The sequence below is a fragment of the Nonomuraea sp. NPDC050227 genome, from assembly GCF_044459705.1.
Taxonomy (GTDB): domain Bacteria; phylum Actinomycetota; class Actinomycetes; order Streptosporangiales; family Streptosporangiaceae; genus Nonomuraea.
On the sequence record NZ_JBITJF010000002.1, the window covers coordinates 813104 to 868547 of the forward strand.

General features: G+C 72.9%; 54 protein-coding genes (2 of these 54 cut by a window edge). 20 read left to right on the forward strand and 34 right to left on the reverse strand.

The window, feature by feature from the left end; all coding sequences use genetic code 11:
• The 5 genes in view from ACIBK9_RS11070 to ACIBK9_RS11090 are tightly spaced (each overlapping or abutting the next) and all read right to left on the reverse strand, a layout consistent with a single transcriptional unit that may run on beyond the window.
• On the reverse strand, positions 1-386 hold the 5' portion of the coding sequence (locus tag ACIBK9_RS11070) for a glycosyltransferase (protein ID WP_397157090.1). It extends 715 nt beyond the left edge of the window; 386 of the gene's 1101 nt are visible here — the first part of the coding sequence; the start codon lies at positions 384-386; its stop codon lies off the left edge, out of view.
• The gene (locus tag ACIBK9_RS11075) at positions 383-1096 is read right to left on the reverse strand and encodes a polysaccharide deacetylase family protein (protein ID WP_397157092.1); all 714 of its coding nucleotides are present in this window, start codon (positions 1094-1096) and stop codon (positions 383-385) included. Before ACIBK9_RS11075 ends, ACIBK9_RS11070 begins: the two co-directional genes overlap by 4 nt.
• On the reverse strand, positions 1093-2466 hold the full coding sequence (murJ, locus tag ACIBK9_RS11080; protein WP_397157094.1) for a murein biosynthesis integral membrane protein MurJ: 1374 nt from the start codon (positions 2464-2466) through the stop codon (positions 1093-1095). Before murJ ends, ACIBK9_RS11075 begins: the two co-directional genes overlap by 4 nt.
• Complete coding sequence (locus ACIBK9_RS11085; RefSeq protein WP_397157096.1) at positions 2421-3725, reverse strand: O-antigen ligase family protein; 1305 nt, start codon at positions 3723-3725, stop codon at positions 2421-2423. Before ACIBK9_RS11085 ends, murJ begins: the two co-directional genes overlap by 46 nt.
• Positions 3707-5143 (reverse strand): exopolysaccharide biosynthesis polyprenyl glycosylphosphotransferase, encoded by a 1437-nt coding sequence (locus tag ACIBK9_RS11090; RefSeq protein WP_397157098.1) that lies wholly within the window; start codon positions 5141-5143, stop codon positions 3707-3709. Before ACIBK9_RS11090 ends, ACIBK9_RS11085 begins: the two co-directional genes overlap by 19 nt.
• Before the next feature lie 689 nt (positions 5144-5832).
• Between ACIBK9_RS11090 and ACIBK9_RS11095 the strand changes: the two genes are divergently transcribed.
• Entirely contained in the window at positions 5833-6627 is a 795-nt protein-coding gene (locus ACIBK9_RS11095) for a hypothetical protein (protein ID WP_397157100.1), read from the forward strand.
• Positions 6628-6733: 106 nt separating this feature from the next.
• Here the strand turns inward: ACIBK9_RS11095 and ACIBK9_RS11100 are convergent, their stop codons facing one another.
• Entirely contained in the window at positions 6734-7903 is a 1170-nt protein-coding gene (locus ACIBK9_RS11100; protein ID WP_397157102.1) for an FAD-dependent oxidoreductase, read from the reverse strand.
• A 57-nt stretch (positions 7904-7960) separates the two neighbouring features.
• On the opposite strand from ACIBK9_RS11100, the gene ACIBK9_RS11105 reads away from it, so the two are divergent.
• The 3 genes from ACIBK9_RS11105 to ACIBK9_RS11115 all read left to right on the forward strand — a co-directional run bounded on the left by ACIBK9_RS11105 (position 7961) and on the right by ACIBK9_RS11115 (position 10309).
• The gene (locus tag ACIBK9_RS11105) at positions 7961-8539 is read left to right on the forward strand and encodes a TetR/AcrR family transcriptional regulator (protein WP_397157104.1); all 579 of its coding nucleotides are present in this window, start codon (positions 7961-7963) and stop codon (positions 8537-8539) included.
• A 26-nt stretch (positions 8540-8565) separates the two neighbouring features.
• Positions 8566-9384: an SDR family NAD(P)-dependent oxidoreductase gene (locus ACIBK9_RS11110; protein ID WP_397157106.1), complete on the forward strand. Its 819-nt coding sequence runs from the start codon at positions 8566-8568 to the stop codon at positions 9382-9384.
• A gap of 100 nt (positions 9385-9484) precedes the next feature.
• The gene (locus ACIBK9_RS11115; protein ID WP_397157108.1) at positions 9485-10309 is read left to right on the forward strand and encodes a GNAT family N-acetyltransferase; all 825 of its coding nucleotides are present in this window, start codon (positions 9485-9487) and stop codon (positions 10307-10309) included.
• On the opposite strand, the gene ACIBK9_RS11120 is transcribed toward ACIBK9_RS11115, so the two are convergent.
• From ACIBK9_RS11120 to ACIBK9_RS11175, 12 genes are all read right to left on the reverse strand, one after another.
• A complete protein-coding gene (locus tag ACIBK9_RS11120; RefSeq protein WP_352362680.1) occupies positions 10255-10929 on the reverse strand; it encodes an ATP-binding cassette domain-containing protein in 675 nt (224 codons plus the stop codon). The two genes, ACIBK9_RS11115 and ACIBK9_RS11120, sit on opposite strands and share 55 nt — an antisense overlap.
• On the reverse strand, positions 10929-12728 hold the full coding sequence (locus ACIBK9_RS11125; protein ID WP_397157110.1) for a dipeptide/oligopeptide/nickel ABC transporter permease/ATP-binding protein: 1800 nt from the start codon (positions 12726-12728) through the stop codon (positions 10929-10931). The genes ACIBK9_RS11120 and ACIBK9_RS11125 overlap by 1 nt, the downstream gene beginning before the upstream one ends.
• The gene (locus tag ACIBK9_RS11130; protein ID WP_397157112.1) at positions 12728-13657 is read right to left on the reverse strand and encodes an ABC transporter permease; all 930 of its coding nucleotides are present in this window, start codon (positions 13655-13657) and stop codon (positions 12728-12730) included. Before ACIBK9_RS11130 ends, ACIBK9_RS11125 begins: the two co-directional genes overlap by 1 nt.
• The gene (locus ACIBK9_RS11135; RefSeq protein WP_397157114.1) at positions 13658-15235 is read right to left on the reverse strand and encodes an ABC transporter substrate-binding protein; all 1578 of its coding nucleotides are present in this window, start codon (positions 15233-15235) and stop codon (positions 13658-13660) included.
• A gap of 96 nt (positions 15236-15331) precedes the next feature.
• Positions 15332-16915, reverse strand: coding sequence for a helix-turn-helix domain-containing protein (locus tag ACIBK9_RS11140; protein WP_358287157.1), 1584 nt, complete (start codon positions 16913-16915; stop codon positions 15332-15334).
• Positions 16916-16944: 29 nt separating this feature from the next.
• Positions 16945-17799 (reverse strand): serine hydrolase, encoded by an 855-nt coding sequence (locus ACIBK9_RS11145; protein ID WP_397157116.1) that lies wholly within the window; start codon positions 17797-17799, stop codon positions 16945-16947.
• Positions 17792-19111 carry a serine hydrolase domain-containing protein gene (locus tag ACIBK9_RS11150; RefSeq protein ID WP_397157118.1) on the reverse strand — a complete coding sequence of 440 codons (1320 nt, stop codon included), beginning with the start codon at positions 19109-19111 and terminating at the stop codon, positions 17792-17794. Before ACIBK9_RS11150 ends, ACIBK9_RS11145 begins: the two co-directional genes overlap by 8 nt.
• Positions 19112-19120: 9 nt before the next feature.
• A complete protein-coding gene (locus ACIBK9_RS11155; protein WP_397157120.1) occupies positions 19121-20434 on the reverse strand; it encodes a serine hydrolase domain-containing protein in 1314 nt (437 codons plus the stop codon).
• Positions 20398-22245, reverse strand: coding sequence for a S9 family peptidase (locus tag ACIBK9_RS11160; protein ID WP_397157122.1), 1848 nt, complete (start codon positions 22243-22245; stop codon positions 20398-20400). The genes ACIBK9_RS11155 and ACIBK9_RS11160 overlap by 37 nt, the downstream gene beginning before the upstream one ends.
• 113 nt (positions 22246-22358) lie before the next feature.
• Positions 22359-22865 carry a pyridoxamine 5'-phosphate oxidase family protein gene (locus ACIBK9_RS11165; RefSeq protein WP_397157124.1) on the reverse strand — a complete coding sequence of 169 codons (507 nt, stop codon included), beginning with the start codon at positions 22863-22865 and terminating at the stop codon, positions 22359-22361.
• A 149-nt stretch (positions 22866-23014) separates the two neighbouring features.
• Positions 23015-24484: a rifampin monooxygenase gene (gene rox / locus ACIBK9_RS11170; protein WP_397157126.1), complete on the reverse strand. Its 1470-nt coding sequence runs from the start codon at positions 24482-24484 to the stop codon at positions 23015-23017.
• A 215-nt stretch (positions 24485-24699) separates the two neighbouring features.
• Complete coding sequence (locus ACIBK9_RS11175; protein WP_397157128.1) at positions 24700-25674, reverse strand: helix-turn-helix transcriptional regulator; 975 nt, start codon at positions 25672-25674, stop codon at positions 24700-24702.
• A gap of 103 nt (positions 25675-25777) precedes the next feature.
• On the opposite strand from ACIBK9_RS11175, the gene ACIBK9_RS11180 reads away from it, so the two are divergent.
• The 3 genes from ACIBK9_RS11180 to ACIBK9_RS11190 all read left to right on the forward strand — a co-directional run bounded on the left by ACIBK9_RS11180 (position 25778) and on the right by ACIBK9_RS11190 (position 28292).
• Positions 25778-26173: a RidA family protein gene (locus ACIBK9_RS11180; protein WP_352362696.1), complete on the forward strand. Its 396-nt coding sequence runs from the start codon at positions 25778-25780 to the stop codon at positions 26171-26173.
• Between the two features lie 117 nt (positions 26174-26290).
• Entirely contained in the window at positions 26291-27514 is a 1224-nt protein-coding gene (locus ACIBK9_RS11185; protein ID WP_397157130.1) for an FAD-dependent monooxygenase, read from the forward strand.
• Positions 27515-27557: 43 nt separating this feature from the next.
• The gene (locus ACIBK9_RS11190) at positions 27558-28292 is read left to right on the forward strand and encodes a TetR/AcrR family transcriptional regulator (protein ID WP_397157132.1); all 735 of its coding nucleotides are present in this window, start codon (positions 27558-27560) and stop codon (positions 28290-28292) included.
• A gap of 39 nt (positions 28293-28331) precedes the next feature.
• Here ACIBK9_RS11190 and ACIBK9_RS11195 read toward each other — a convergent pair whose 3' ends face one another.
• Positions 28332-28805, reverse strand: coding sequence for a carboxymuconolactone decarboxylase family protein (locus ACIBK9_RS11195; RefSeq protein ID WP_397157134.1), 474 nt, complete (start codon positions 28803-28805; stop codon positions 28332-28334).
• A 99-nt stretch (positions 28806-28904) separates the two neighbouring features.
• Positions 28905-29504 carry a CGNR zinc finger domain-containing protein gene (locus ACIBK9_RS11200; protein ID WP_397157136.1) on the reverse strand — a complete coding sequence of 200 codons (600 nt, stop codon included), beginning with the start codon at positions 29502-29504 and terminating at the stop codon, positions 28905-28907.
• Positions 29505-29590: 86 nt separating this feature from the next.
• On the opposite strand from ACIBK9_RS11200, the gene ACIBK9_RS11205 reads away from it, so the two are divergent.
• Positions 29591-30379, forward strand: coding sequence for an MBL fold metallo-hydrolase (locus tag ACIBK9_RS11205; RefSeq protein ID WP_397157138.1), 789 nt, complete (start codon positions 29591-29593; stop codon positions 30377-30379).
• 59 nt (positions 30380-30438) lie between these two features.
• On the forward strand, positions 30439-31695 hold the full coding sequence (locus ACIBK9_RS11210; protein WP_397157140.1) for an MFS transporter: 1257 nt from the start codon (positions 30439-30441) through the stop codon (positions 31693-31695).
• A gap of 4 nt (positions 31696-31699) precedes the next feature.
• Here ACIBK9_RS11210 and ACIBK9_RS11215 read toward each other — a convergent pair whose 3' ends face one another.
• Positions 31700-33190 carry an FAD-dependent monooxygenase gene (locus ACIBK9_RS11215; RefSeq protein WP_397157142.1) on the reverse strand — a complete coding sequence of 497 codons (1491 nt, stop codon included), beginning with the start codon at positions 33188-33190 and terminating at the stop codon, positions 31700-31702.
• Between the two features lie 193 nt (positions 33191-33383).
• Here ACIBK9_RS11215 and ACIBK9_RS11220 point away from each other — a divergent pair, with 193 nt between their 5' ends.
• Entirely contained in the window at positions 33384-34472 is a 1089-nt protein-coding gene (locus ACIBK9_RS11220; RefSeq protein ID WP_397157144.1) for an ArsO family NAD(P)H-dependent flavin-containing monooxygenase, read from the forward strand.
• Between the two features lie 55 nt (positions 34473-34527).
• Here the strand turns inward: ACIBK9_RS11220 and ACIBK9_RS11225 are convergent, their stop codons facing one another.
• Positions 34528-35109: a TetR family transcriptional regulator gene (locus tag ACIBK9_RS11225; RefSeq protein ID WP_397157146.1), complete on the reverse strand. Its 582-nt coding sequence runs from the start codon at positions 35107-35109 to the stop codon at positions 34528-34530.
• A gap of 115 nt (positions 35110-35224) precedes the next feature.
• On the opposite strand from ACIBK9_RS11225, the gene ACIBK9_RS11230 reads away from it, so the two are divergent.
• From ACIBK9_RS11230 to ACIBK9_RS11245, 4 genes are all read left to right on the forward strand, one after another.
• Entirely contained in the window at positions 35225-36187 is a 963-nt protein-coding gene (locus tag ACIBK9_RS11230; RefSeq protein WP_397157148.1) for a VOC family protein, read from the forward strand.
• Between the two features lie 223 nt (positions 36188-36410).
• Positions 36411-37247 carry a ribosome small subunit-dependent GTPase A gene (gene rsgA / locus ACIBK9_RS11235; protein ID WP_397157150.1) on the forward strand — a complete coding sequence of 279 codons (837 nt, stop codon included), beginning with the start codon at positions 36411-36413 and terminating at the stop codon, positions 37245-37247.
• A gap of 89 nt (positions 37248-37336) precedes the next feature.
• Positions 37337-37849 (forward strand): GNAT family N-acetyltransferase, encoded by a 513-nt coding sequence (locus ACIBK9_RS11240; RefSeq protein ID WP_397157577.1) that lies wholly within the window; start codon positions 37337-37339, stop codon positions 37847-37849.
• A gap of 153 nt (positions 37850-38002) precedes the next feature.
• On the forward strand, positions 38003-38746 hold the full coding sequence (locus tag ACIBK9_RS11245; RefSeq protein WP_397157152.1) for a glucose 1-dehydrogenase: 744 nt from the start codon (positions 38003-38005) through the stop codon (positions 38744-38746).
• A gap of 35 nt (positions 38747-38781) precedes the next feature.
• On the opposite strand, the gene ACIBK9_RS11250 is transcribed toward ACIBK9_RS11245, so the two are convergent.
• Positions 38782-39282 (reverse strand): hypothetical protein, encoded by a 501-nt coding sequence (locus tag ACIBK9_RS11250; RefSeq protein ID WP_358287193.1) that lies wholly within the window; start codon positions 39280-39282, stop codon positions 38782-38784.
• A gap of 101 nt (positions 39283-39383) precedes the next feature.
• Here ACIBK9_RS11250 and ACIBK9_RS11255 point away from each other — a divergent pair, with 101 nt between their 5' ends.
• Complete coding sequence (locus ACIBK9_RS11255; RefSeq protein ID WP_397157154.1) at positions 39384-40715, forward strand: tetratricopeptide repeat protein; 1332 nt, start codon at positions 39384-39386, stop codon at positions 40713-40715.
• On the opposite strand, the gene ACIBK9_RS11260 is transcribed toward ACIBK9_RS11255, so the two are convergent.
• Positions 40716-41954, reverse strand: a complete 1239-nt coding sequence (locus tag ACIBK9_RS11260) for an RNA polymerase sigma factor (RefSeq protein ID WP_397157156.1) — start codon at positions 41952-41954, stop codon at positions 40716-40718.
• Positions 41951-42274: a YciI family protein gene (locus ACIBK9_RS11265; protein ID WP_397157158.1), complete on the reverse strand. Its 324-nt coding sequence runs from the start codon at positions 42272-42274 to the stop codon at positions 41951-41953. The genes ACIBK9_RS11260 and ACIBK9_RS11265 overlap by 4 nt, the downstream gene beginning before the upstream one ends.
• 91 nt (positions 42275-42365) lie before the next feature.
• Here ACIBK9_RS11265 and ACIBK9_RS11270 point away from each other — a divergent pair, with 91 nt between their 5' ends.
• The 3 genes from ACIBK9_RS11270 to ACIBK9_RS11280 all read left to right on the forward strand — a co-directional run bounded on the left by ACIBK9_RS11270 (position 42366) and on the right by ACIBK9_RS11280 (position 45147).
• A complete protein-coding gene (locus ACIBK9_RS11270; protein ID WP_387674544.1) occupies positions 42366-43349 on the forward strand; it encodes an AraC family transcriptional regulator in 984 nt (327 codons plus the stop codon).
• A 98-nt stretch (positions 43350-43447) separates the two neighbouring features.
• The gene (locus ACIBK9_RS11275; RefSeq protein ID WP_387674541.1) at positions 43448-44671 is read left to right on the forward strand and encodes a styrene monooxygenase/indole monooxygenase family protein; all 1224 of its coding nucleotides are present in this window, start codon (positions 43448-43450) and stop codon (positions 44669-44671) included.
• Positions 44668-45147, forward strand: a complete 480-nt coding sequence (locus ACIBK9_RS11280; RefSeq protein WP_397157161.1) for a flavin reductase family protein — start codon at positions 44668-44670, stop codon at positions 45145-45147. The genes ACIBK9_RS11275 and ACIBK9_RS11280 overlap by 4 nt, the downstream gene beginning before the upstream one ends.
• Here ACIBK9_RS11280 and ACIBK9_RS11285 read toward each other — a convergent pair.
• From ACIBK9_RS11285 to ACIBK9_RS11310, 6 genes are all read right to left on the reverse strand, one after another.
• Entirely contained in the window at positions 45144-46871 is a 1728-nt protein-coding gene (locus ACIBK9_RS11285) for an ABC transporter ATP-binding protein (RefSeq protein ID WP_397157163.1), read from the reverse strand. The genes ACIBK9_RS11280 and ACIBK9_RS11285 overlap by 4 nt on opposite strands.
• Complete coding sequence (locus ACIBK9_RS11290; RefSeq protein ID WP_397157165.1) at positions 46868-48391, reverse strand: ABC transporter transmembrane domain-containing protein; 1524 nt, start codon at positions 48389-48391, stop codon at positions 46868-46870. Before ACIBK9_RS11290 ends, ACIBK9_RS11285 begins: the two co-directional genes overlap by 4 nt.
• 89 nt (positions 48392-48480) lie before the next feature.
• Positions 48481-49005, reverse strand: a complete 525-nt coding sequence (locus tag ACIBK9_RS11295; protein ID WP_397157167.1) for a DUF402 domain-containing protein — start codon at positions 49003-49005, stop codon at positions 48481-48483.
• The gene (locus ACIBK9_RS11300; RefSeq protein ID WP_397157169.1) at positions 49002-49778 is read right to left on the reverse strand and encodes an alpha/beta hydrolase family protein; all 777 of its coding nucleotides are present in this window, start codon (positions 49776-49778) and stop codon (positions 49002-49004) included. Before ACIBK9_RS11300 ends, ACIBK9_RS11295 begins: the two co-directional genes overlap by 4 nt.
• Before the next feature lie 115 nt (positions 49779-49893).
• Positions 49894-50307: a hypothetical protein gene (locus ACIBK9_RS11305; RefSeq protein ID WP_397157171.1), complete on the reverse strand. Its 414-nt coding sequence runs from the start codon at positions 50305-50307 to the stop codon at positions 49894-49896.
• A 46-nt stretch (positions 50308-50353) separates the two neighbouring features.
• The gene (locus ACIBK9_RS11310) at positions 50354-50857 is read right to left on the reverse strand and encodes a winged helix-turn-helix transcriptional regulator (RefSeq protein WP_397157173.1); all 504 of its coding nucleotides are present in this window, start codon (positions 50855-50857) and stop codon (positions 50354-50356) included.
• 80 nt (positions 50858-50937) lie between these two features.
• On the opposite strand from ACIBK9_RS11310, the gene ACIBK9_RS11315 reads away from it, so the two are divergent.
• Positions 50938-51534 carry a dihydrofolate reductase family protein gene (locus ACIBK9_RS11315; protein ID WP_397157175.1) on the forward strand — a complete coding sequence of 199 codons (597 nt, stop codon included), beginning with the start codon at positions 50938-50940 and terminating at the stop codon, positions 51532-51534.
• Positions 51528-52364 carry an MBL fold metallo-hydrolase gene (locus ACIBK9_RS11320; RefSeq protein ID WP_397157177.1) on the forward strand — a complete coding sequence of 279 codons (837 nt, stop codon included), beginning with the start codon at positions 51528-51530 and terminating at the stop codon, positions 52362-52364. Before ACIBK9_RS11315 ends, ACIBK9_RS11320 begins: the two co-directional genes overlap by 7 nt.
• 304 nt (positions 52365-52668) lie before the next feature.
• Here ACIBK9_RS11320 and ACIBK9_RS11325 read toward each other — a convergent pair whose 3' ends face one another.
• The 3 genes from ACIBK9_RS11325 to ACIBK9_RS11335 form a co-directional block, all read right to left on the reverse strand.
• Complete coding sequence (locus ACIBK9_RS11325) at positions 52669-54084, reverse strand: FAD-binding oxidoreductase (protein ID WP_397157179.1); 1416 nt, start codon at positions 54082-54084, stop codon at positions 52669-52671.
• 43 nt (positions 54085-54127) lie between these two features.
• Positions 54128-55033, reverse strand: coding sequence for an LLM class flavin-dependent oxidoreductase (locus ACIBK9_RS11330; protein ID WP_397157181.1), 906 nt, complete (start codon positions 55031-55033; stop codon positions 54128-54130).
• A gap of 179 nt (positions 55034-55212) precedes the next feature.
• A protein-coding gene (locus tag ACIBK9_RS11335; protein ID WP_397157183.1) for a MarR family winged helix-turn-helix transcriptional regulator crosses the window boundary here: on the reverse strand, positions 55213-55444 show its 3' end. 233 nt of this gene lie beyond the right edge of the window; only the last 232 of its 465 coding nucleotides appear in the window; its start codon lies off the right edge, out of view — the gene reads right to left on this strand; the stop codon is at positions 55213-55215.

The window sequence follows — 55444 nt, forward strand, 5'->3', positions numbered from 1 at the left end:
TACAGCGCGCGGACGGGCGCCGTGACCGGCCGTCCCTCGATGTGCCGGGCCCCCGCCGAGTGCTCGGTGCTGACGACGACCGGCACGGCGGCCAGCCGGGCGGCGAGCGGCGCGTAGACGCAGGCGCGGTACAGGTGCGCGTGCACGACCTGGTAGCGGCCGGCGCGCATGAGGGCGGTGAGCCGGGGCAGCGCCCGCAGGTCCCGGTTGCCGCCCATGCCGACGGCGCGTACGGGCGTCCCGGCGGCGCGGATGGCGTCGGCCAGGGCGCCGGGCCTGGTCAGGACGGCGACCTCGCTGGCGCAGTCCATGTGCGGCAGGAGCGTGCGCAGTTGCTGCTCGGCCCCGCCGGCGGCCAGCCCGGTGATGACGTGCAGGACCTTCATCGGGGCCGCCCCCAGCGCAGCCGGTGGCAGGCGGTCTTGGCGAGCAGCCGGGCGGCGGTGTCGCGGTCGCCGACGTAGCGGCGGGGCAGGGCGTGCGTCCCGGCGAGCCGGCCGGGGCGGACGGCGCAGGCGTGCTCGTAGCCGGCCTGCCGGACGGCGGCGACCTCGCGGGCGGTCAGCTCGCCGTAGGGGTAGGCGAAGCCGGTGACGGGGGCGCCGAGCACGTCCTGGAGCAGGAGTTTGCTCGTGGTGAGCTCGTCGGCCAGCTCGCCGGGGGCGGCGGCCGGCAGGTGGGGGTGGCTGTGGGTGTGGGAGCCGACCTCCATGCCGGCGGCGGCCACCCGGCGCAGCGTGCCGGCGTCCATCAGGGGGCGGGGGCTGACGCCGCGGTCCCAGGCGTTGTGGCCGCCGATCCGGCCGGCGACGACGTACACGGTCGCGGTGAAGCCGTATCCGGCCAGCACCGGGACGACGTCGGTGGCGAAGTCGGCGTAGCCGTCGTCGAAGGTGAGCCCGACGAGCCCGCGCCGGTCGCCGGGATGGTTCAGCAGTTCGCGCACCGACACGCCGCGCAGCCCGCGCCGGGCGAGCCAGCGTATGTGCGTGGCGAAGCGCTCGGGGGTGACGACGATGTCGAAGGGGTCCTCGCCGCGCTCGGCGACGGAGTGGTACATCCAGATGAGCGGCAGCGCGCCGGTGCGCGTGCTCATACGCGCTCTCCTTCCCTGACGGTCGTGACGGCCCTCCGCAGCGGCGACAGGCCGAGGCGTTGGAGACCGGCCAGCATGAGGGCGGCGGTCACGGTGATCCCGGCGGCGTTGGCCAGCGCGATGCCGCCCTGCGCCATGCCGGGGACGAGCGCCACGGCCAGCGCCGCGGTGAGGGCCAGCCCGGCGGCCATCGACAGGGCCGGGTACCACAACCCGCGCCACCCTCCGGCGCAGAAGTAGGCCCGGCAGACGACGCCCACGACGGTGTGGCCCAGCAGGCCGATCGCGTAGAGCCGCAGGACGTGCTCGGTGGCGGTGGCGGCGGCGTCGTCGAAGGCGCCGCGGTGCAGCAGCACGCCCACGATCGCGGGCGCGAAGGCGACCAGCAGCGCGGCGGCGGTGACCGTCACGGCCGCCGCCGTCGCCAGGTCGCGGGCCAGCAGCCGCCAGGCCCCGCGGGTGTCGCCCGCGGCGATGCTGCGGGCCAGGTGCGGATAGGTGACGGTGGCCAGCATCAGCGAGACCACCATCGGCACCTGGGCGATCTTCTGGGCGTAGTTGAGATGGGAGATCGCGCCCGCGGGCAGGTCGGCGGCGAGCACGCGCTCGACCAGCACCTGGCCCTGCCGCAGCAGCGCGAAGGCGATGATGGGCAGCAGCGCGGCGACCGGCAGCACCAGGCGCCGGGGCAGCCGCCGGGGCAGGCCGACCCGCCGCAGGTACGCCGGCGCCTGCATGGCCACCATGAGGACGGCGCCGGCGGCGACGCCCCACGCGGCGGCCCGCACGCCGAGCGCGTCGTGCCAGATCGCCAGGCAGCCGACGAGCGCCAGGTTGTAGGCCAGGCCGGTGGCCGCGGGCGGGCCGAAGACGTGGTGGGCCCGCAGGGCCGCGCTGGCGTACCCCGCCAGCGCGAACGGCAGGATGCAGCCGCAGCAGATCCGCCAGCACTGGACGGCCAGCCCGCCCTGGGGCAGACCGGGGGCCAGCGCCGTCACCAGCCAGGGCGCGCCGGCCGCGGCGCAGACGGCGACGGCGGCGAGCGCGGCGGCCAGGGCGGGCAACGTCCGCTCCACCAGCGCCGCCCGCTGCCGCGCCCCGGACGCCGTGCTGAACAGCGGCACCAGCCACAGGGCCATCGCCCCCTCGATGAGCAGCGGCGCCGCGGTCTCGGGCACGGTCCAGGCGATCAGGAAGGCGTCGGTGTCGGCGTTGGCGCCGAACAGCGCGGCCATCAGCAGGTCGCGGACGTAGCCGAGCGCCGAGCCGGCGCCGACGAGCATCGCGGTGAGGGCCGCGGCGCGCAGGTCGGCCGCGCCCCGGCTCAGCACGCGGGCCGCCGCGACGGGGACGCGGCGGCGCCGGTCCATCCCGTCGCCAGGCCCAGCATGACCGACATGACCAGGCTGGTCGCGCCGCCGATGTCGGCGTAGGCGAAGTCCACCGCCAGCCACGTCACGAAGCCCGCGGCGGCCAGCCCCGCCGGGCCGGATCGGCCGGGCCGGGTCAAGGTGCGCACGAGGGCCCCGCCCACGAGCAGCGCGAATGCCGTCAGGCCGAGGAGCCCCTGCTCGCTGAGCACCAGCAGGTACATGTTGTGCGGGGACAGCAGCGGCTGGCGGCGGTATCCGCCGGCCGGGTCCTCGACGTCGCTGCCGGAGGACAGGGCCAGCGGCGCGTAGGTGTCCCGCCAGGCGGCGAACCCCTTGGGGCCGACGCCGGTCACCGGGTGGTCCCGCCACATGCCGGCCGCCGCCTGCCAGAGCTGGTACCGGTCGGCCACCGACCGGTCGGGCTGGTCCACCGAGGAGGTGATGGAGGCGACGCGCTCGGCGATGACCCCGCCGCCGGGCCCGACCAGGAGCGTCAGGAGCACGGCGGCGGCCACGGCGGCCACGGCGGCCCGCGCTGCCAGCCGCGCGCCGCGCAGCACGAGCATCACCGCGACGGCGCAGGCCACCGCGAGCCAGGTGCCGCGGCTGAGCGACATGACCAGCGGCGGGCACAGCGCCGCCGCCGCGACCAGGGCGGCGGCGCGCCGGGCCGGTCCGCCGGTGAGCGCGACCGCCAGAGCGATGATCAGCCCGAAGCTGACCACGCTGGCCAGCGCCATGACCTCGCCGGCGCCGAAGGTGCCGACCGCGCGGATCGGCAGGCCCGCGTAGGAGGCGCCGCTGCCCGTGAGCGCCTGCCAGCAGCCGAGCCCGGCCTGGACGATCGCCACGGCCGCGACGGCTCCGCCCACCAGCAGCAGGTCGGACCGCTGCCGCACCGCCACCGTCACCGCGACGGGGACCAGGACGAACACCTGGAGGAACCGGGCCAGGCCGGGCAACGCCAGCAGGAAGTCGGGCGCCGCGAGGGCGGCCGCCGTCGCCGCGAGCGCCGCGGGCGCGGCGAGCAGGGCCCACCGGCCCGGACGCGCGCCGCCGCGCGCCAGGCTCACCGCGACGGACGCCAGCAACCCCAGCGACATCAGGTCGGCGATCCGCGGCTGGACGACGTCGGCGGCCTGCGGTCCGGCGGGCACGCACACGGCGATCACGGTCAGCGCGGCCCACACGCTGGGACGGCCCGGCAGGCGGCACAGGGACGGCAGGAACGCCCTGATCACGATCGTCCCGGCCACAGCAGGCAACCGACCGTCCGGATCAAGATCTTGATGTCGCGGCGCAGGGACCAGGTGTCGATGTAGTGGTTGTCCAGCCGCGCCCGGTCCTCGATCGAGGTGTCGCCGCGCAGGCCGTGCGTCTGGGCCCAGCCGGTGAGGCCGACGGGCAACCGGTGGCGGCGCCCGTAGTGGTGGTCGCCGCGGGAGAACAGCTCCACGAAGTGCGGCCGCTCGGGCCGGGGGCCGACCAGGCTCATGTCGCCGCGCAGCACGTTCCACAGCTGCGGCAGCTCGTCCACGGAGCAGGAGCGCAGCAGCCGGGCCGCGCGGGTCAGGCGGGGGTCGTCGTCGATGCTCCAGCGGGTGTCGGACTCGCCGGCGCGCAGCGGGGCGAACGTGCGGAGCTTGATGATCTCGATGGGCGTCCCGGCCATCCCCACCCGGACCTGGCGGAACAGCACGCCGGGCCCTCCTTGCCCGCGCAGCAGCAGCATGCAGGCGGCCAGCACCGGAGCGCTGACGACCAGCCCGGCCGTCGCCAGCACGACGTCCAGGGCGCGCTTGAGCGGCCAGGACGCGCGCCGCTGCGGCAACGGCCGCATGCGCAGCATCGGGAACCCCCGGACGTGCTCGCCGTCGGGGACGAAGTCGACCAGCACGCCGCCGGGTTGCGGCGCCAGGTACACCGGGTACCCCGCCTGCCGGGCCTGTTGCGCGAGCCGGTGGGTCTGCTCCTCGCCGCCCGGCGGCGGGGCCAGGACCACCACGCGGGCGCGGTGCCGGCGGGCCATGGCGAGCAGGGTCTCCGGATCGTCCACGATCGGCTCGTACGGGGCCTGGCCCAGCACGTCGCAGGCGCCGCCGACGGGCAGCAGGCCGTACTCGGTGTGCCGCACCAGGGTCAGCGCGAGGTTCCTGGCGTGCGCACCGGACCCGACGACCAGCGTGGGCACGCATGCGCCGCGGCGGCGGGCCTGGCGCAGCACCGCGCAGACCAGCCCCCGCCCCACCAGCGTCAGCCCGAGGTAGACGGCGACGATCCGGGCCGACTCGCCCGTCCAGACGGCCAGCGTCGTCTGATGGTCGAGGGCGGCGACGGTCAGCGCGCCGGTGATGGCGGTGGCGCATCCGCCGCGCCACATCCACCCGTCCATCACGGACGGCGACAGCCGGATCCGGTACGTGCCGCCCGCCAGGTTCAGCAGGACGAGCAGCCCCGCCGCCAGGCCGGCGAGCAGCGCGCCGTACCCGGCGTCGAGCACGGGCGCGGCCAGCGCGGCGGCGTCGACGCTCGCGTCGGCGAAGGAGCAGATGGTCCAGCATGTCACCGGACGCCGCCGGCCGGGGGCATGGCGGGGGGCGCCTCGCTGCGACAGCAGCATGCCCTTGGACGGGGAGTGCGGGAAGGGTTCCTCTTCCCGAAGGGGTGTGACCATATCTGCTCCACTGCGGAAAACAACGGCGATCAATTCAGAGCGTGATATCCACGAACAGGGGGTGGATATGGCTGTCTTACTTATCGCGAAAATTCGCTCATCTTTGGCCTCCATTCCGATAATCGCCCCGATTCGCGGGCAGCGACCAACTTACTTGGAGCGTTCACGGGTACGGCCGTGTGGACGGGATGGCGTCCCACAAAGATTGCGAATTTTCGGGTGTCGCGAAGCTCTGCCATTTGTCCCGGTTCGCCGTTCAGGTAGCGATGAAGATCTTTGCCGGGCCATGGCGACGGTATGACGCCGCAGGACGTCGCGGTAGATCAGCGGGGGGCCGGCGCTCGCTGACCGGGGCCGGCGACTGAGCCGCAAAATGCGGACATAGCCCGAATTGGCAATATTGCCGCGCTCAGGGAATCCGGCAATAGAGACATTCCGTCCGTCGATTTCAGGACGTTTCTCGCAGCCGGTACGGCCGACGTCCCTGGAACGGCTCGCGGACGCCTTGCGAGCCCTCGCGCCGGCGGCAGTCTGCGGAGCTGCCGGAGTGGATCGGGGGGCGGAGGACGTGAGCGCCTGGCCCTGCGCGCCCCGGTGCGGGCAGGTGACAGGGGGCACGTAGGTCGGAATGACCATGCGTTGAGCTCGCCTTTAAGGCAACTGAAAGATCGTTTCCTAGCGTGGCCCGCATGAGATTCAGCCCGTTCCTGGCGGCCGTCGCCGCCGCCATGCTCCTCGCGCCCTCCCCTGCCACGGCCACGGCCAAGGCCGCGGCCCCTGCCGCCGAGGAGTCCGACCGCGAGATCGTCCTGGCTCAGCTCGACTACACGACCGGGCTGTCGGTGACCTTCACCGACAGCGTCCCGTCCGACGAGGTCGGGATGGTCCAGACCGGCCCGATCGGACGCGCCCCCCTCATCGTCCTTGACGACGAGGACACCCTCCTGGAGACCTATCTGGAGGTCACCCCGCCCGACGTCGCGGTCCCCCGGCGTCTCGTCGAGGACCACGGCGCCGACCCGCCCGCCGAACTGCAGCGGCGCAGGATCACCAGCGAGCCGGTCACGGCTGGCGGCCTGACCGCCCCGGCGAGCGCGGTCCGCTCCGGCCCGGCGAGCTGCACCTGGTCGATCTTCGGCTGGACGCTCTGGCACGACGACGGCGTGCCCGGCCTGCCGGCCAAGTCGTACAGCACGTTCGACTTCGGCGGCTTCAAGCAGAAGATCGCCGAGAGCTACGTCGCCAACTGCACCCCGCCCGGCTCGACGACCAACCTCTGGGCCCGGCACCGGGTCTACTACCGGAACGCCCTCGGCAACTTCGTGAAGCATTTCGAGGGCATCGTGCCGCCGGGGTACGCCCAGGCCGTGACGAAGAAGGGCAAGATCAAGCGGCACCGCACGGTCTCCTACGACGACGGCTGGAACGCCGACCCGGCCTGCTTCACCTGCCTCTACTCCCGGGAGGGCCGTTTCCGCAGCTAGCACCAAGCCCGGCGGCCGCTTCTCGCGCAGCGCGCGAGAAGCGGCCTTCTGCACGTCCACGAACGCGGCCCCGGCCCCAAAGTGGCCGGCGTGGGGCCGGAGCCGGTTACGACGGCGAGGCGGCGCCGCTCTGGACGCGCCAGAGAGCGGCGAGCTGCCGGGTGGCCAGCGCGGACGGCACCGCGCGCAGCAGGGCGTCGCGCAGCACCGCGGCGAGGCCGGTCCGGGTGGTCAGCCACGACTGCCGGGACGCCGCCCGCATCATGCGGTTGGCGCTGGGCCTGCGCTCGGCGTCGTAGCGCAGCAGCCGCCGGGCGGCGTCCGCCGGCTCGGCGCCGGTCAGGTGGCGGGTCAGCGCGGCGGCGTCCTCGAAGGCCTGGCTGGAACCCTGGCCGAGGTCGGGGGGCATGGCGTGCGCGGCGTCGCCGAGGAGCGCGATCCTGCCGACCGCGTACGAGGGCAGGGGCGCGGCCAGGTGGGTGATCGGGTCGACGTGGATGTCGGCGGGCGGGGTGGCCTCGATCAGTGTGGCGACGAGGGGATGCCAGTCGGCCATCAGGGACGACATCTGCCGGCGTGCCTCCGCCGCGTCCGGCGGCTCGCCGTGCAGGGCGGAGTCGGTGAACCAGTAGAGCAGGTCCGCGCCGACGGGATACAGGCCGAACATCGCCCCGTTGCGGCGGTCGACCAGCTGGCTGGTGAGCAGGTCCGCGGGCAGTCCGGGCGGACGGGGCAGCATGCCGCGCAGATCCAGCCGGCCGGTCCGCCGCAGTCCGGGGTGGCCGGGGAAGAGCTGGGCGCGCAGCCTGCTGCCGATGCCGTCGGCGGCGATCACGGCGTCCGCTCTGGCGACGGGCCCACCGCCGGCGATCACGGTCACCCCGGCGGAGTCGGGCTCCAGGCGTTCGACCGAGGTGGAGGTGCGCACCAGCTCGGCGGGCAGCGGGGCGCGCAGTGCGCGGTGCAGCCGCGCCCGGTCGATGATGACGGGTATCCCGATCTGCTCCCGCACCCGGTCCATGTCGGTGATCAGCAGTGGCCGTCCGCGCCGGTCGCGCAGCCCCCCGCGGCCTTCGTGCACGACGTGTTCGCGAACCTCCTCGCCCAGCCCGAGCGCGTCCAGCGCCCGCAGCCCGTTCGGCATGACCACGATCCCGGTTCCCGCCTCCCTGAGCTCGGCGCCGCGCTCGACGAGCGTCACCTCGTGCCCTCGGCGGTGCAGCCCCACCGCGGCCGCCACTCCTCCGAGCCCGGCGCCGACCACCACGATCTTCACAAGTTCTCCCCATTCACTACGATCGTACTAGTACGTCTGTTGGTTTAGCATGGCCGTATGCCGCCCACCAATCCGGCCCGTCGCCGCGCCCTGACCGATGCCGCCATCACGCTGCTGGCGTCGTCGGGCGTGCACGGGCTGACCCACCGCGCGGTGGAGAAGGAGGCGGACCTTCCGCCGGGGACCGCCTCCAACTACTTCCGCGACCGGGAGACGCTGCTGGTGGCCGCCGCGGGGCGCGTCGTCGAGCTGCACCTCGCCGACACCGGCCGGGCCACCGACCTGGCCGCCGGGCAGCCCGCGACACTGGCCGACCTGCTGACCGAGTCGCTGCTCACGGCGGCGACCACGCTGCGTGACCGCTATCTGGCGATCTTCGAGCTCCAGCTGGAGGCCGTGCGCCGTCCGGCGCTCGCCGCCGCCCTCGCGGGCCTGTCGGGCATGGCGGCGCGGATCACCGCCGGGCAGCACGACAAACTCGGCCACCCCGTCCCCCGCGAGCGGATCCCCACGCTCATCGCGCTCTACGAGGGCGCCCTGTTCGGGCTGGTCACCGCGCCGAACGTGGACAGGGACGCCGTCCAGTCCCTGGTCCGCGCCATCCTGGACGGCTGCGGACACGCTACTGTTCTGTAAACGGAACACTTGTGACGAGGAGCCACATGACGTCCCAGGAAGACCCGGCCGCTCCCGGCCGGGACATGCACGCGGGGTCCGCCGGTCCGGAGGCGCCCCTGGCCGGGCAGGTGGCGATCGTCACGGGCGGCTCGGCGGGGCTCGGCCGGGCCATCGCGCAGGGTCTGGCCTCCGCCGGCTGCACGGTGGTGGCCGTCGGCCGGCGGTTGGCGGCGTGCCGGGAGGCGGCGGCCGAGATCACCGCCGCGACCGGCGTCGCCGCCTCGGGCATGGCCTGCGACGTCACCGACGAGCACGCGGTCCAGGCTCTCGTGCGGGACGTCGTCGCCGCGCACGGCCGCCTGGACGTGCTGGTGACCAGCGCCGGGATCCAGGCCCGCGGCGAGCTGGAGACCCTCGACGCCGCCACGCTGCGCCGCTGCCTCGACGTCAACGTCGTCGGCACCTTCCTCGCCTGCCAGGCCGCCGTGCCGGTGATGCGCGAGGCCGGGTACGGCCGCATCGTCACCCTGGCCAGCGCTCTCGGGCTCGTCGGCGCCGCGGGCCGGGCGGGCTACGCGGCCAGCAAGGGCGCGGTCGTCCAGCTCACCCGCAGCCTCGCCGTCGAGCTGGCGGGCACCGGCATCTGCGTCAACGCCCTGGCCCCCGGCCCCTTCCGCACCCCGCTGAACGAGGGCGTCGAGGACGACCCGCACGTGCGGGAGTTCCTCGACCACCAGGTCCCCATGAGGCGCTGGGCCGACCCGGGCGAACTCGTCGGCGCGGCGGTCCTGCTGGCCGGTCCGGCGGCCTCCTACCTCACCGGCGCCGTGCTGCCGGTCGACGGAGGCTGGACCGCCCACTGAAGGCGTCCGGCCGCTGTCTGATCCCACGAAGCCCGGGGTGCTCTTTGGTGTCCCGCACGATTCGGTCCCGCCGCACAGTGCCGTAGCGTCACCGTGACACTTGAGCATTCGGAGGGCCGGCACGTTGATCGCGATCAGGGAACTCCATGGGATCGCGGAGTTCGAGCAGGTCAGTGAGCTGTTCGACGGGATCTGGCACTTCGACCCGGACAGCCGGCCGATCACGGTCGAGCTGATGCGGGCGATGTCGCACGCGGGCAACTACGTGGCCGGCGCGTACGACGACGCGGGCCGCCTGGTGGGCGCCTCCGTCGGCTTCTTCGGGGCGGGCAACACGTTGCACTCCCACATCACCGGCGCGGCCGGCGGCCACGGCATCGGCTTCGAGCTGAAGCTGCACCAGCGCAGCTGGGCCCTGGAGCGCGGCATCGACCGCATCACCTGGACCTACGATCCGCTGGTGCGCAGGAACGCCCACTTCAACCTGGCCAAGCTGGGCGCCCGTCCCGAGGAGTACCTGCCGAGCTTCTACGGCGTCATGACCGATGCCATCAACCAGGGCAGCGACTCCGACCGCGTGCTGGCCTCCTGGTCGTTGTCGGCGCCGCACGTGGCGGCCCTCGTACGGGGCGAGCCCGGCCGGCGGCCTCTCCCGGCGGACGCCGCGATCGTGCTGGCCGACGAGGACGGACGGCCGGTGACGCGCGACAGCGACGCCACCACCCTGCTCGTGGCGCTGCCGGAGGACATCGAGGCGCTGCGCGTCACGGACCCCGGCGCCGCCAAGGCGTGGCGGCTGGCCGTCCGCGAGGTCCTGGGCGGCCTGCTCGTGGAAGGCGGCGTGGTGACCGCCTTCCACGACAAGGCGTTCTACGTGGTGGAGCGGCCCAGCCTGGGCACGGCCTCCAGCAGCGACCGGGTGTAGTCGTGGGCGGGGGCGCCGACCACTTCCTCGGTCGGCCCCAGCTCCACGATGCGCCCCTGGTGCAGCACCGCGACCACGTCGGAGACGTAGCGCACCACGGCCAGGTTGTGCGAGATGAACAACATCGACAGGCCCAGCTCGTCGCGGAGCCTGCGCACCAGGTTCAGCACCGAGCCCTGGACGGACACGTCCAGGGCACTGGTGATCTCGTCGGCGACCAGCAGGTCGGGCTCGGCGCCCAGCGCCCTGGCGATGGCCACGCGCTGACGCATGCCGCCTGACAGCTCGCGCGGGTAGCGCGTGGCCACCTCGGGCGGCAGGGAGACCAGCGACAGCAGCCTCTCGACCGAGCCCTTGCCGCAGCCCTCGGCGATGGACGCCCCGACCTTCATCCGGGGGTCGAGCGAGGCGTAGGGGTCCTGGAAGACCATCTGGACGCGGCTGGCGCCGGTGATGGTGCCGGTGTGCGGCACCAGGCCGCTCACCGCCCTGGCCACCGACGACTTGCCCGACCCCGACTCGCCGACCAGCCCGACGATGGACCCGCTCGGCACCTCCAGGGTGATGTCGTCGACGGCGGTGAACGAGCCGAACCGCACCGTCAGGTTCTCGATGATCATCAGACCTCCCAGCAGGCGACCTGGTGCGCCTTGCCGTACGACGTCAAAGGGGGACGCTCGCCGGCGCAGCGGGCCGTGGCGAGCTCGCAGCGGGCGGCGAAGGCGCAGCCGTCGCCCACGTCGGAAGGGGCGGGCTGACGGCCGGGGATGCTGGCCAGCGGCAGCGACCTGTCGGTGTCCATGTCGGGCAGCGAGTCGATGAGCGCCCGCGTGTAGGGGTGCGCGGCGCCGGTGGCCAGCAGTTCGACCGGGAGCTGCTCGACGACGCGGCCGGCGTACATGACGACGACCACGTCGCACAGCTCGCCGACGACGGCGATGTCGTGGGAGATGAACAACGCCGCCGCGCCGGTCTCGTCGGTGACCTCGCGCAGCAGCTTGAGTATCTGCCGCTGCACCGTCACGTCGAGCGCGGTGGTGGGCTCGTCGGCGATGAGCAGCCTGGGGGTGCCCATGAGGCCCATGGCGATGACGGAGCGCTGCCGCATGCCGCCGGACAGCTCGTGCGGGTGGCGGCGGGCCACCCGTTCGGGCGCGGGCAGGTGCACGTGGCCGAGCCGGTCGACGGCGCGCCGGTGGGCCTCGGCCTTGCCGGCGCCCTGGTGCACGATCGCGACCTCGGCCAGCTGGCCGCCGACTTTCAGCGCGGGGTTGAGCGAGGCCATCGGGTCCTGGAAGACCATGGCGAGCGCGGTTCCGAGTTCCTTGGGCGACATCTCGGAGATCTCCTGGCCGTCCAGCGCCAGCCTGCCCGCCGTCACCACGCCCGGGTACGGCACCAGCCCGCCGATCGCGGCGGCGGTGAGGCTCTTGCCGCTGCCCGACTCCCCGACCAGCCCGGCGATCTGCCCGGGCGCGACGGTCAGCGACACCCCGCGCACCGGCGTGACGCCGCCGGGGAAGGTCACCGTCAGGTCCTTGACCTCCAGCACCGCCTCGGGGTCCGGCTCGCCGGGGGCGGGCGGCGCGGCGGGCCTGGCCTCGCGCGTGTGCACGGCGGTGCGGGCGGCGGCCTTGGCCAGCGCGTCCCCCAGCAGGTTGAAGCCGATGCCGGCCAGCGCGACCGCCAGGGCGGGCCCCAGCGCCACCTCGGGCGTGACGTAGATGCGGCCGAACCCGTCGAACAGCAGCCGCCCCCAGTCGAAGGCGGGCGGCTGCACGCCGAGGCCCAGGAACGACATCCCGGCCAGGCCCAGCAGCGCGCCGCCGAGCGCCTGGGTGAGGTTGAGGATGAGCGGCTCGGCGATGTTGGGCAGCACGTGCCTGGTCAGGACGCGCATGCGCGGCACGCCGAGCATCCGGGCGGCCGCGACGTAGTCGGCGCCCGCGATGGTCGCGGCCAGCGTCTGGGTGAGCCGGGCGAAGCTCGGGGCGATGGCCACGCCGATGCCGAGCACCGCGCCCTTGGCCCCGAGCCCGGCGACCACCGCGGTGAACATGGCCAGCAGCAGGCCGGGGAAGGCGACGAGGGCGTTGACGGCGCCGGTGACGAAGCGGGCGCCGCGCGGCGGCAGCACCGAGGGCAGCGCGCCGAGCACGGTGCCGACGGCCGCGCCGAAGAGCGTGGCCGCCAGCGCGAGCAGGAGGGAGAACCGGCCCGCGACCAGGACCCTGGCCAGCAGGTCGCGGCCCAGGTTGTCGGTGCCGAGCGGATGGGCGGCCGAGGAGCCCTGCAGGATGGCGCCCGCGTCGATCTTCTCCGCCGCCGCGCCCCAGATCGGCGGGCCGACGACGGCCAGGACCACCATGAGCGTGACCAGCACGGCTCCGGCGACGGCGGCCGGGGTGCGCAAACGCATCAGTTTTCCTTGATCTTGGAGGTGGGGTCGAGCGCGCCCAGGATCAGATCGACGGCGAGGTTCACGACGAGCACGATCGCGCCGTAGACGAGGATGACGCCCTGGGCGACGGGATAGTCCTTCTGCGTGATCGACTCGACGATCTTCAGGCCGAGCCCCGGCCAGGCGAAGACGTACTCCACCAGCACGCTGCCGGCGATCAGCGAGGTGAGCAGCAGCCCGCCCACGGTGAGCGTCGCGGTCAGCGTGTTGGGCAGCACGTGCCGCAGGTGCAGGCGGGCGGCGGGCAACCGTTTCGACCGGGCCAGCCGCACGTAGTCGGTGCCGAGCTCGCGCAGGGTCTCCACCCGGGAGATGCGGGCGATCATCGCGACCGGGCCGATCGCCAGGGCGGCCACCGGCAGGACGTACGACATCGCCCCCTCCTTGCCGGCCGGCGGGAACAGGCCGAGCCCGATCGACAGGACCGCCACCAGCGCGATGGAGTACAGGAACTCCGGGACGGCTACGGCGGTGCCGGTGACCGAGCTGAAGGTGATCTCGGTGCCCCGGTTCCTGCCGTTCTCCGTGCGGATGGCCGCCCACATGCCGAGCGGCACGGCCAGCAGCAGCGCCACCACGGTGGCCAGCAGCGCCAGGCCCAGCGTGTTGGGCAGCCGGGCGGCGATGACCTCGCCGACCGGCTCGCCCGTCAGGAAAGAGGTGCCGAAGTCGCCGGTGAGGATGTGCCCGACGTAGGCGGCGAACTGCTCGGGCAGCGACTTGTCCAGCCCGAGCAACTGCTTGCGGGCGTTGACCAGCTCGACCGGCGCGGCCGGGCCGAGCGAGGCCCGCACCGGGTCGCCGGGGATGAGATGGATCATCGCGAACGACGCCACGAGCAGCACCGCCAGCGACACGACGAAGCGCACGAGGCGCCGTACAGTCACTCAGCCTCCCTGGGTGAGGCGGATCGTCGAGGGCAGGAACAGGCCGGCCACGGTCCGGAAGGTGGCGCCCTTGGTGGCGGTCAGCGAGTTCATCTCCACCACGGGCACCAGGTCGGCGGCGTCGAACAGGGCCGATTCCGACTTCTCCCACTTGGCGCAGCCCTCGGCGCCGGTCAGCTTGGCGGCCTCGGCGACCAGCCGCTCGTACTCGGCGTTCTTCAGGTGGGCGAAGTTGGCGCCCTTCGGGGCGGCGGGACCGGACAGGAAGCCGACCAGCTGCGAGGGCAGGGTGACGCCGATAGGCAGCCAGACGGCGTCCCAGTCCTGGGTGGCGTTGAGCGACTCCGACAGCTTGGTGTCGATGACGCCGTTGAGCTTCACGTCGACGCCGATCTTCTTCCACGCCGCCGCCATGTACTCGGCGGCGGCCACGATGCCGGGGCCCCTGGTGGTGCCGTACATGAGGCGCAGGGAGAGTTTCTTGCCGTCCTTCTCCCTGATGCCGTCGGCCCCGGCCTTCCAGCCGGCCGCGTCCAGGGCGGCGGTGGCGGCCGCCGTGTCGAAGGCCGGCACGTGACCGGTGACGGTGTCGCCCTGGCACGGGCGGGGCTGCGCCACGAGCCCGGTGGCCGGCTTGCCGGTGCCGCCCGAGGCGATGCCGCCCAGCTCCTTCATGTCGAGTGCCTGGGTCAGCGCCTTGCGGACGGCGGGATCGTGGCCGGGCCTGTCCTCGCCCTGGTGGAAGAAGTACTGGCCGTTGCCCTCCGACTCGATGATCTTGCCGAGGGCGGGGTTGGCCTCCAGGCGGGTGCGATCCGGGCCGAAGAAGGTGGCGGCGTTGAGCGAGCCGGCGATCAGCAGGTTGGCCGCCGTCTGCTCGTTCGGCACCACCTTGAGCACGAGCGTCTCGGGGATGTCCTTGGCGGTGCCCCCCTCGGGGCCCCAGGTGTACTCCCGGCGCGCCTTGAAGGTGTAGTGGTCGCCGGGCACGGCCTCGGTGAGCTGGTACGGGCCGGTCCCGGAGGTGCCGCGCGCGAGGAGCGAACGGTCCTTGACGGCCTTGCCGCAGACGATGAACAGCAGCCGTGAGCTCTCCAGGATGAAGCTGAACGGCTCGGGCGTCGACAGGGTCACGGTGCCGGCGGCCTCGTCGGCCTCGGCCTTCATCCCGGCCGGTACGAGCACGCCGTAGATGGGCGACTTGGTGGCGGGGTCGGCGATGTGGTTGACGTTCTCGGCGACGTCGGACGGGGTGAGCTTGGAGCCGTCGGAGCAGGTGACGTCCTTGCGCAGGGTGAAGGTCACGCGGTCGGGCTTGACGTCCCACTTCTCGGCCAGGCCGGGGACCGTCTTGCCGTCCGCCGAGGTGGAGACCAGGGTGTCGTAGGCCACCGACAGGACCTTGTTGGTGACCGAGAGCACGCCCATGGCGGGGTCGAGCACCCCGGGGTCGGCGGTGACGGCGGCGGTGAACGTGCCGCCCGTGACAGGCTTGCCCGTACTGCCCGCCGTACCTCCGCCGCTGCCGCACGCGGCCGCTAGCAGGGCCAACGCGGTGAGCACCGCTGTCTTCTTCATGGCGACTCCAGGAGAGCGTGGGGTGGTGACCCACCTTCGTCCCTCGCGGCCCGACCTTCTTCGTCGCCCTTCACAAAAAGCGCGGACGACCTCGTGCTAGCGTCCGAAGATCCGCATCTGCAGCATCACGGTGAGTCGCGCGTCGGGGTCGGACAGGTCGAGCCCGCTGATCTCGGTGAGCCGCTTGAGCCGGTAGCGGAAGGTGTTGGCGTGCACGTGGACCTGCGCGCAGGCGGCGTTGACGTCGCCGAACGCGTCGAGATACGCCCGCAGGGTGGCCACCAGCTCGCTGCCGTGCTCGGCGTCGTGCGCCAGCAGCCGCTCGTACGGGCCGGTGGGCACCTGCTCCTCGGCGGCGACCACGTCGGAGACCTGGAGCAGCAGCGACTCGAAGTGCACGGCCGTGTAACCGGCGACCTGGCCGGCCAGGCCGCGGGCGCGCAGCACGCGCAGCGCCCGGTCGGCGTCGGCGCGGGCCCGCGCGACCTGGGAGAGGTTGGCGGCCAGCCGGCCGACCCCGATGTTGGCCGCGTGCCGCGGGCCGACCCTGGCCAGGAAGGACTCGGCGACGCGAACGGCCCGCGTCTCCTCGTCGCCGCCCGAGCTCAGCGGCAGGACGGCGTAGGCGACCGAGCCGATCATCGCGGCGGCCGCCTTGGGATGGATGGCGCCGACGTGCAGCGCCAGGGCGTCGCAGAAACGTTGCCGGTCGCTCTCGCCGCGCGCCGGGTCGGCCGCGTCGCCGTCGGCGAGCTGGGCGGCGAGCACGCACAGGCGCTCGGTGGCGATGCCGAGCCGGCCCGCGGCGTCGGCCGCGTCGGAACCGCCGGCCAGGACCGTGGACAGCAGGTCGGCGCGCAGCCGCCGCTGGGTGTCGGCGCCGGCGCGCTCGCGCAGCAGCTGCAGCGCGACGATCTTGGCCGCGTCGGCCAGGGCGCGTTCGCGCTGCGGGGTGAGCGGCTCGCGCACGGCGACCCAGATGGAGCCGAGGATCTCGTCGCCGATCCGGACGGCCACGGCCGCCCGGTTGATGCTGTCGCCGTCGAGCTCGATGTAGATCGGGTCGCGGCTCTGGTAGAGCTTCTTGAAGAAGCCGCGCTCGTCGAGCATGCGCTGGAAACGCTCGGGCACCTGGCGGCCGAGCACGGTCTCGACCCGGCCGGGGTCGGCTTCGTCCTGCCTGCCGGAGAAGGCCAGGACGCGGGTCGACCGGTCCTCGATGGTGACGGGCGCGTCGAGCAACGCGCAGACGGCGTTGGCCAGCGCGAACAGATCGCCCTGCGGCCCCTTCTCCGGCATGGCCAGGTCGCCCTCGGCCAGCAGCGAGCGCAGCAGCGCGGCGACCTGCGACCAGGACGCGGCCCTGGTCAGCCCGAGCACGGCGACGCCGGTCTCCAGGACCTTGCTGCGCACCTGCTCGTCGACGTCGACCGGCAGCTTGACGACGATGCCGCTGGCCTCGCGGGCGGCGTCGAGCAGGCCGCAGATGGCGGTGGCGCCCTGCACGCCGACGGCCAGCAGCAGCCCGCCCGGCGGCACGTACAGCTCGTCGAGCGGGTCGTAGATGTGCACCCCGGTGACCTCGGTGTCGAGATCACCGGGCGAGGCGGCCACGTCGAGGACCGTGCTGCCGAGATCGAACAGGATCCGCTCAAGGCTGGCACGCGGACGGCTGTTCATCCGCTCACGATAGTCGACGTAGACCGTCATCAGCCGCGCAGGTGCTCGACGGCGAGACGGGCGGCCTGGCCGATGGCGGCGTCCGCGGCCGGGATGCGGAAGGCCAGGTTGTCGCCGTGCAGGAACACCGCGACGGCGTACCGGCCGCCGTCGGGGTACTCCACGACGCCCGCCTCGTTGCGCACGCCCCACAGGGTGCCGGTCTTGGCCGACACCCGCACCTCGTCCGGGAAGCCCGAGGAGAGGCGGTGCGGCCAGATCTGCCTGCTCATGATGTCGCGCACCTCCGCGCACGCCTCGGCGGTGCCCGCCTCGTCGCGCCAGACCGAACCGAGCAGGGTGGTGATCTCGCGGGGCGTGCCCGCGGTGGTCCGTTCCGGATCGCGTACGGCCAGCGCCCTGATGCGCTCCTCGGGGATGCCGGCCACGTCGATGGTGCCCAGCTCCTCGACCACGGACTCGAACAGCGTCGCGCAGCCGCCGATCAGACGGGTGCGCCTGAGCCCGAGGCCCTCCAGCGTGGCGTTGACGCGGTCGAGGCCCACCCGGCGCAGCAGCACGTCGGTGGCCGCGTTGTCGCTCATCGACATCATGAAGTGGGCCAGGTCGCGCAGCGTCAGCGACACGTCGTCGGCGCAGCCCGAGGTGCCGATGCCGCCGTCCTTGTCCGCCGCGGTGACGGTGAGCCGTTCGGTGCGGTCCACCTCGCCCGCCGCGGCCTGCCTGGCGTACTCCAGCAGGATCGGCAGCTTGAACACCGAGGCCAGGACGACCGGGGCGTCCGGGTCGAGGCCGATCTCGGCCGCGCCGTCCACGTCGCGGGCGTGCACGAAGCCGCGCACGCCCGCCGCCGCGAAGACCCTCTGCGCGTCCCGCTCAAACACGCGGGACCGCCCGGCCGTTGTGCAGGTGCGTGGCGACCCCGTCCCGGACGACGAACGTGACGGTGTCGTGCCTGCCCTCCTCGGGCTGCTCGGCGATGAAGGTGTCCTCGGCGAGGTGGACGTACCTGGCGGTGGTGCCCTGCTGGCCCATGCTGGCCATGAACGCGCCGGGGATCAGGGTGACCTCGACGCCGCCGCCCGCCGCCGAGACCTCGTAGGCCAGCTGCGGCCCCTCGTACCGGCCGGTGTACGGCGCGGGGTCCACGGCGCGCGGCTGCTCCGGCGGGGCGGGCAGGTCGGGCACCGCCAGCCCGCCCTCCCTGAGCAGCGGCAGCAGCAGGTCGTTCATGACGCCGATGAAGTTGCCGCCGTTCAGGCTCATCGCGATCGCGTACGAGCCGTCGTCGGCCACCCGCCAGAACGTGCTCTGGCCCGGGGTGCCGCCGTCGTGGCCGTAGGCGCCCCAGGTGAACAGCTCGAAGCCGAGCCCCCAGTTGGCGGCCATCAGGCCGGGCACGCCCGGCACCGCGACCTGCGGGGTGCGCATCGCGGCGACGCTCTCCGCCGACAGCACCCTGGTGCCGTCCTCGGCCAGGCCATCCGCGGCGAACATGCGGCCGAACCGCACCAGCTCGCGCGGGGCCAGGCACATGGTGGCCCCGGCGGGCGCGTTGGAGCGGGGCATCTGCCACTGGGGGCAGACGTCGTTGCCCGGCCCGATGTGCCCGGCCGACGCGCGGAACAGCACGGCCTCCTCGGCCAGCAGGGCCGCGTGGGTGGCGCCGAGCGGCTTCAGCAGGTGGTCCCGCATGGCCTGTTCCCAGGTCGTGCCGCGCAGCCTGGCCACGATGGCGCCGAGCACGCAGTAGCCGGCGTTGCAGTACGAGAACAGCTCGCCCGGCTCGTGCACCTTGCCCGCGCCGTGCAGGTAGGCCACGAACTTCTCGAGGCTGTCGTCGCCGCGCCCGGTGTCCTCGAACAGGTCGCCGTCGAAGCCGCCGGTGTGCGTCAGGAGCTGCCTGACGGTGATCACGGCGTCGTAGGACAGGGCGAACTCGGGCAGGTAGTGCCCGACCTCCTCGTCCAGGTCGAGCAGGCCCTCCTCGGCCAGCTGCATGATCAGGGCGGCCGTCCACACCTTGGTGGTCGAGCCGACCTGGAAGACGCTGTCGGTGGTGGTCTCGACGCCGGTGTTGCGGTTGACCACGCCCGTGGCCGCCTCATGCAACTGGCCGCCGGTCCACACGGCGATGGCCGCGCCCGGCACGTCGTGCGCGGCGGCCGCTTCGTCGAGGCGTTTCTGCAGGTCCATGCGGTCTCCTCAGGCGATCTTGGGGGTGGCGCGGACGCCGAGGTGGAAGTAGGGCGAGCCGTCGTCGAGCTGGTAGAACACGCCCGAGACCCAGTCGGGGTCGCCCTCGCGGCGGCCGACGAAGGTGACGTCGTCGACGGCGACGAGGTCGAGGTCGAACGGCTCCTGCAGGGCGGCGAGCGCGCCCGTCGCCTCGACGCGCAACCTGAGCGCGCCGTCGTGCACGCTGGCGGTCATGCGCGCGCCGACCCGCTCGTAGACGCCGGCGTACCGCTCGACGTCCACCTGCACGGGGGTCTCCGGCGGGCCGAGCACCGGCGGCACGGCCAGGCCGTCGAGCTCGGCGAACAGCTCGGTGGCCACGGCGTGGGTGAGGGCGCCGCTGTGGCCGCCGTTGGTGGTCACGCACACGACGGTGCCGGTGTCGGGCACGACCCAGAGCATGGCGTGCTGGCCGATGGTGTTGCCGCCGTGCGAGATGACGCGGTGGCCGGACCACTCGTCGAGGATCCAGCCGATGCCCCACTGCCTGCCCAGGGTGTGCGGGTTGGGGATGTCGACCTGCGGCTCCCACATCGCCCGCGGGTCGTCCAGCACGCCGCCCTCCAGGTGGGCGCGGCCGAAGGCGACCACGTCACGCGGACGGGCGCAGATGAGGCCGACCGGGCCGCACGAGCGCATGAGGCCCCACACCGGGGCCGCCTTGCCGTCCTCGACGTGGCCGTGCGCGGCGCGGAAGCGCAGCACGTCCTCCGGCAGCGTCCAGGTGTGGGTCAGGCCGAGCGGCTCGCAGATGTTCTCGCGCAGCACCTCGTCCCAGGTCTTGCCCTCCAGCACCTCCAGGATGCGCCCGGCGATGACGAAGCCGGAGTTGCAGTAGGACTGGGTGGCGCCGAGCGGGTGGTTCTGTGCCAGGTCGGCGCAGGCCTCGACGTACTTCTCGATGCAGTCGTCGCCGCGGCCGGTGTCGAGGAACAGGTCGCCGTCGATGCCGCTGGTGTGCGACAGCAGGTGCCGGACCGTGACGGTCTTGGTCACCTCGGCGTCGGCGACCCGGAAGCCGGGCAGCAGCTCGGCGACCGGGGTGTCCAGGGTCAGCCGGCCGCGCTCGACCTGCTGCATGAGCAGGGTCGCGGTCCAGACCTTGGAGACCGAGCCGATCTGGAACAGGGAGTCGGGGGTCGCCTCCACGCCGGTGTCGACGTTGAGCACGCCCGCGGCGAACTCGTGCAGCTCCCCGTTGTGCAGGTAGGCGAGCGCCGCGCCCGGGACCTCGTACTTCTCGATCAGTTCGGCGAGACGCTGACCCATTGATCCAGCCACGCGAGGATCCTTTCGTTGTAGTCGAAGCGGTGTGAAGGCCGTCCGTTGAGGATGAACAGGTGTGAACCACCGGGATACCGGACCAGGCGGACCGGCACCCGGCGCTCGCGCAGCGCCTCGAACCACTGCTCGGCCTGGCCGATCGGGCAGCGGTCGTCCGACCCGCCGTGCAGGATCAGCGTCGGGGTGACGACGTCGCCGGCATAGGTGATCGGCGACTGCTCGACGAATTCGTCCCTGACCTCGTGCTTGGCCAGGAAGTAGCCGAGGTCGGCGGTGCCGGCCATGCTGCGCAGGTCGACCACGACCCCGCCGGGGACGGCGGCGGCGAACCGCCCGGTCCTGCCGGTGAGCCAGCAGGTCATGTAGCCGCCGTAGCTGTAGCCGGTGACCGCCAGCCGGGCGGGGTCGGCGACGCCCTCCTCGACCAGGACGTCGAGCGGGGTGAGGAAGTCGTCCTCGTCCGAGATGCCCCAGGCGCCGAGCCCGGCGTTGTAGAACGCCTCGCCGTACCCGTCGCTGGCCCGGGGGTTCACCAGCAGCACGGTCCAGCCCTGGGCGGCGAGCGCCTGGTGGTAGAGGTGCACGCCGTCGAAGACGGGCGCCCAGGCGTTGTGCGGGCCGCCGTGGATGTCCAGCAGCAGCGGGCCCGGCTCGGTCAGCGTCTCGTCGCGCAGCACGAACGCCTCGACCGGCGTGCCGTCGGGGGCGGTGAAGGTGCGGCTGCGCGCCTGGAACAGCTCGACGCCCTCGGGGGCGTGGTCGGTGAGGGCCTCGCCGTCGAGGTAGACGTCACCGGAGCTGCGCGGCGTGGCGGCGACATAGGCCACCCGTCCGGCGGCGACGCTGACGCCGGCCACGTTCCGGTCCTCGTCCACGATGCGCTCGGCGACGCCGCCGGGCGTCAGCCGGTACAGGTGGGTGAATCCGCGGTCGCGGACGCAGAACAGCAGGTCGTCGCCGTTCATCGTGGGCGTCGCCCCCGGGTAGCCGGGCGCGCCGATCATCACGTTGCGGTCGAGGCCGATCTCGATCTCGGCGAAGTCATCCCCTTCCAGGGCGAACAGGCGGGTGTGGCCCTCGGGCACTCCGCGATAACCGGCCACGATCCAGCGGCCGCCCAGCCACCAGACGCCGGCGCAGATCACGCCGTCGCCGCCCGCGCGTTCGAGCGCGCCGTCCTGCTTGGGCTCGACCAGGTAGAGGCCGCCGCAGATGTCCAGGTCGCGGTCGGGGTCCAGGCCGGCGGTGAAGGCCAGCAGGTCGCCGTCCGGGGCCCAGGCGGGCGCGCCGGCGTGGAAGTCGCCCGAGGTCACCTGGGCCGAGGCGCCGTCCTCGACGTCGACGACGAACAGGTGCGTGGTCAGGCCGCACAGCAGCCCGGCGCCGTCGGCCTTGTACTCCAGCGTGTCGATGACGATCGGCGCGTTCGGGTCCACCTCGCCGGACGGCCCGGCGTAGGCGATGCGGGTGCCGTCGGGCGACCAGACGGGCACGCCGGCGCCCAGCGGCGCCGAGGTGAGGACGCGCGGCTCGCCGCCGTCCATGGGCAGCAGATGGATCTGCGGCGGCCCGCCGGCCGGGCGCAGGAAGGCGAGGGTGCGGCCGTCGGGCGACCAGCGGGGGGCCGCGCCGGTCGCCAGCCTGCGCGGGGCGGCGCCCGGGGTGGCCAGCCAGATCTCGGTCACGTTGGCGTCGGACTCGCGGTCCGCGGTCGTCAGGGTGTAGGCGACGGCGGAGCCGTCCGGACGCAGCTGTGGATCACCGGGTACGGCCAGGCCGTACAGGTCGTCGAGGGAGAGGCGGCGCATGACCGAACGCTAGGCCAGGTCGTCGCCGTCCTCTTCATCGTGGACGACGAATAGCGTGTGAGACCTTGTGCCCGGGGCCAAAGCGCCCGGGCCGCCGGTTCGTGCGGGGCCTTCTACCGGGTCGCGGCGCTCTCCCGCTCGGCCCGCTGCCTGATCAGCTCCTCGACCGCGCTCGGCAGGGTCGTCTCGAAGTCGATCAGCTTCGCCCACGTCGGGGTGACGATGATCCGGACCATGCCGTCGTAGAGCGAGCGGACCTCGGCCTCCCACTCGACCCGCTGCTCGGCCGTCATCTCGTACGAGCCGTTGATCTGGAGGAACTCCTCCGGGATGCCGTCCACGACGTCCAGTTCGGCGCGGCCGCGGATCAGCAGGATCTTGGGCGGGTGCACCTCGGTGTCGATCGTCAGGGCGACCGTCGGGTTCGCGCGCAGGGCGGCGAGCTTGGGGGCGTTCTTCGTGGTGCACATGACGATCTCGGAACCGTTCCAGGTGAACGAGATCGGGACGTTGCGCGGCGTGCCGTCCTTGGCCACGTACGCCAGCCGGGTCAGGTCGCGGGCCAGCAGCTCCCGGCTGATCGGCCGGTTCAGGATCTCGGTGATCTCGTTCGTCCGCATGGTCGTCCCTTCGGGGTCGTCTTCGTGTTCCGCCCCTGGGACGGAGCCGCCGGAGGGTTCTCGACATCCGCCGGCGAACAATTCTTCGGCGCCGGCCGCTGCCCGGTGACCGGACCAGACCGCCGGTCACCGGGTTCATGGCGGGGACGTCAGCCGACGGGCGTGCCGAACCAGCGGGACAGGTGGATGTCCAGGTCCCGCTGGTCGTCGCCGATCCAGGCGACGTGGCCGTCCGGACGCAGCAGGACGCACGGGACGTCGAGGGCCGCGGTGGGATCCGCGAGGTGGTCGACCCGGTCCGACCAGCCGCCGGGGGTCAGGCGTTCGGTGCGGTCCAGCAGCAGGCCGCGGCCGCGGCGCAGCAGGTCGTAGAGGCGGCCCTGTTTCACGTCGATGTCGCGCAGGCGGCGGCCGACCAGGTCGGGGCCCTCGCCGAAGTCGTAGCGGACGCCGATCGCGGTGATCTTCTCGATCAGGTGGCGGTTCACCTCGTCGAAGTCCATCAGCTCGGTGAGCAGTCTGCGCACGGCCCGCGGGCCCGGTTCGGCGGACAACAGCTCCGTCTGGGCGCGGGTGTTGTCCAGCACGTCGGCCGCGACCGGCCGGCGTTCGGCCTGGTAGGTGTCCAGCAGCGGGCCCGGCGCCCAGCCGCGGAGCTGCGCGGCCAGCTTCCAGCCGAGATTGACGGCGTCCTGAACGCCCAGGTTCAGGCCCTGTCCGCCGATGGGCGGGTGGATGTGCGCCGCGTCGCCGGCCAGCAGCACCCGCCCGACCCGGTACCGCTCGGCCAGGCGGGTGGCGTCCCCGAAGCGGGACAACCAGCGCGGGGAGTGCACGCCGAAGTCGGTTCCGGCGACGGCGCGCAGCTGTCGCCTGAAGTCGTCGAGGGTGGGCGGTTCCGCACGGTCGCCGGGCTCGGCCGCGGGCACGACGACGCTGTATATCCCCTGGCCGAAGGGCCGGAGCCAGAACGGCTGGGGCTTCTCGCGCATCCCGGCCATCGTGGCGGCCACCGTGGCGGCGATCTCCTCCTGCGGTACGCCCGCCTCCATCTCGCCCATCAGCGTCCCGTTCCGCGAGGGTTCGCCCGGGAAGCCGACGCCGAGCAGTTTGCGCACCGTGCTGCGCCCGCCGTCGCAGCCGACGAGGTAGCGGGCGCGCACCCGTTCCCCGTCGGCCAGTTCGACGGTCACGCCCTCGTCGTCCTGGTCGAGACCGGTCACCTCGTGACCGCGCCGGACGTGCGCGCCCAGGTCGAGCGCGTGCTCTTCGAGCAGCCGCTCGATGACGGGCTGCGGGAGGCCCACCATGTAGGCGTGCGCGGAATCCAGGCCCTTGGGCGCGGGCTTGTCGATGGCGGCGAAGAAACCGGCGGCCGGACGCTGTCGTCCGTGCTGGAGCACGCGCTCCAGCAGGCCGCGCATCGCCATCAGTTCGAGGCTGCGCACGTGCAGACCGACGATGCGGACGAACGACTTGGGCTCGGTCTCCTTCTCCAGGACGAGGACCCGTACGTCGTGCAGCCGCAGTTCGGCGGCGAGCATCGCGCCGGTCGGCCCGCACCCGGCGATGACCACGTCGTAGTCGAGGGGCGCTGCGGTGGGCTGCGGAGAATGCATGGTTGTTGCCTTTCGGGAGTGCCTGCTGGCGCGGCGCTCCCGGCGACACCTGCCTCAGTCGCCGACCGTGACCCCTGAGGGGAGCACCCATGTCGTTGCTGTGTCCACGGGTACCACCTCCTCGATCTCTCGCACGGCCACCGGCAAACTAACAGCGACCCCCGCGGCCCGCCAACAGGTTTTCAGGCAGGCTCCGCGCGGCAGGCGGCCGGTTCTCAGGACGGCGCCCGGTAGCGGGTGGCGAGCGCGGTCGCGCGGGTGTGCAGGGAGTCGCGCAACCACTGCGGGGACAGGGCCTCGGCGTCCGCGCCGAGCTGCCACAACGCCCAGACGGCGTGCCTGTCGTCCTGGAACGTCACCTCCAGCCGCAGCAGGCCGTCGGCGTCGGCCTCCTCGGCGAGAACGGCCAGCGCGGTGCCCAGCAGCTCCTCCCGCCGCCTCGGGGCCATCCGCACCAGCACGGTGACCTGGTCGCCGCCGGTGCGGAACCGGGTGCTGCGCTCCTGCCAGGCCCGGTCCAGGTCGACCCGGTCGGGCCGTTGCGCGGGTTCGGGAAGCGCCCTGGCGGCCTGGACGCGCGACAGCCGGTAGGTGCGGTCGGCCCCGGACCTCGTGGCCAGCAGGTAGCCGCGGTCGCGGATGGTGACCAGGCCGATCGGGTCGACCGTCCGCCACTCGGGCGCCCCGCCGAAGGGCGCGTAGTGGATCTCCAGCTTGCGTCCGGCGAAGACCGCGCGCAGGACCTCGGCCGCCACGTCGTCGGGCACCTCCTCGGCGGCCAGCCGGCGGGACAGCAGGTCGGTCTCCGGGTCGATGAGCAGCCGCTCGGCCGCGCCGGCCGCGGTGTCCCGGTAGCTGTCGGGCAGCGCGTCGACCACCTTGAGCATCGCCGAGGCGAGCGCCGAGCCGAGCCCGAACGCCTGCGCGCCGCGCCGCGACCCGGCGACCAGCAGGGCGAGCGCCTCGTCGGGGTTGAGGCCGGTGAGCTCGGTCCGGAAGCCGGGCAGCAACGCGAAACCGCCGTGCCGGCCGCGCTCGGCATAGACCGGGACGCCCGCCGCGGACAGCGCCTCGATGTCGCGCAGCACCGTGCGGGTGGACACCTCCAGCTCGCGGGCGAGGGTGGTCGCCGACAGCCGTCCGTGCTGCCGCAGCAGCAGCACCAGGGAGACCAGCCGGTCGGCACGCATGCGAAAACCCTATCGAGATACACGACACAGGATGTCGTGATTCGTTGGGAGGCTGATCACCATGACGTCGAAGAACGTGACATCGAACGGAGCTGACATGACACTGGAACGAACGGCGATCAACCCGGTCACCTGGTCGGTCGAGATGGGGTTCAACCAGGGCGAGCTGGTCTCCGGGCAGACCCGCACCCTGTACTGCTCGGGGCAGACCGCGACGGGCGACGACGGCACGCCCCGGCATGACGGCGACCTGGCGGCGCAGCTGGCGTTGAGCCTCGACAACCTGGAGGCCGTCCTGGGGAAGGCCGGCATGTCGTTGACGGACCTCGTCCGGCTCAACGTCTACACCACGGACGTGGATCTGCTCTTCCAGCACTACGGCGTGCTGGCGGCGAGGCTGGGGGCCGCCGGGGCGGCGCCGGCCACCACGATGCTCGGCGTGACACGGCTGGCGATCCCCACCTTGATGGTCGAGCTGGAGGGCACCGCGGTCGCCTGACGCGCCCGCGCCGCGCTCCTCCGCCTTCCTGGCCCGCTCGTGCGAACTGACCAACAGAACCGTTTTGGTCAGTTCGTTCGCTAGCATGCTCAGGGAAGCTCGTGAAAGGAGTGCGCCATGACGAATGCGGGCGGGACGACTGGCCGGGCGCTGGTGGTCGGGCTGGGGATCGCCGGGATCGCCACCGCGTTGCGGCTGCGCCAGATCGGCTGGGAGCCGGTGGTGGTGGAACGGGCGCCTGCCCGCCGCTCCGGCGGTTACTTCATCATGCTGTTCGGCGCCGGCATCGCCTCGGCCGGGCGGTTGGGCGTGCTGGAGGCCATCGGCGACCGCAGCGGCCCCCATGTCACCAGCTACGAGGTGGACCGGGCGGGGCGCCGGCGTCCCGGGATGAACCCCTCCCTCCTCCCCGGCGGGCCCCGGCCGCTGCTGCGCGGCGACGTGGAGCGCGGCCTGTTCGCGGCGCTGCCGGACGACGTGGAGATCCGCTACTCCACCGTCCCCGCCCGCATCACCCAGGACGACGCGGCGGCGGAGGTGACGCTGCGCGACACCGCGTCCGGCGCCACCGTGACCGAGCGCTTCGACCTGGTGATCGGCACGGACGGCCTGCGCTCGACGGTGCGCCGGCTCGTCTTCGGCCCCGACGAGGAGTACCTGCACCCGATGGGCTACATGGTCGGCGCCACCGTGCTCGACGGCCCGGTCGACGGCTTCGGCCTGCACGAGGGGCTGGTCCTGGCCGAGCCGGGCCGCTCGGTGTGGGCCTTCCCGTTCGCCGACCACGCCCCGAGCGTGCTGTTCTCCTACCGCACCGCCGACGCCGACGCCGAGTTCCGCCGCCCGCCGGTCGCCTCCATCCGCGCCGCCTTCGGCCCCGAACCCGCCGGCCCCCTGCTGGAGGGGCTGCTGACCCGCTACGAGCAGGCGCCCGACGCGCTGTTCGACTCGGTGCAGCAGGTCAGGATGCCGCGCTGGCGCCGTGGCCGGGTCGTCCTGGTCGGCGACGCCGCCTGGTGCGTCACCCTGTACGCGGGCATGGGCGCCTCCAGCGGCATGGCCGGCGGCGAGCTGCTGGGCACCATGCTGCAACGCCACCCCGGCGACCTGCCCGGGGCGTTGCGGGCCTGGGAGGCGCGGATGCGGCCGTTCGTCCGCCTGCAGCAGGAGAGCGCGCTGCCCGGGCGGCGCATCTTCACCCCGCACGACCGTAAGGAGCAGTTGCTGAGAGCTGGGATGATGCGCCTGATGCGGATGCCGGGCGTCGGCAGGGCCATGGGCAGGAGAATGCTCAACAACAAGGACATGCGGGCCAAGAACCTCGACGTCGCCGCCCTCTGACGCACAACCGAAGATCCTGCCCCACGACCCGGAGGACAGCGCAGTGAGCCGCCTGATCGAACACCACTCGCACAAGGCCGCCCGCATTCTGGACAGCGCGCGCGAGCTGGTGGCCGACCACGGCGTGCGTAAGGTCACCGTCAGCGAGATCGCCGCGGCGGCCGGGGTCGGCAAGGGCACCGTCTACCTGTACTGGCCCACCAAGGAGGACCTCGTCCTCGGCCTGTTCGCCCGGGAGCTGCTGGCCTTCCTGGAGGCGGTCATCGCCCGCATCACCGCCGACCCCGCCGCCGTGCTGCCGCGCCACCTGGCTCCGCTGCTGGTCCGCACCGGGCTGAGCTCCCCGCTGGCCCGCCGCCTCGCCACCAAGGACGCCGACCTGGTGCGGCTGCTCACCGAGCAGACGGGCGACCGCGACCTGTTCGACCGCACCCGGCCCAGCGCGATGTGCCAGGCGGTCATGCCGGTCCTGCGCCGGCACGGGCTGCTGCGCAAGGACCGCCCGCTGGCCGACCAGTCCTACGCCATGCACGCCCTGCTCACCGGCTTCGGCACCGCCATGTCCGTCCCGGACTCCGCGCCGCCCAGCGCCGGCGACCCCGCGGACGTCCTCGCCGACGCCGTGGCCCTGCTGCTCGAACCGGCGATCGTCCCCGCCGGCCAGGCCGTCACCGCGGCCGCCGACGACACCGCCGCCGCCTTCCGCGAGACGAGGAACGCCGTCCTGGACATCATCGACCGCACCCAGACCGCCGGCGACGCCCCCGGCCGGCGGTAGCGGGCGCGGGGGCGTCGTCGGGGGCGTCGCCGGGGTCGTTCAGCGGGCGGCGGGCTGGTAGGCGCCGCCGCGCTGCCGGTTGATGACGGCGAAGCGGTTGGTGGCGTTGATGAGCGCGATGAACGCCACCAGGGCGGCGAGCTGGTCGTCGTCGTAGTGCTCGGCGGCGTTCGCCCATGCCTCGTCGGTGACGCCGCCGGCGCCGTCGGCGATGCGGGTGCCCTGCTCGGTCAGCTCCAGGGCGGCCCGCTCGGCGTCGGTGAACACCGTCGACTCGCGCCACGTGGCGACCAGGTTCAGGCGCTTGACGGTCTCACCGGCGTGCGCGGCGTTCGTGCCGTGGACGTCGGTGGCGTAGCCGTCGCCGTTGATCTGGCTGGCGCGCAGCATCACCAGGTTCTGGGTCGTGGCCGGCAACGCCGACTCCTGGATGAGCACCGGGGCCGCTGCGCCGTAGTGTCCGAGGGCCTTGGCGACGACCGGGCTGCCGAAGAGGTTGAGGCGGGTCTCCATGATGTGCTCCTTGCTTCTCAGTGGTTCGACCAAGAGATGCCGGAGACCCGCGTCCTGTGACAGCTGAACATGTGACGTGCGCCACACCGGCGCGGGCCGTCAGCCGGGAGTGGGCTGGGTGCGCCGGGCGTAGGCGCGGGCGGCGCGGGCGCGGTCGCCGCACCGCGTGGAGCACCAGTGGCGGCGGCCGTGCCGCAGCAGGTAGCGGTTGCAGGGCGGAGATCCGCAGCCGGTGAGGCGTTCGGCGTCGGGGCCGGTGAGCAGGTCGGCCGTGTTGGCGGCCAGGGTGGCGAGGGCGCGGTCGAGGATCTCGTTGGTGGGGCACGGCGTCGCGCGGTAGGGGCCGTTCTTCTCGTCCCAGTACAGCAGGGCGGCGGTGGGGGCCTTGCTCAGCGCGTCGTTGACGGCGGACAGGGCCGTGGGCAGGACGGGCAGCCCCGCGACCCGCGCGCTGAACAACGCCCTGACGTGCTCGCGCAGCGAGCGCAGCTGCGTCGCGCACATCTCCTGCACCCCGGCGTCGGCCGGCGCGAGGCCGCGTTCGGTGAGCCAGCGATTCGTCGCCGCGGGCGTGCCGAGCAGGTCGACGAACTGCCCGCCGGGCAGCGCGATGGCGCTGTTGACGAAGTCGAGGGCGAGGTGGTCCTCCGCCCCCGGCGCGGGCGGCAGCACGGACTCGGCGGTCGGCGTCTCGCTCATGTGTCTCATGGTACGGCTTGCGCTCGTCCGTGAGACACCGTTACCGTCATCACGGATAAACTGCTCTCCATCCGTGAGGAATTCGCATGGCCATTTTCGGCGCGCCCATCGAGCAGATCCCCGTCCGCGTCCTGGGCGGTCCCACCGCCCTGTTCGAGTACGGCGGCCTGCGCTTCCTGACCGACCCGACCTTCGACGCCCCCGGCGACTACCACGTGCCGGGCGGCCGGCTGACCAAGACGGCTCCCCCGTCCGCCACGCCCGCCGACCTCGGCCGCATCGACGTGGTCCTGCTCTCCCACGACGAGCACCCCGACAACCTGGACCACGCGGGCCGCGCCCTGCTGGCCGACGTCCCGCTCACGCTCACCACGCCCGGGGGCGGGCAGCGGCTGGGCGGCACGGCCAGGGGCCTGGCCGACTGGGAGTCGATCGAGCTGGACCGCCGCGACGGCGGCACGATCACCGTCACCGGCGTGCCCGCCGTGCACGGCCCCGGCCCGCGCGAGGAGGTCGAACCGATCACCGGCCAGGTCGTCGGGTTCGTCCTGACCGGGGAGGGCCTGCCCACGGTCTACGTCAGCGGCGACAACGCCTCGCTGGACGCGGTCCGGCAGATCGCCGGCCGGTTCGGCCCGGTGGACACCGCCGTGCTCTTCGCCGGTGGGCCCCGGTTCTCCGTCCTGTTCGACGGGCGGCTGATCGTGCTCGACAGCGCGCAGGCCGTGGAGGCGGCCCGGATCCTGGGCGCCCGCCGGGTGGTGCCCGTGCACTACGACAGCTGGGCCCACTTCACCGAGGGCCGCGACGACCTGGTGGCCGCCTTCACGGCCGGCGGCCTGCTCGACCGCCTGGACCTGGGCGACCGGGCCTGACCACGCCTGCGGGCCCGGGCCACGCCGTCGATGCAACCCCTCTTCGAAAGAGCTCTCTCGTGACGACCAACGTGCCCGTCCGGGCAGACGACGTCCCGCGCGTCGAGGCGCAGCGCCGCTCCCTGATCGTCCTGGTCATCGCCCAGGTCCTCAGCGGCGTCGGGCTGGCGGCCGGCGTGACCGTCGGCGCCCTGCTCGCCCAGGACATGCTCGGCTCCACCGGCCTGGCCGGGCTGCCCAGCGCCGTGGGCACCGCCGGCTCCGCCCTGGCGGCCGTCGCCGTCGGGCGCCTCTCCCAGGCCCGCGGCCGTCGCCCCGGCCTCGCCCTGGGGTATCTCGCCGGCGCCGTCGGCAGCGGCGGCGTCATCGTCGCCGCCGTCGCCGGCCACCCCGGCCTGCTGTTCCTCTCCCTCTTCCTGTACGGCGCCGGCACCGCCACGAACCTCCAGGCCCGCTACGCCGGAGCCGACCTGGCCGCCCCCGCACGCCGGGCGGCCGCGGTGTCCACCGTGCTGGTCGCCACCACTTTGGGCGGCGTGGCGGGGCCCAACCTGGCCGCGCCCACCGGCAGCCTCGCGGCCGTCCTCGGCGTCCCGTACTTGGCCGGGCCGTTCCTGCTCGCCGGTGTCGCCTACGCGCTGGCCGCCCTGGTCCTGGCCGTCTGGCTGCGTCCCGACCCGCTCCTGCTGGCCCGCGCACTCGAAGCCGACCTCGCCGCCGCGCCGGTGGACGCCGCCGGCCGGCCGCGTCCGGACGCCGCGCGGCGCCGCCCCGGCGTGCCGGCCGGTGCGCTGGTCATGGTGCTCGCCCAGGTCGTCATGGTCGCGATCATGACCATGACGCCGGTCCACATGCACGACAGCGGCTCCGGCGCCGCCGCGTCCGGCCTGGTCATCGCGATCCACATCGGCGCGATGTACCTGCCCTCGCCGCTGACCGGCCGGCTCGTGGACCGCCACGGCCCGCTCGCGGTCGCCGCCGCCTCCGGGCTGGTCCTGCTGGCCGCCGGAACGCTCGCCGCCGTCGCCCCCGACGACTCCGTCGCCGGGTACGCGGTGGCCCTCGCGCTGCTGGGGCTGGGCTGGAACCTCGGCCTCGTCTCCGGCACCGCGATCATCACCGACGCGGTCCCGCCGGCCACCCGCGCCAGGACCCAGGGCTGGGTCGACGTCTCCATCGCGATCGCCGGCGCCGCCGGCGGCATGGCCTCGGGCCTCGTCGTCGCCGTCGCCGGTTACCCGCTCCTCGCCGTCGGCGGCGGCGTTCTGGCGCTGGCCATCGTGCCGGTGGCGGTCAAGGCCGCGCGCGACCGATGATCGTTCAGGGACGTTCACCGGCGGGAGCGCCCGCCCACCGCGTCAGGGCGTCGGTGAGGCCGGAGACGTCGGTGACGGAACCGGCCCAGCAGACGTGGCCGTCGGGCCGTACCAGGACGGCGTCCGCCCCGAACTCCGCCTGCGCGTGCACCCGGCCGATCCTGGCCGACCACGGCCCGGCGGCCCGCGCGAACGCCGCCTCGTCGGCGGTCGTCACCAGCAGGCCGCGGCCGTCGCGCAGCAGCCGCGCCACCCTGTCGGGCCCGGACGACGTCACCAGGTCGAGGTCGGGGACGCGGCGTCCCAGCAGGTGATGGCGGCGGCCGGGCAGGTCGTAGCGGATGTCCAGCCCTGAGATCATGCCGGCGACGATCCGGTTGGCCTCGGGCACCCGTACGAGCTGCTCGACGATGTCGCGCAGGGCCAGGTTCTCCTCCTCGGGCACGATCAGCACCGCCTGCGCCCGGGTGTTGGCCAGCACGCGCGCGCCGACCGGATGCCGTTCGGAGTGGTAGCTGTCGAGCAGCCCCTCGTGCGCCCAACCGCCGATCTCGGCCGCCAGCTTCCAGCCCAGGTTGAACGCGTCCTGCAGCCCGAGGTTGAGCCCCTGCCCGCCCATGGGCGAGTGGATGTGCGCGGCGTCACCGGCGAGCAGGACCCGGCCGTGCCGGTACCGTTCGACCTGCCGCGAGGCGTCGGTGAACCGGGACGCCCACCGGACGCCCGTCAGCCGGACCCCCGGGCCGAACTCGTTGCGCAGTGCCCGCTGCACCTCCTCCTCGGTGATCGGGGTGTCGCGGGACAGCGCCTGCTGCTCGGCCCCGTAGAACAGGAACCGGTGCACGCCATCGCCGATGGGCGCGATGTAGCCCTTGCCGGTCTTGTCGGGCGTCATGACGGGCAGCGTCCAGGTCTCCGGCACGGCGCCGTCCGGGTCGGCGATCGTGATGTCGGCGACCACCGAGAGCAGCCTGCCGTCCAGGCCGGGAAAGCCGACGCCCAGCAGCTCGCGGACGGTGCTGCGGCCGCCGTCGCAGCCCACCAGGTAACGCGCGGCGAGCCGCGACTTGACGCCCGCGGGCCCGAGCAGGGTCGCCTCGACCCCGTCGGCGTCCTGCGACAGCGCGGTCACCTCGTGCCCGCGCAGGATCTGGACGCCCAGCTCGCCGAGCCGCTCCTCCAGCAGCGCCTCGACGCGCCCTTGGGGGATGCCGATCGAGTACGGATACCGGGTGTCCCAGGCGGTGTAGTCCAGTCGGAGCCCGGCGAAATGCCCGCCGGGCACCCGCTGGATCGCCCGGTCCATGAGGGGTTCGAGGAGACCGCGTGACTCCAGCGCCTCCGCGGAGCGGGGCTGGATGCCGAGCGCCTTGGACTGCCCGCTGCGCCGGGGAAGCCGTTCGACGACCACGGCCGCCACCCCTGCGAGGCCCAGCTCTGCGGCGAGCATGAGCCCGGTCGGCCCGGCTCCCACGACGATCACATCGACGTTCATCACGGATGCTCCGTTCGACAGGGATCGGCGATGAGGCCGCCGACCGCTGCGCCGACGCTAACGGCGAGGGTGCCGGTTCCCGCAACGATAGTCACCGCACCGATGACCGAGATTCGCACCTTCTGCGACGATCTATAATTTCGACTGACATCGAATTAAGGAGCCGTGTCATGGCCGCCCCCGACAGTGTCGTATGACCGGGACCCCGCACCTGGCCGACGTCGTGGTCATCGGTGCCGGCCAGGCCGGACTGGGAGTCGGATACCACCTGCGCCGGGCCGGCGCCGACTTCGTCATCCTGGACGCCCAGGAGGCCCCCGGCGGCGCGTGGCGGCACGTCTGGCCGTCGCTGCGCCTGTTCACCCTCGCCCGGCACAGCTCGCTGCCCGGCCGCATGATGCCGACTCCCCCCGGCGACGGCTACCCGGACGCCCCCCACGTCGTCTCCTACTTCACCGACTACGAGCGGCGTTACCGGCTGCCGATCGTCCGGCCCGCCGCGGTGCGAGCCGTGCGGCGGGCCGACGACCGCCTCGCCGTGGAGAGCGCCGCCGGTCTCTGGCACGCCCGCATCGTCGTCAGCGCCACGGGCACCTGGTGGCGGCCGTACGTGCCGTACTATCCCGGCATCCGCGACTTCCGCGGCGAGCAGTTGCACACCGCCGGCTACCGCGGCCCCGAGCCCTTCCGCGGCCGCCGGATGCTGGTCGTCGGCGGCGGCAACTCCGCCGCGCAGATCCTCGCCGACCTGTCGCGGGTCACCGAGGTCGCCTGGGCGACGTCGCGCCCGCCCCGGCTGATGCCCGACGAGCTGGACGGCCGCGCCGTGTTCGCCCTGACCGCCCGCCGCCACCGGGCCGTCCTGGCCGGGCGGGACCCCGGTGACATCCCCGACCTGGGGGACATCATCGCCGTCCCGCCCGTGCGCGAGGCCCGTGACCGGGGTGTGCTCAAGGCCGAGCCCATGTTCACCCGGATCACCCCCGACGGGGTGACGTGGTCCGACGGCAGCGCGGCGGCCTTCGACGCCATCGTGTGGGGCACCGGTTTCCGTCCCGCTCTCCACCACCTGGCCCCGCTGCGGCTGCGCGGCCCCGGCGGCGTGATCGCCACCGCGGGCACCCGCGTCCTGGCCGAGCCCCGCCTGCACCTGCACGGTTACGGCGACTGGACCGGCCCCGCCTCCGACACCCTCATCGGCGCCGGCCACAACGCCCGCCACCTCGCCGCCGAGATCGTCACCCAGCTGCGCTCCGGGCCGCCGCGCCGGCGCCCCGCGTAGTCCCGTCGGCCGAGCGGGCCGGCGCCGACTCCACCGCACGAAGCAGGCAGCCGATCTAGGCGCGGTTCAGGCCGGCTTCCAGGTGCGCCAGTGCTGTGTCGATCTCGGCCGGGCCGTCCAGGCCGGGATCGTGGGCCCACTGCATCCAGATCATGGCCACGATCCCGAAGACCGCGCCGACCGCGTCGCGGACGCGCGGGTCGTCAGGAGCGCAGCCGGACTTGTCCGCCACGAGCCGGCGGACCTCTGCGATCAGGCCGGGACTCCTGCGCACGTTGGCGGCCAGCAGTTCGGGCACGGTGACCGCGAACACCTCCCGGGCGCGCCCGGCGGCGATCTCCTCCGGCGACAGGGACGCGAAGGCGGCGCGGAAGGCACCCCGCAGCAGGGGGACGGGGGCGCTCGGCGGCTGAGCGGCCAACGCCTCGATGAGCGGCGGGAAGCGGTCGAGGACGACCAGATGCTCCTTGGTCGGGAAGTAGCGGAAGAAGGTGGCCGGAGAGACTTCGGCGGCCTCGGCGATCATTTCGGTGGTGGTGGCGTGGTAGCCCCGCTCACGAAAGAGCCTGAACGCCTCGCGCAGGATCGTCTCCCGTGTCCTGGCCTTCTTGCGTTCGCGCAGCCCGCCCTCTCCCATGCGGGACACTCTACCGAAGCAATAATGAGAGACTGCTATCAAACGATAGTGTACTCTCAAAATCTCCGATCGGGGTGAACACGCCCCAGGACCGCACGCATGGAGGCTCTTCACCATGGGCGACGACATCACCGGCCTGCACCACGTGGGCCACATCGTGCACGACATGACCCAGGCCATGAACACCTACCGCCGACTCGGCTTCACCGTCGCCGCACCCACCTACCCCATGCTGCCGCGGGTCGCCGGAGGAGCCGCCGAGCCGTTCGGCGTGGCCAACGCGCACGTGCAGTTCCCGCGCAACTTCATCGAGCTGGTGGCCGTGATCGACGACGCCGGCCACCTGCCCGGCGCGGCCCGGCCGATCCCGCTGCGGGTGCCCGACGACAGGCTGCCCGGACTTCTGGCCGCCGTCGGCGCCACCACCGCCAACATCGCGTCGTTCCTGCAGCGGTTCCAGGGCCTGCACATCATGATCGCCGACACGCCGGACATCGACGTCATCGCCGCGGGACTGACCGCGGCCGGCGTCGACCATGCCGGCGTGCACGCCGTGCAGCGCCCCGTCGAGACCCGCACCGGCACCACGATGGAACCGGTCCGATACCTGGAGATCTCCGCACCCGGCCTGCCCGCCGGGCGCGTGCCGGAAGGCAGGATCGGATTCGCCGAGAACGCGCCGGCCCGACCGCGCGGCGTCCAGCCGCACACCGTCCACCCCAACGGCGCCACCGGGCTGGTCGAATGTGTGCTGTGCGTCGCCGACGAGGCGCTCCCCGCGCTGATGCGGCGTTATGCCACCTACTTCGGGCAGGCGTGCGACGGTCGTCCGCACGTCTTCGACCGGGCGGACGTCACCGTCGTCACCGCCTCGACGCTCGGCGACCTGCTGCCTGGTGAGCAGCCCGCGGCCCTGCCCGCGTTCGTCGCCTGCACGGTGTCGGTGCGTGACATCACCGCCACGCGACAGCACCTGCGCGACAACGACGTGCCGGTACGCGTGACCGGCCGCCAGGAGATCTTCGTGCCCGCCGAGGCCGCGTCGGGCACCGCGATCATCTTCCGCCAGGAGGAGTGAACCCCGGTGTCCGGACAGCTGCTAGGCTGCCGTCCGTTCGGCACTGGATCTGTGTGGAAGGGAGGTGAGGTTCGATGACCGCGGTGAAGACCGCTGCCCCGTGCAGCACCCGGACCGACCTCACGTCCCGGGCCCCGGTCTGACCCACTTCCTCTCCCTGCCATGAATCAGGCGGGGTGACGTCCACGTCTCGTCGGGGCCCCTTCTCCGCAAGGGTCTCACGTTGTCACACACGTACACCGATCCATCCGGCCTGTCCCGGTACGGGTGGACCGGCACACTCGACCGAACCTTCACCGAACACTACGAAGCGGGCCTCGTCCCGGCCCGGATCTCCCGGGTCGATCGCGGCCTGTGCACGGCGGTCACCGCCGAGGGCCCGACGCGGGCCACGTTCGCCGCGCCGCACCCGCCCGACCCGCTCCTGACGCCGTGCACCGGCGACTGGGCCGCGCTGCGCCCCGGCGCCGAGCCGCAGCTGGTGGCGCTGGCGCCCGGCGTGGACGTCCTCGTCACCAGCGCCGCCACCGGTCGTGACATCGACGTACTGGCCGCGCTGGTGCGCGGCACCACCGTGCTGCTCGGCCCCTCGGGCGCGGGCAAGTCCAGCCTCGGCAACGCGCTGCTCGGCGCGGACCTGCTGGCCACCGGCACGGTGCGGGCGCAGGACGGCAAGGGCCGCCACACCACCGTCCGCCGCGAGCTGCTGCCCCTGCCGGGCGGCGGGGTCCTCATCGACACGCCCGGCCTGCGCGGGATCAGCCTGCACGACGCCGCCGACGGTCTGGAGCAGGTCTTCGCCGAGATCGAAGAGCTCGCCGCGCTCTGCCGTTTCGCCGACTGCGCCCACGACACCGAGCCGGGATGCACGGTCCAGGCCGCCATCCAGTCGGGTGAGCTGTCCGGACGCCGCCTGCGCAGCTACCGGAAGCTGCAACGGGAGAACGCCTGGGCGGCCTCGCGGACCGACGCCCGGCTGCGCGACGAGCGCGTCAACCACCAGAAGGCCATCACCGGTCACCTGCGCGCCACCTACAGGTTCCGGGACCGGCAGTCATGACCGGCGGCGTCCCCCGCCCGTCCGTTCCGTCCGCCACGAACACCGGCCAGGTCCCGCATCCGCAGAAGGACAAGGAGACGAACCCGATCATGACCTCTACCTGGATCACCCGTCCCGAGAACGCCGCCGACGCCGCCGTCGTCCGCGAGATCAACCTCTCGGCCTTCCCCGGCCCGCACGAGGCCGACCTCGTCGAGGCGCTGCGGGCCGACCCGCAGGCGTGGCTGCCCGGCCTGGCCTGGCTGGCCGAGGCACCCGGCGGCGAGCTCGCCGGATACGCGCTGCTCACCCGCTGCCACGTCGGCGACTCCCCCGCCGTCGCCTTGGGCCCGTGCGCCGTCCGGCCCGGACGCCAGCGACAGGGCGCGGGTTCCGCCGCCATCCGCGCCGCCCTGCGCGCGGCCCGTGAGCAGGGCGAGAACCTGGTGGTCGTGCTCGGTCACGCCGAGTACTACCCGCGGTTCGGCTTCACCCCGGCCTCCGGCTTCGGCATCCGGCCGCCGTTCGAGGTCGAGGACAAGTACATGATGGCGCTCGCCCTCGACCCCGAGCGGCCGGTCCCGGACGGCGTCATCCGCTACGCGGCGGCGTTCGGCGTCTGATCCGCCGCTTCTGACGGCCCTCAGCACCGCTGGGGGCCGTACGGCCGGGCAGGCCGGAATTCTTTCCCGCGCGGACGTCGAGACCGGCGCCGCCGCTCCGACTTCGCTGTGACCGGCTCCCAGCAGGGGAGCCGCCGACGGCGAGGAGTCGACATGGGGACGCTGGAGAACAAGAACGCCCTGGTCACCGGCGGATCGCGGGGAATCGGGCGGGCGATCGTGGTGCGGCTGGCCCGCGAGGGCGCGGCGGTGCTGTTCACCTACCACCGCGACCAGGCGGCGGCCGAGGCGGTGGTGGCCGAGGTGGCGGCCTTCGGCGGGCGGGCGATCGCCGTACGGGCGGACCAGGGACGCCTGGAAGACCTCAAGCACCTCTTCGGCGAGGTCGACCGGTGCCTGGGCGGTCTGGACGTGGTCGTCAACAACGCGGCGATCAACCCGATGGGAGACATCCGCGACGCTGTCGAGAGCGACTTCGACGAGGTGATGGCGGTCAACACCAAGGGCCCGTTCTTCGTCATGCAGGCCGCCGCGGAAAGGCTCGGTGACGGCGGACGGATCGTCAACATCTCCTCCAGCGGCGCGGTGGCGGGCCTGGCCCTGTACTTCGCCAGCAAGGCGGCGCTGGAGTCGATCACCGCGGTCGCGGCCCGCGAGTTCGGCCCCAGGGGCATCACGGTCAACAGCGTCTCCCCCGGCGCCACCGACACGGACATGATGCGTGCCGCCGCCGGCGAGCACCTGGAGCAGGCCATCGAGCACACCGTGGCCCTGACGCCGCTGCAACGGCTGGGGCGTCCGGAGGACATCGCCAACGTCGTCGCCTTCCTGGCCGGGCCCGACGCCCAATGGATCACCGGCCAGAACCTGCGCGTCTCCGGCGGCCTGGTGATCTGACCGGCGGCGGCGAGCCGTTCCGCCGGGGCGTCGCGTCACGCAGTGGGTTCCAGCGACTCGTCGAACGGTTCCAGAGGGCGGGCGCCGAGCACGCACCCGGCCGGCACGTACGGCAGGCACGCCTGCACACCGGCGACCTCCTCCTCGCCGATCGACCAGTCCATGGCGGCCGGGCCCGCGCCCAGCAGGACCGCCTCCATGAAGTCGTTCCAGCGTCCGTACGAGCTGAGCAGGACCAGGTCGTCCGGCACGTCCAGGTCCAGGACGACGTAACGGGCGTACTCCTCCTCGGTCTGCGGGCAGAGCAGGGACTCGGCGGTCACGGCCACCGTGGCGTCGCGGGTGTCCGGGCCGGGCCACGCCCACACCGGCGGACGGCCCCGGCAGTCGAGGCCCCGTCTGGCCATCTCCCCCACCATCGCCTCGTACACCGGCCGGTACGACGGGATCGACAGGCGGGCCCAGTCGCCGGCCAGTTCGCCGCCGGCCTCCAGCGTGGCCAGGACCGCCCGGTGCTGCACCGTCCACAAACGCATCCGACGATTGTGGCAGGACCGGCCGCCGCGCCCGGGTGTATCGCGGGCGTATCGAAAAACGCATACCTCACGGCAACAGCCGTCCCCCTTGACTGGGGGTCATGGAAAGCGAGAAGGCTTCGGCCGATGACGGGAGATGGGACCGGCGTTCGTTGTTCCGGGGGGCCGCCGTGCTGGCCGGCGCCGCCGCGACGGCGCCGCTGCTGGACGGGGCGGCCACGGCGCTGGCCGACGGCGGCGACGCCGACGCGCTGTTCAAGGCCGGGAAGTTCGAGCAGGCCGGCCGCGCATACGAGGAGATCCTGAAGAAGGACCCCGGGAACCTGCACGCGGCCCGCCGGCGCGGCCATGTCGCGCTGCTGTCCAACCGGTTCCCCGAAGCCGAGAAATACCTCAAGACGGCCGTCCGCCTGGCGCCCGGCGACAAGGAGGCCAACGAGCTCCTGGGCGACTGCTACATCCGGCAGGACAAGTTCGCCCTCTCCGTTCCGTGCTGGAAGGCGGCCGGCGCGGAGGACTACGCCACATGGTTCGCGGCGATCAGCGGGGAGGCGTACCAGATCAAGGGCGACGTCGGCCGGGTGCGGTTCCTGCAGATGGACCCGCGGCCGCTGGTGGAGGCCTCGGTCAACGGCGGACCGGCGAAGCGCTTCACGTTCTACACCGGTGCCCCGAACCTGAGCCTGACCGCGTCGGCGGCCAAGGAGGCGGGGCTGAAGGCCGTCGTCAGCCAGAAGACCGACTTCGAGGGCACGCCCATCTGGGTGCACTACGGGATGCTGGACTCCTTCAGGCTGGGCGGCATCGAACTGCGCAACGTCCCCGTCGGCTGGTCGTCTACGGAGTCCGGCGCGGACGTCGGCACCGACGGCGACGGCCTGATCGGCACGTGGCTCTTCTACCACCTGCTGACCACGTTCGACTACGCGGGCCGGCACCTCATCCTGCGCCGCCGCACCCCCGAGACGGCCAGGGAGGCACGTGCCGCCGCCGCGCGGGCGGGCTCCGAGCCGCTGCCGATGTGGCTGTCCCGTGACCACGACGTGCACAGCGTGGGCAGCATCGCGGGGTCCGGTCCGCGGGTGGTGGGCGTGAATCTCGGCGGGGTCGGCGAGATCGCCGCGGGCATGCCAGGAGAGGTGGCCAGACGTCTGGGGGTCCGGGTCGACCTCGACCGCCCGATCGAGACGTTCGCCCACAGCCACCCGACCATCACCCACCCCTGCTATCCGGAGGAGCTCCGGCTCGGCGACGCCGTCGCCCAGCGGGTCTACTGCGAGGCGGACCCGAACATGCCGGTCAACGTGCCCTGGCCCTACGGGTCGGGCTTCGACGGGATCGGCCATTTCGCCCACTGCTTCTTCAAGCCCTACAACCTCACCCTGGACTTCACCGACATGAAGCTCTACATCGTCCGCGGCAAGGCCGCCTGATCACCCCGGCCGCAGCCGGTCGCGGCGGCGGGTCAGCGAGGCGGTCTCGGCGGTGTTGCCGGCCAGGTCGATGGCCCTGTCGTAGGCGGCGCGCGCCTCCTGGCCGCGGCCCAGCCGGCGCAGCAGGTCGGCGCGGGTGGCGTGGTAGGCGTGGTACCCGGCCAGCCTGTCCCCGAGAGGGTCGACGGCCGCCAGCGCCACCTCGGGCCCGTCGAGCTCGGCGACCGCGACGGCCCGGTTGAGCGCGACGATCGGCGAGGGGTCCAGGCGGACGAGCTGGTCGTACAGGGCGAGGACCTGCGACCAGTCGGTGTCGCGCATGTCGCGGGCGGAGGTGTGCACGGCGTTGATCGCCGCGAGGATCTGGTAGCGGCCAGGCGCCACCCCGGCGGCGGCCGCGGCCAGGCGCTCGCGCACCAGCCGGTGGCCCTCGGCGATCAGCGCCGCGTCCCAGGCCCCGCGGTCCTGCTCGTCGAGCGCGACCAGCTCGCCGCCGGCCGAGACCCGGGCGGGGCGGCGGGCCTCGATGAGCAGCATCAGCGCCAGCAGCCCCGTCACCTCGCCGTCGTCCGGCAGGAGGGCGCGGATCAGGCGGGTGAGCCGGATCGCCTCGGCGGTCAGCTCGTGCCGTACGGGATCGGTGCCGGAGCCGGTGGCCAGGTAGCCCTCGTTGAAGACCAGGAACAGCACGGCGAGCACGCCGGAGACGCGCGCCGGGAGATCCTCGGCGGACGGCACCCGATAGGGGATGCGCGCCGCCTTGATCTTGGCCTTCGCGCGGGTGATCCGCTGCCCCACGGCGCTCTCCTGGGCCAGGAAGGCGCGGGCGATCTCGGGCATGGTCAGGCCGGCGACCAGGCGCAGCGTCAGCGCCACGCGGGCCTCCATCGCCAGCGCCGGATGACAGCAGGTGAAGATCAGCCGGAGCCGGTCGTCGTCGATGGCGCCGGCAGGCTCGGGTGGGTCGTCGTGGGACATCTGAGCCTTCCTGTGCTTGTCGTCGCGCTTGCTCTCGCGCCGGATCCGGTCGATGGCCTTGCGGTTGGCGGTGGTGGTCAGCCAGGCGCCCGGGTTGGGCGGCACGCCGTCGGCCGGCCACCGCTCGACGGCGGTCGCGAACGCCTCGGCGGCCGCCTCCTCGGCGATGTCGAGGTCACCGAAGCGCCTGGTCAGGGCGGCGACCACCCGGGCCCACTCCTCGTGGTGGGCCCGGGCGACCGCCTCGCGGACGTCGGTCACAGGAACGGTCGCACCTCGACCTTGCGGTTGCAGTGCTTCGACCCGTCTGCGGCGAGCCGGAGCGCCACGTCGAGGTCGGGGGCCTCGATGATCCAGAAGCCGGCGAGGTACTCCTTGGACTCCAGAAAGGGCCCGTCGGTGACCATCGCCTCCGCGCCCCGGTTGTCGATGACGGTGGCCGTGGCGGGCGCGGCGAGGCCGCCGGCGAAGACCCAGTGGCCCTGGGTCTGCAGGCGCTCGTTGAACACGTCGATCGCCGCGTGCTCCTCCGGGGTGGCCGAATTGGTCCTGTCGTCGATCACTGAGATCAGGTATTGCATGTGCAGATCGTCTCCTATGGGGTCAAGGCGGCGGATCTCTTGTACGTACTTTTACCTGGAACGCCGAGGGGCGGACGCCCGATCATCTGGTGTGCTCCTCAGCAACCGTGCCGTCTTCGCCAGCTCCGACCTCGACGAGGTCCGCGGCGAGGTCGCCAAGGTGTTCTGCCCGCACCGGCTGGACCTGGCCGGGGACGCGGACCTGCTGTCGGCCCGGTTCAACTCCGTGCAGCTCGGCGCGGTCCGCGTCAGTTACCTCGACTACGGGGCCGACGTGCACATCGAGCCGGGCGACCTCGACACGTTCTTCCTGGTCATGATCCCGCTCGCCGGACGCAGCCTGATCCGCGCCGGCGACGAGGAGGTCGTCTCATCTCCGTCCCTGGCCTCGCTGCCCTCGCCGACCCGCCACCTCGACATGCGCTGGGCCGCCGGCTGCCCGCAGTTGCTGGTCAAGTTCGAGCGCACGGCGATCGAACGCGCGCTGGAGCAGATGCTCGGCGAGCCGCTCGACGGCCCGGTCGTCTTCGACCTCGGCATGGACCTGACGACCGGCTGGACCCGCTCCTGGCGCGACATGGCCGACCTGCTGGTCAGGGAGGCCGAGCGGGACGACGGGCTGGCCGGCCACCCGCTGGCCGTCGCCCATCTGGAGAACGCCCTGATCACCCTGCTGCTGACCATGCAGCCCTCCAACTACCTGGACCGGCTGACCGCTCCCAGGCCGCCCGCGCTGCCGAAGGTGGTGCGCCGGGCGATGGAGTTCATCGAAGGGCACGCCCACCTGCCGCTGAGCACCACGGACATCGCCGGCGCCGTCGCGGTCAGCAGCCGCTCCCTGCAGGAGGGATTCCGCGCGCATCTCGGGCTGTCCCCGATGGCCCACCTCAGGCAGGTGCGGCTGACGCGCGTGCACGACGAGCTCAGGACGGCCGACCCGGCCAGGGCCACGGTGACCACGGTGGCCGCCCGATGGGGATTCCTGCACCAGGGACGATTCGCCGCCCAGTACCGCGAGAGGTACGGGCAGCCGCCGTCGGAGACGTTGCGCAGAGGTCCCGCGTCAGGCGGATGAGATCCGCGCTCAGTGGATGGCACGGGCGCACGCGCCGCCCGTACCGTTCTTGTCAGGCGCCGATCAGATCCTCCACACCACACCAGAAGGACACCACCATGCGCGACATCCTCATCGTCGGCGCCGGCCAGGCCGGTCTCCACCTGGCCATCGGCCTGCTCCAGCACGGCTACGACGTGACCGTGGTCTCCAACCGCACCCCCGAGTCCATCCGCGACGGCCGGGTGATGTCCGGTCAGGCCATGTTCGGCACCGCGCAGGCCCACGAGCGCGAGCTCGGCCTCGACTGGTGGGCCGACGTCTGCCCGCCCATCGAGGGCATCGCGCTCACGGTCCCGAGCCCGGAGGGCGGCAAGGCCCTCGACTGGGCGGCGCGGCTGGACGTCCCCGCCCGCTCGGTCGACCAGCGGCTGAAGATGCCGGCCTGGCTGGGCGAGTTCGAGCGGCTCGGCGGCAAGCTCGTCCTGCACGACGCCACCCCCGACGACCTGGAGAGCTACGCGGCCCGGTACGACCTGGTCCTGGTCGCCGCGGGCAAGGGCCAGATCGCCTCGCTCTTCGAACGCGACCCCGCCCGCTCCCCCTACGCCACCCCGCAGCGCGCGCTGGCCGTCACCTACGTCAACGGCCTCGCCCCGCGTCCCGGTCACTCGGCGGTCTGCTTCAACCTGCTGCCCGGCGTGGGCGAGTACTTCGTCTTCCCCGCGCTCACGCACACCGGCCCCTGCGAGATCATGGTGTTCGAGGGCGTCCCGGACGGCCCCATGGACTGCTGGGGCGACGTCCGCGGCCCCGCCGAGCACCTGGCCCGCAGCCGCCGGATCCTGGAGACCTTCTTCCCGTGGGAGGCCGAGCGCTGCGCCGGCATCGAGCTCACCGACGCCAACGCGGTGCTGACCGGCCGTTTCGCCCCCACGGTCCGGCGTCCGGTGGCCGTGCTGCCCTCCGGCGCGCCGGTGCTCGGCGTCGCCGACGTCGTGGTGCTCAACGACCCGATCACCGGGCAGGGCAGCAACAACGCCGCCAAGTGCGCCGCCACCTACCTGCGGGCCATCGTGGAACGCGGCGACCGGCCGTTCGACGCCGACTGGATGCGGCAGACCTTCGACCTGTTCTGGACGCAGGCCCAGCACGTCACGAACTGGACCAACGCCCTGCTCGCGCCGGCCGAGCCGCACCACCTGGCGCTGCTGGGCGCCGCCGGTCAGCGCCCGGAGATCGCCTCCCGCTTCGTCAACGGCTTCGACGACCCGGCCGACTACGCCGAGTGGTTCATGGACGCCGGCCGTGCCGAGACCTATCTGGGCAGGGTGACGGCATGAGATCGCTCCGTGACGCCTTCGGGCAGTTCGCGACCGGGGTGGCGGTGATCACGACGGTGACCGCCGACGGGGAGCGGGCCGGCGTGACCGTCAACTCCCTCACCTCGGTCTCGCTCGATCCGGCGCTGCTGCTGTGGTGCCTGTCGAACCGGGCGCCCAGCGCGCCGCTCTTCCTGCGGGCCGGGCGGTTCGCCGTCAACGTCCTGGCCGCCGACCAGGGCCACCTGTCCAGCCGCTTCGCCACCCCCGCGGCCGACAAGTTCGCCGGGGTGGAGCTGCTCGGCACGCCGCTGCCGATCCTCGCCGGGACGCTGGCCAGCTTCGTCTGCCGCACCGAGCGCGTCCACGACGGCGGCGACCACCACATCCTCGTCGGAGCGGTGGAACGCTTCCAGCGGGCCGGGGGCGAGCCGCTGGTCTTCCACTCCGGCCGGTACCGGGAGTTCTGGCCCGAGATGAGCGCCGCCGCCCGCTAAGGGCGCGAGCCGTGCCAGGAGTTCCACAACCCCTGATAGACCCCGCCGGCCGCGACCAGCTCGTCGTGCGCGCCGACCTCCACGACGCGGCCGCCCTCCATCACCACCACCCGATCCGCGTCCCGTGCCGTGTGCAGCCGGTGCGCGATCGCGATCACCGTGCGTCCGTCCAGCACCGCCGCCAGCGATCGTTCGGCGCGCCGGGCCGTGCGCGGGTCGAGCATGGCGGTGGCCTCGTCGAGGATGACGGTGTGCGGGTCGGCCAGGATGACCCGGGCCAGGGCGAGCTGCTGCACCCGGTCGGGGCCGAGTTCGCCGCCGGAGGAATGCGGGCCGAGCTCGTCGTCCAGCGAGGCCACCCAGTCGGCGCCGACCGCCGCGAGGGCCTTCTCCATCCGGTTGTCGTCGGCCGTGGGGTCGGCCAGCCGGAGATTGTCGCGGACGGTGCCGAGGAACAGGTGCTGCTCCTGGGTGACCAGCACGACGTGCTTGCGCAGCTGGGCGGCCGACAGGTCGGCGACCGGGACCGAGCCGACGGTGACCGTGCCGAGGCGGGGCCGGTCGATGCCGGCCAGCAGCTTGCCGAGCGTGGACTTGCCGGCTCCCGAGGGGCCGACGACGGCCAGGCGCTCGCCGGGCCGCACGGTCAGGTCCACGCCGGTGACGACGTCGCCGGTCGATTCGTAGGCGAAGTGCACGCCGGCCGCCACGATGTGGTCGTCCCGGGGTTCGGGGGCGACCACATCGGTCTGCGCCGCCGGGGGCCGGAGCCCTTCGATCCGGGCGAAGGCGGCGCCGCTGCTCTGCAGCTGTTCCATCCACATGAGGACGGTCTCGATGGGCTGCTGGAGCTGGCGCAGGTAGAGCACGCACGAGACGACGGCGCCGAGGGTGACCTGGCCGCCGTCCAGCAGCATGCCGCCGAGCAGCAGGACCAGCACCGGCGGGAGGAGGGCGGAGACCTCCACCGACGGCCAGAGGACACCGCGCAGGAAGAGGGTGCGCAGCTGGGCCACCCGGCCGCGCTCGATCACCCGCTCGGCGGCGCGGGTGCGCCGGTCCTGCAGGCCAAGGGCTTCGATCGTGCGGGCGCCGGCGGCGCCCGCGGCCAGGTGTTCGGCCAGTTCCGAGCGGGCGGCGCCCTCCTCCAGGTAGGCGTCGCGGGCGCGGCGCAGGTACCAGCGGGAGGCGGCCGCGACGCCGGCGAGCGCGACCAGGCCGCAGGCCCCCAGCAGCGGATCGACCAGGAAGACGGCCGCGACGAGGAAGAGCGCCTGCAGGGAGGAGATCAGCACGGCCGGGGCGGCGTTGCGCAGGGTGTACCCGACCACGCTGACGTCCGTGGTGCCGCGGGCGGTCAGGTCTCCGGTGCGGACGTGCTCGACGGTGGCGGCGGGCAGGGCGAGCACGCGGTCGAGGAACTCCTGCCGGATGTGCTCCTGGACGCGCTCGCTGAAGCGGGTGCCGGTCCGCTCGGCGTATCGGGACAGGACGAGCTGCAGCAGCGCCCCGCCCACGGCGACCGCGGCGAGCAGGTCGATCGCCCCGCCGGCGGAGATGGTGTCGATGATGCGACCCAGCAGCCACGGGCTGACCAGGGCCGCGGCCGCCGCCAGGCCGTTGAGGAGCAGGGTGGCGGTGAACCCGGGGACGTCGCGGCGGATCAGGCGCAGGGCCGCCTGCCGTACGCGCCTGCGGTCGGCGACGGGCAGGTCGCGGGTCACGACACCACCGTCCGGTACGCGTCGCTGGATTCCAGCAGGTCGCGGTGGGTGCCGGTGGCGGACACCCGGCCGTCCTCGATCAGGAGGACTTCGTCGGCCTGGGCGAGCAGCAGCGGCGACGTGGTGGCGACGACCGTCGTGCGGCCGGCGCGCGCCGTACGAAGGCGCTGGGCGAGCAGCGATTCGGTGTGCGCGTCCAGCGCGGAGGTGGGGTCCACCGCGAGCAGCAGCTCGGGATCGGCCACCAGCGCCCTGGTCAGGCGCACCCGCTGGCGCTGGCCGCCCGACAGGTTGCGGCCGCCCGGCTCGATCACGGAGTCCAGGCCGTGGCGCAGCCCGGCGACCACGTCCTGGGCGGCGGCGACGGCGACCGCGCGACGGATGGTCTCGTCGTCGGCCTCGCCCCGGCCCTGCAGGACCTCGCGCAGCGTACCGGTGAACAGCGCGGCGTCGTGGTCGGCGATCAACGACGTGCCGTCGAACCCGCCGAGGCTCTCCAGCAGCGCCACGCTCTCCTCGGGACGGGCGCTGACCAGCCCCACGAAGCTGCCCGGCTTGATCTCCGGTTCGGTGGAGCGGGGCCGGTCGCCGGGCCGCAGCGCGAGGAAGCGGGTGACCTGCCGGGCGGAGACCAGGCCGTGGCTGATCTGGAAGCTGCCCTCGATGAAGAAGGACACCGGGACCACCAGCATGGCGATGTATCCGTACACGCCGACCAGCTCGCCCACCGTGATCGCGCCTTCCGCGGCCAGCCTGGCGCCCAGCCAGGTCACCGCGGCCAGGAACAGCGCCGGCAGCCCGACGCCCAGCGCGCCGATCCAGCTCGTCAGCGACGCCACCCGGTACCCCTGCTCGCGCAGGCGCGCCGAGTCGGCGAGGTGCCGCTCGGCGTAGGCGCCCTTGCCGCCGAACGCGTTGAGCACCCGCAGTCCCTCGATCAGGTCCACCAGCCGGGCGGTCAGCCTGCCCTGGCTCTCGCGGTAGCCGTTCTGCACCTTCATCAACCGCCCGAGCAGCGGCCCGAGCACGATCCCCAGCACCGGCACGCCGAGCAGCACCACCACGGCCAGCACCACGGAGACCTGCAGCAGCAGCGCCGCCACCACCCCGTAGCTGATCACCGCGCCCACCCCGGGGCCGGTCACCGTCAGCGCGGCGGCGATCGTGATGACGTCGCCGATGCCGATCGTCACGACCTCGCCTGCCGAGGTGCGCCTGTTCAGGTCCGCGCCGAGCGTGTTGATCTGCTCCACCAGGGCGCGCACCGTGCGGAAGTTGGCGTCCATCCGGATCTTGGTCATCGTACGGTGCCGCATCATCGCCAGCCAGGCGTTGACCAGGCCGGCGCCGAGCAGCGCCAGCACCCAGCCGGGCGCCAGATCGTCGTCGATCGCCCTCGACAGCAGGTACGGCGGGAGCGTGAGGCCCACCGTCCACAGGGTGCCCAGCGTCGCGCCTAAGGCGACCCGGCCCTTCTGCGCCCACGCCAACCAGCACAAATACCGAGCAGCCGCCTTCATGGCGATCACGGTAGACCATGGCCGTACCGGCCTGCCGGCGGGGTTCCTCCGTGGCGGCGCGGTCGCTTCGGGGCTGGGGACGCCTTGGTTCAGCCCCGTGTGACGTCGAAGGGCGGCAGGTCGGCCAGGTCCAGCACGGCTGCGGGCGGGAAGTCCGGCCACGAGTTCGGCGGGTCCTGGTTCAGGTTGCGCAGATGCCTGTCGATGAAGCGCTGGGTGTCGCGCAGCACCCTGACCGTGGTGGCGGCGTCGATGACGCCGTCCCGCAGCGCGTCGGCGAGCTCGTCGAGGTCCAGGACCTCGTAGCGGGGGCCGGCCGGGGGCACGACGATGTCCACGTAGAGGTCGCGGACCGTCAGCCGCTTCGGGCTCGCCTCCTCCACCTCGACCAGGTCGATGTACCACGCGCCTTCGAGTGCGTCCACGAAGGTGACCGGCCGCCGGATCTGCACCCCTTCGTCGGCGATCACGAAGCAGCGATCGGTCGTGGGACGGCCGGGAACCCGCCAAGGGGGAAGGATCTCGACGTCGTAGGCCACGATGTTGTCGCCGGTTCGGACGCCGGAGCACCATTGCCCGGTGCGGTGGTGGACACGTACCTGTTCAAGGGTCACGAATCGCAGTATGGCCGCGCCGGGACGGCGGCGCCGCCGATGGACTGGCCCGCCATCGCGATCCGGGCCGGATCGATCAGGGCGCCGCCCTTCCACGCGGGCCGCGACCCGGTCAACCGGTCGAGCACGAAGCGCGTGTCGATCGCCCGGCTTCTGATCACCCTCTGGCCGAAGTCGTCGTCGTCGACGTTCGCGCAGGCGGCGCAGGTGGCGATCCGCCCGTCAGGGAAGGTGGTGGCGAAGTTCTCGTAGGTGTGGTCGATGCCGGCCACCACGTACCCCCGGCTCGCCAGGTCCTCGGCCAGACCCGTGAGCGAACTGCGCGGCCAGGTGAAGCCGGGCGACAGCACCACGAGCGGCAGGCCGCGCCGGCGTCCCGAGGGCTCGGCGTCTTCGAGGGCGTTCGTACGGGTGCGGCTCAGCCCGTCCGGCGGAATGCTCTCCAGTTCCTTGATCCCCGATCCCTTCAGGAGCAGCTCCGACTCCTTGGGGGTGACGTACGGCGCCCGCCGTCCGGCCTGCGCCGCCGTCGGGTACCACAGGGAGACCATGAGCTCCCTCGTCCTGGCCGCGGGGACCCACGGGTCGGGACGGGAGGCGTCGGTCAGGTGCAGGTCCGTCGTGCCGACCCGGTGCGGGCCGGTCGGCTTCGGGAGATAGGGCGTACCGGGTGCCGCGGCAGCGGCGGGTGTCCAGGCGAGGGAGGCCGTGAGGGCGAGCACCCCGGCTACGGCGGCCACGAGTACGGGCCTTCTGGGCTTGTCGAGTGCCATGCGGTTGATCTTGCGGTTCCGGGGCAAGGCCGACATCGGCTACGAGTCCACAACCCGCTCGGCCGAACGGCTGATCTTGCCCCCGTGCATGGACGCGGACGTTCCGGCATCCGACCTAGGACGGCTGCGCGCCGCGGCCCAGCCGGTGCCGCACCCATTCCGGATGGGCGTCGCCGACCTCGATGCTGTTCTCGTCGAGGGCGTTGGCGATGTGGAAGCGTCCCGTGCCGAAGGCGAACTCCACCGCGAGGGTGCCGGCCGCCACGTCGGGACGTGAAGGCCGCCACTCGAGCAGGGCAACCTCGCGCAGTTCCTGGCCGACGAACGACTCCAGCCGCTCGTCGGCGCTGGACCACGCCGGGGTGAGCTCGTCCTCCTCCCAGCCGGTGACCGGGGCCGTGACGAAACGTACGAGCGCGAAGCCACTCAGCCGCCGACCGGCAAGCGCGGCCAGGCGCGGCCCGTGGTGCTCGCGGACGGCTTCGAGCCCGACGAGAAAGGTCGGCTCGAAGCCGCAGACACCGATCACGACAGGCGATTGTCCCGGTTCACCAGCGGTTGTCGAGGGGGTGCCGTCACCGTTGATCGACGTGTTCTTGCGGGGCGGCCGCGGCGCGGGCGGCGTCGAGGCGTTCGAACGGGCCGGGGCCGTCGTGGGGCTTCGGCGGGGCGCCGAGGTGGCGCACGCGCAGCTCGTCCATCAGCTCCTCGATGAACGCCGGGCCCCCGTCCCGCATGGCCTGCTGCCGGCTCCGGAGGTCGTCGCTGCCCGGACGCCAGTCGAGGCCCCAGTCGCCGAGGGCGTAAATGACCGGAAGGGTCCGGATGCCGGCTTCGGTGAGGCTGTAGCGGGCGCGCTGACCTCGCGCGGCGGTGCCGCGGGCGAGGATCCCCGCCTCGACGAGCCGCACGAGGCGGTCGGCGAGGATGTTCGAGGCGATGCCCTCGATCGACCCGGTGAGCAGCGCCCGGAAATGGCGGCGGTCGTGGAAGATGACGTCGCGCAGCACGAGCAACGTCCAGCGATCTCCGAGCACCTCGACGGCGGCGTTGATCGGGCATCCGGACCGTGGTTCCACGATTCCTCTCCTCCTTGACAGGGTTTTCGCTCCTCCTATAGTAGTTGCAAATTGCAATCACTTTTTCCGAGGAGGAGCTGATGGGTCGCTTCGTCTACGCGATGCAGGTCTCCCTCGACCTGCGGATCGAGCAGGTTCCGGGGGACGCCGGCGCCGGCGAATGGCTGCGTGTCGACGAGGAACTGCACCGCGCGGCCAACGCGCAGATGCGGGCGCTCGCGCTCATGGTCCACGGGCGGGTCTACTACGAGGTCATGGAGGAGTACTGGCCACGGGCGAGCGAGGACGCGTCGTTGCCGGACTACATGCATGAGTACGGCGAGATGTGGACGGCCAAGCCCAAGGTGCTCGTCTCCCGCACGCGCCGCAGCGCCGCTCACAACACCCGGATCATCGGCGGCGACGACGCGATCGAGCAGCTCGCCGCCCTGCGCGCCGAGACCGACGGCAGCATCGGCGTGGGCGGCGCGACGCTCGCGACGCAGCTGCTCCGGGCGGGGCTGCTGGACGAGTTGCTGCTCTTCACCCACCCCGCGATCCTCGGCTTCGGCAGGCCGCTGTTCGACGACTACGACCTGCCGATCGATCTCGACCTGCTGGAGCAGCGGACGTTCGAGCAGGGCGTCACGATGCATCGCTACGCCGTCCGGGACGCGAAGGAGGCGAGCTCGTGCTGAGGCAGGTCGCGGAGGGCGTGTGGGTTCACGAGAGCGAGTTCGTGCAGAGCAACGCCGTTGCGGTGCGGGGCCGGGCCGGGGTGCTGCTCATCGACCCCGGGGTGACCGGCGCCGAGCTCGACTGCCTCGCGCACGATCTCGCCGGATCAGGCAAGCCCGTGGTGGCGGGGTTCTCGACCCATCCGGACTGGGATCACCTGCTCTGGCACGCCCGGCTCGGCGACGCGCCCCGTTACGGCACGGCGCGCTGCGCGGCCACCGTCCGCGAGCAGCTGCCGGACGAAGCCGCGAAGGCCCGCGTCGCCGACCACCTGCTGGAGACGGAGATCGCCGGCCAGGTGCCGATGGACCTGCTCGGCCTCATCACCGGCCTGCCCGCCGGAACCACCCGGATCCCCTGGGACGGCCCCGAGATCCGGATCATCGAGCATCAGGCACACGCCCCCGGCCATGCGGCGCTGTTGATCGAGGAACGCGGGGTTCTCGTCGCCGGCGACATGCTGTCCGACGTCCTGGTTCCGATGCTCGACCTGGACGGCACCGCCGACCCGATCGAGGACTACCTCACCGCGCTCCGGCTGCTGGAGGACGTGGCGGGCGGCGTCGACGTCGTCGTCCCCGGCCATGGGTCCGTCGGCGGGTCCGACCAGATGAAGGCGCGGATCGCGCAGGATCGGGCGTACGTGCTCGGGTTGCGGAACGGCCACGTCTCCGCCGATCCGCGGATCGGCCCGTCGGCCAAGCCGGGCTGGGAGTGGGTGAGCAGCGTGCACGAAGGGCAGCTCCAGAGCCTCGCCGGAAGAGGCGGGCGCGACGGGACGTCCCGCTAGCGCATGCCCACAGGCCGCCGGAGCCCCGAGGCCACGGGCGAGCCGGGATCTGTGCGGGCGAGCGCTGGTCAGCAGCAGGCGAGGGTCCGTCGGCCGCGTGCGGCGGCAGGCAACGCACGGCGGGATGGGACGGACTGCCCGAGGGACATGGCAGAACACCTGCTCTTTCACGGGCACAGATCCTCATCCGATCGGCCCAGAGGGACGTCGATGCCGGTCCAGCAGATCAGAACAGATCTTGTGGCGTCCAATACTGGTATGGGACGCCGGTGGATATCGCTGCTGTTCGGGCAGGCGGACGATTTCAGCCAGGCGTCGGCGGGATGTTGTGGTTGAAGCGGAACATGTTGCCGGGGTCGTGGGCCGTCTTGACGGCGACCAGCCGCTCGTACGCCTCCGGTGTGAACGCCTGCCGCACGTCCTCCGGATCGGTGTGGGCGACGCCCGCCATGAAGTTGAGCGTGCGCATCCCGCTGTTCCAGGGGGCGAGGGTCTGGACGACCCGGTCGTGCCCGGCATGTACGGCCTCGTCCTCGCCGATGCCGAGGACACCGGCGGAGTACAGCTGGAACTGGGCGGCGGTGCGCGCGACCGCGTTCGGCAGGCGCGGCGGCCGGGCGAGGGCGCCGCCGAGATGACGGATCTCGATGCCGACCGCGCTGTTCGACCCGGGGCCCACCAGCGCCAGGATCGCCTCGACGGCGTCATGGTCGAGGTGGGTGAGCTGGAAGTTGTCGATGTGGTACGAGCCGGGCGTCGGCGGATCGTTGTGGATGCTGCCGACCTCGGTGTACGGGAGGTCGGTGACCGTGTCGAGCAGCGGCGTGGCGATCTCGCGCAGCGGCTGGACCAGCCGGGCGCCGTCCTGCGGCGAGCCGAGGTAGCTCAGGCGCAGGTGCAGGGCGAAGCGCCCGCGCAACTCCCCGGGGACCTCGGGCACATCGGGCCAGGGCATCATCAGGAAGGAGGAGCTGAGCTCGTCGGGCGCCTCGGTGACCCAGGTGCGATAGAAGTGCAGCACGTCACGGATCGACTCGGCCGCGAAGAACAGGCCGCCGCCGTAGATCCGCGACACCTCCACCAGTTCCACCTCAAGTGAGGTGACCACCCCGAAGTTGCCCTTGCCGCCGCGCAGCGCCCAGAACAGGTCGGTGTTCTCCTCCTGCGAGGCGGTGCGCGGTTCGCCGTCGGCGGTGACGACCTCGATGGAGCGTACGTGGTCGGCGGCGTAACCGTAGCGGCGGGACAGCACGCCGATGCCGCCGCCCAGCGTGTAGGAGACGGCGCCGACGAACGGCGCCGAGCCGTTCAGCGGGGCCAGGCCGTGCCGGGCGGCGGACTGGATGACCTCCCGCCACAGCACGCCCGCCTCCAGCCGCACGGTGCGGCGCTCGGGGTCGACCCGGTGGCCGTCCATGCGCCGCGTGGAGATGAGCAGGGCCCCGTCGGCGGGTGGCCCCACACCGTGGCCGGTGGCCTGTACGGCGACGCCCAGCCCGTGGTCGCGGGCGAAGCGCACCGCGGCCACCACGTCGTCGGCGCCCGCCGCGCCGACGATGACGGCCGGGTGGTGTACGACGGAGCGGTCGAAGCCCTCCGCCTCCTCGGTGTACCCCGGGTCGCCGGGGAGGAAGACCGGGCCCTTGACGCTGCCGGCGAGTACCGTCACCGCCCCGGCGGTCAGAGCGGGGCCACCCGTCGGCGGGATTTGCTCGATCACTGGCATGTCCTCACGTGTCGTCATTCAGCTGGCTCGGTCCAGGTCAGCCCGTGGTGAACTCGAAGGTCGGGTTCCGCCGGACCCCCACCCGCTCCAGCGCCTCTGCCAGCAGGTGGACCTGGTCCAGGGAACTGCTGACCGGGTAGAGCACCAGGTCGTCGACGCCCGCGTCCGACAGAGCGATCAGCTCCTTGAGCAGGCGCTCGTCGGAGTCGAGCGAGTCGGCGCGGACCGACTCGTAGTAGGGCGACTCCTTGGACCCGTAGTAGTGGGCCACGTACTCGTCGGTGAGCTGGACGGCCTCGGGACCGCAGCAGAAGTAGCGGCCGGTGAGGATGTGCGGCCTGCCGGGCCGCCCAGCCGTGGCCCATGCCTCGGTGACGCCTTGGACGCCGTTCACCAGCAGGTCCAGGCTCAGCGTCGGCGCCACCCAGCCGTCGCCGAAGCGGGCGGCGCGGGCATGGCCCGCGGGGATCAGGCCACCGATGAGCAGCTTGGGACGGCCCTCGCCGGGCAGCGGGGTCGGGCCGGAGATGCTGGTGACCTCACCGTCCCAGACGCGGCGCATCTCGGTCAGGGTGTCGTCGAAGATCTTGCCGTGGCCCTTGTCGGGAGCGCCGCTGAGGGTGAAGTCGTCCGGCCAGCCCCCGATGCCCAGGCCCGCCGTGAGCCGGCCCTGCGAGATCAGGTCGACGGTGGCGAGCTGCTTGGCGAACAGGATCGGGTTGCCCCGCCATCCGACGTTCAGCACGCTGGTGAACAGCTGGACGCGCTCGGTCACCGCCGCGGCGATGCCGAGGGAGATCAGCGGGTCCAGGATGTCGTAGACCAGGCGGTCGATGGATCCCAGGGAGTGGAAGCCGAGGCGCTCACTGTCCTCCGCCCACTGCTTGACCTCCCGCGCAGGACGTCCGGGAACGGCGATCGGCAGACCGATTCCAATATTCACGAGCACTCCGTCTCAACCAGATCTCACTTGGGCACAACGATCCGGACGGTCCATTTCCGGCCGTCCTCATGCGCCCGCCGAGGCGCACAGCCGTGACGATATTCAGCGAGATCGGCATCGGGCTTGTACGGATCGGACATGCTCCGAACCGGCCGGCCCGGGCGCCTTCGAGCCACGCTCTAGGCGGACGTCGTGAGGCGCTGCGCCTGTGCGCGGCCCACCGAGGCCGCCCGCTCCAGATAGTCGGCGATCAGGGCGAGCGCGTCGTCGTCGTAGTGGTCGAGCATCTCGACGAACGCCCTGCCGGGAACGTCCCAAGCCGCGCCGATCCGGGCACGGGCATCCGGGGTCAGGGCGACCAGGGCGCGCCTGCGGTCGGCCGGGTCGGCGTGCCGCACGACGAGACCCGCC

Excerpts from the sequence above, each read along its gene's own strand:
- ACIBK9_RS11075 (WP_397157092.1), bottom strand. The coding sequence starts at position 1,096 with ATGAGCACGCGCACCGGCGCGCTGCCGCTCATCTGGATGTACCACTCC.
- murJ (WP_397157094.1), bottom strand. The coding sequence starts at position 2,466 with ATGGACCGGCGCCGCCGCGTCCCCGTCGCGGCGGCCCGCGTGCTGAGC.
- ACIBK9_RS11090 (WP_397157098.1), bottom strand. The coding sequence starts at position 5,143 with ATGGTCACACCCCTTCGGGAAGAGGAACCCTTCCCGCACTCCCCGTCC.
- ACIBK9_RS11095 (WP_397157100.1), top strand. The coding sequence starts at position 5,833 with ATGAGATTCAGCCCGTTCCTGGCGGCCGTCGCCGCCGCCATGCTCCTC.
- ACIBK9_RS11105 (WP_397157104.1), top strand. The coding sequence starts at position 7,961 with ATGCCGCCCACCAATCCGGCCCGTCGCCGCGCCCTGACCGATGCCGCC.
- ACIBK9_RS11110 (WP_397157106.1), top strand. The coding sequence starts at position 8,566 with ATGACGTCCCAGGAAGACCCGGCCGCTCCCGGCCGGGACATGCACGCG.
- ACIBK9_RS11120 (WP_352362680.1), bottom strand. The coding sequence starts at position 10,929 with ATGATCATCGAGAACCTGACGGTGCGGTTCGGCTCGTTCACCGCCGTC.
- ACIBK9_RS11125 (WP_397157110.1), bottom strand. The coding sequence starts at position 12,728 with ATGCGTTTGCGCACCCCGGCCGCCGTCGCCGGAGCCGTGCTGGTCACG.
- ACIBK9_RS11135 (WP_397157114.1), bottom strand. The coding sequence starts at position 15,235 with ATGAAGAAGACAGCGGTGCTCACCGCGTTGGCCCTGCTAGCGGCCGCG.
- ACIBK9_RS11140 (WP_358287157.1), bottom strand. The coding sequence starts at position 16,915 with ATGAACAGCCGTCCGCGTGCCAGCCTTGAGCGGATCCTGTTCGATCTC.
- ACIBK9_RS11150 (WP_397157118.1), bottom strand. The coding sequence starts at position 19,111 with ATGGACCTGCAGAAACGCCTCGACGAAGCGGCCGCCGCGCACGACGTG.
- ACIBK9_RS11160 (WP_397157122.1), bottom strand. The coding sequence starts at position 22,245 with ATGCGCCGCCTCTCCCTCGACGACCTGTACGGCCTGGCCGTACCCGGT.
- ACIBK9_RS11165 (WP_397157124.1), bottom strand. The coding sequence starts at position 22,865 with ATGCGGACGAACGAGATCACCGAGATCCTGAACCGGCCGATCAGCCGG.
- rox (WP_397157126.1), bottom strand. The coding sequence starts at position 24,484 with ATGCATTCTCCGCAGCCCACCGCAGCGCCCCTCGACTACGACGTGGTC.
- ACIBK9_RS11175 (WP_397157128.1), bottom strand. The coding sequence starts at position 25,674 with ATGCGTGCCGACCGGCTGGTCTCCCTGGTGCTGCTGCTGCGGCAGCAC.
- ACIBK9_RS11185 (WP_397157130.1), top strand. The coding sequence starts at position 26,291 with ATGACGAATGCGGGCGGGACGACTGGCCGGGCGCTGGTGGTCGGGCTG.
- ACIBK9_RS11195 (WP_397157134.1), bottom strand. The coding sequence starts at position 28,805 with ATGGAGACCCGCCTCAACCTCTTCGGCAGCCCGGTCGTCGCCAAGGCC.
- ACIBK9_RS11200 (WP_397157136.1), bottom strand. The coding sequence starts at position 29,504 with ATGAGCGAGACGCCGACCGCCGAGTCCGTGCTGCCGCCCGCGCCGGGG.
- ACIBK9_RS11205 (WP_397157138.1), top strand. The coding sequence starts at position 29,591 with ATGGCCATTTTCGGCGCGCCCATCGAGCAGATCCCCGTCCGCGTCCTG.
- ACIBK9_RS11215 (WP_397157142.1), bottom strand. The coding sequence starts at position 33,190 with ATGAACGTCGATGTGATCGTCGTGGGAGCCGGGCCGACCGGGCTCATG.
- ACIBK9_RS11220 (WP_397157144.1), top strand. The coding sequence starts at position 33,384 with ATGACCGGGACCCCGCACCTGGCCGACGTCGTGGTCATCGGTGCCGGC.
- ACIBK9_RS11225 (WP_397157146.1), bottom strand. The coding sequence starts at position 35,109 with ATGGGAGAGGGCGGGCTGCGCGAACGCAAGAAGGCCAGGACACGGGAG.
- ACIBK9_RS11230 (WP_397157148.1), top strand. The coding sequence starts at position 35,225 with ATGGGCGACGACATCACCGGCCTGCACCACGTGGGCCACATCGTGCAC.
- ACIBK9_RS11240 (WP_397157577.1), top strand. The coding sequence starts at position 37,337 with ATGACCTCTACCTGGATCACCCGTCCCGAGAACGCCGCCGACGCCGCC.
- ACIBK9_RS11245 (WP_397157152.1), top strand. The coding sequence starts at position 38,003 with ATGGGGACGCTGGAGAACAAGAACGCCCTGGTCACCGGCGGATCGCGG.
- ACIBK9_RS11250 (WP_358287193.1), bottom strand. The coding sequence starts at position 39,282 with ATGCGTTTGTGGACGGTGCAGCACCGGGCGGTCCTGGCCACGCTGGAG.
- ACIBK9_RS11255 (WP_397157154.1), top strand. The coding sequence starts at position 39,384 with ATGGAAAGCGAGAAGGCTTCGGCCGATGACGGGAGATGGGACCGGCGT.
- ACIBK9_RS11265 (WP_397157158.1), bottom strand. The coding sequence starts at position 42,274 with ATGCAATACCTGATCTCAGTGATCGACGACAGGACCAATTCGGCCACC.
- ACIBK9_RS11275 (WP_387674541.1), top strand. The coding sequence starts at position 43,448 with ATGCGCGACATCCTCATCGTCGGCGCCGGCCAGGCCGGTCTCCACCTG.
- ACIBK9_RS11280 (WP_397157161.1), top strand. The coding sequence starts at position 44,668 with ATGAGATCGCTCCGTGACGCCTTCGGGCAGTTCGCGACCGGGGTGGCG.
- ACIBK9_RS11290 (WP_397157165.1), bottom strand. The coding sequence starts at position 48,391 with ATGAAGGCGGCTGCTCGGTATTTGTGCTGGTTGGCGTGGGCGCAGAAG.
- ACIBK9_RS11300 (WP_397157169.1), bottom strand. The coding sequence starts at position 49,778 with ATGGCACTCGACAAGCCCAGAAGGCCCGTACTCGTGGCCGCCGTAGCC.
- ACIBK9_RS11315 (WP_397157175.1), top strand. The coding sequence starts at position 50,938 with ATGGGTCGCTTCGTCTACGCGATGCAGGTCTCCCTCGACCTGCGGATC.